We start from the raw sequence: 56,080 nt of genomic DNA, 5'->3' as shown, positions 1-56,080 counted from the left end.
AGCCGATCCAGCCCGCCTTGCCGGCCCAACCCGCCTTGCCGATCCAGCCCGCCTCGCCGATCCAGCCCGCCTCGCCGGCCCAGCCCGCCATGCCGGCCCAACCCACCTTGCCGATCCAGCCGGCCTCGCCGGCCCAGCTCGCCTTGCCGGCCCAACCCGCCTTGCCGGCCCAACCCGCCTTGCCGATCCAGCCCGCCTCGCCGGCCCAACCCGCCTTGCCGGCGAGCGTCATCGCGGGCCGACCAGCGCTCTGGTCGGCTGGCGTGCTCGGACCCCAACTCCCCTTCCCGCGGAAGTGTCTCGCCCGCCCGCACACGCGGCCCGAAGTTGTCCACAGCCGACCCGTGTTCGGGTCGGCTGTGGACGGTGTGATCGGTCCGGGGCCAACCCCCGGGCTCCTCGTGGCGCGTGAATGTCCCCTTCGCTCGCACTCCTCGGGTGAAAGTTATCCACAGCCCTGGCTGACCAGGGGTTTCGTCGGTGCCCCCCGATAAAATGGGACCGGGGCCGGCCCCCGGGTCGGGTGGGGGCTGCCCACGTACTGGGCGCGACCTGGGAAAACGCCTGTTTCCGCAGGTCAGCGGCCTGGGGACGGGCGCCTGCCGTACGGTCGCGTGCATCAGCCGGCTCCCTGCCCGGCGCCGGTCTGCTGGCCGCCCGCGGGTGGCTGCGTGCCGCCGCCCGATGTCTGGTCACCCGTCTGGTCACCCGTCTGGTCACCCGTCTGGCCGTTCGGCGGTGGGGTCGTCGAGGTCGTGCCGGCCGGTGGTGGCGTCGACGGCGGTGCCTGCACCGGGGTGGGCTCACCGACCAGCACGACCGTTCCGTCGGGTTGGACGATCAGCCTTGCCGGGTCGCCGGCCGGGACCATGCCCATGGCCTTCGCGCGCTCGGCCAGGGACGCCGCCGACTCCTGCTCCGTCACCTCGCGCTGGAGCTGCGCGGCCTGCTCGGCCAGCCGGTCGGCCTCCTGCTTGACCTGCTCCAACCGGTACGAGTCCGCGATCGCCTGGGTCGACAGCCACAGCGTCGCCGCCACGCCGACCGTCAGCACCACGATGATCAGGACCACGAACGACGCCCGGCCTGCTCCCCGGTCGAGGTCCTCCTCGACCGGCCGCTCGATGGGGCGGCCCTCCCGCTGCGCCCGGCGGGCGAAGGCACGCTGGGTCGCGGCCGTGCGGGAACGGGCCTGCACCCGGCGGGGCTCGGTGCGCGCCGGCGCCACCGCGGTGTCGGTAGCACGCGTCGGCTCGGTCTGGATAGTCACGCCGCCTCCAGAATCCGCTCGGCCGCACGCAACCGGACCGAGGCCGCCCGCGGGTTCTTCTCGATCTCCTGCTCGTCGGCCTGCTCCGCGCCGCGAGTCAGCAACCGCAGCTGGGGGCCGTGCCCCGGCAACTCCACCGGCACGCCGTCCGGCGTCCGGGACTTGGCCAGGGCCGTCAGTGCCTGCTTGACCAGCCGGTCCTCCAGTGACTGGTAGGACTCGACCACGATCCGCCCGCCCACCCGCAGTGCGGCCAGTGCGGCGGGCAGTGCGGCACCCAGCGCCGCCAGCTCGCCGTTCACCTCGATGCGCAGCGCCTGGAAGGTCCGCTTCGCCGGGTGGCCGCCGGTCCGCCTGGACGCCGCGGGCACCGCCTCGTACAGCAGCTCCACCAGCCGCCCGCTCGACGTGAACGGCGAACGCGCCCGCTCCCGCACGACCCGCTCGACGATCCGCTTCGCGAAGCGTTCCTCGCCGTACTCGCGCAGGATCCGGACCAGCTCGCCCGGCGGGTACGTGTTGAGCACCTCGGCGGCCGTCAGCTCGGCCGTCGGGTCCATCCGCATGTCCAGCGGCGCGTCCTGCGAGTACGCGAACCCCCTGGCCGCCACGTCCAGCTGCATCGACGACACGCCGAGATCCATCAGCACGCCGGCGACCGCCGGAATCCCCAGCTCCGACAACACTGCCGGCAGCTCGTCGTACACCGCGTGCACCAGGTGGACCCGGTCGCCGTGCGCGGCCAGGCGCGAGCGGGAACGCTCGAGCGCCGCCGGGTCCCGGTCGAGGCCGACGAGGACCAGCGCGGGGTGGGCGGCGAGGAGGGCGTCGGCATGGCCACCGAGCCCGAGGGTGCAGTCCACGAGGACGGCGTCCGGCATCGAGAGGGCCGGCTCGAACAACGCCAGCACCCGTTCGAGCAACACCGGAACGTGCTCGGACATGCCAAAGCCACCCCCTCTCCCGCCATAGATGTGACAAGCGGATGCCGCCAGGTCCCCGCCCGCTCGTCGCACCTGGCGCCGGGGAAGGTGTGCCAGGGTCGAAAGCGAGCGGAACGGAGGCCTCGCGACACCCGCGCCGTGCCCGGTTCTCCCGTCAGAACACGCCGGGCAGGACCTCCTCCCGGGCCTGGGAGTAGGCGTCCTCGTGTTCGTCCTGGTAGGTCTGCCACGCGTCCGCGTCCCAGATCTCCAGGCGGGTGACCGCACCGATGACCACGCACTCCTTGGTCAGCCCGGCATAGCGCCGCAGCTCCGGTGCGATCACGACCCGCCCCTGCCCGTCGGGACGCTGCTCGTCGGTGCCGGCGAACAGGTACCGCTGGAAGGCGCGGACCGACTCGTTCGTCAGGGGCGCCGCTGCCACCTTGCGTGCCATCTCCTCGAACTCGCCGCGGGGGAAGACGTAAAGACAGTGATCCTGTCCCTTGGTGACCATCAGCCCACCCGCGAGCGCGTCCCGGAACTTGGCAGGCAGCGTGAGCCGCCCCTTGTCGTCCAGTTTTGGGGTGTGCGTACCGAGAAACATCGGGGTCCGCACCTCCCCACCGGTCCGTACGGACCAGCCATGGAGCCCCCTTCCGCCCCACTAGCGGCCACCGTACCCCACTTTTCACCACAGTCAACGGCGAATGACGGGACTTTCGCGCCGCGCCGCGGACGTTTGCCCTGGTAAACGCGTAGGGGGGAAGGTGGGGGAGGATGGCGGGACTCCCCCGACCGGGTGCCTCCCGCGGCGACCAGAAGTGGTCGAACGGGCAACCGAACGGAGTCACTCGCGTCCATACAGGGCGCCGGGAGGGTCCGCGTGGGGCGATGTGGGGAAACCCCGTGGCGCCAAGTGGGGGGGAATCCGTCAGACCGGAACACTTACGCGCCGAAAGGCGTAGAAGATAGACAGTAGGACCCCCCGGGCGTACTCCTCTGATGTAACGGAGGAGCTGGGGAACTTCTCACAGGTTTGACACACTTCGTAGCAGGCTCCGTGCCGACGAAGTTCACAGGAGGTCGCGCGTGACGTCGAGTACCCCGCCATCGGCGCTGCCCGGTAGCCCCTATCCGGCGCACGGCGGCGACCCCTACGCTCAGCAGCTCTCGACCGGTGCTTCCCACCCCGCGGCCGAGCAGCACGCCACGAACAACAACCACTACCGGCACCCCGCGCCTCTCGAGGAGCTCGGCCAGGCCGCGCAGCGGATCGCCGCGAACGTCGAGCGGGTCCTGGTCGGCAAGCCGGAGGTCGTGCGGATCGCGCTCGTGACCCTGCTCGCCGAGGGGCACCTGCTGGTGGAGGACGTGCCGGGCGTCGGCAAGACCTCGCTGGCCAAGGCGCTCGCGCGGTCCATCGACTGCACGGTCAGCCGCATCCAGTTCACGCCGGACCTGCTGCCCTCCGACGTCACCGGCGTGTCGATCTTCAACCGGCAGACCAACGAGTTCGAGTTCCGGCCCGGCCCGGTCTTCGCGAACATCGTGGTCGGCGACGAGATCAACCGCGCCTCCCCCAAGACGCAGTCGGCGCTGCTCGAGTGCATGGAGGAGGAGCAGGTCACCGTCGACGGGACGACCTACCCACTCGAGGCGCCGTTCATGGTCATCGCGACCCAGAACCCGATCGAGATGGAGGGCACCTACGCCTTACCCGAGGCGCAGCGCGACCGGTTCACCGCCCGCGTGTCGATCGGCTACCCCGACCCCGCCGCCGAGCTGGCCATGGTCGACGAGCACGCCGGCCACAACCCGCTTGGCGACCTGCAGCCGGTGTCCCATGCCGACCAGGTCAAGAACCTGATCGGGACCGTGCGCTCGGTCAAGCTGTCCCCCGACATCCGCCGCTACGCCGTCGAGCTGGTCTCCACGACGCGGCGGCTGCCCGAGATCCGGATCGGCGCCTCGCCGCGGTCCACGCTGCACCTGGTGCGCGCGGCCCGGGCGCAGGCGGCGCTTTCCGGCCGGGACTTCGTGGTCCCCGACGACGTGCACGCGGTGGCCGTGCCGGTGCTCGCGCACCGGCTGGTGCTCACCCCGGAGGCCCAGGCCGGGCGCCGCGCCCCGGCCGACCTGATCCGCGCGCTGGTGCAACGGGTGCCGGTGCCGCAGCACGGCGCCGCCCGCGGGGCCAGGTAGCCCTCGTGGCGCGGCCGTTGAAGGGTGCGATGTCGGGCCTGACCACGCGGGGACGCTGTCTCCTCGCGGCGGGGCTCGCGGCCGCGCTGTGCTCGATCGTGTTGAACGAACGCGACCTGCTGCGCGTGTCGGTGTTCGTGGTGGCCCTGCCGATCCTCGTGTGCCTGATGACCGCGGTGGCGCGGGTAGGCCTGCACGCGCAGCGACAGATCGTCCCCATCCGCACCCCGGTCGCCGGGCGCGCCGAGGTGACCCTGCACATCACGTCGACCGGCCGGCTGCCGACGGGTGGGCTGCTGGTGTCCGACGGGGTGCCGTACTCGCTGGGCGGCAAGCCCCGGTTCGTCATCGAGCATCTCCCCCGACACACCGGGACCAGGCTGCGCTACCACGTCCAGCCGATGCTGCGTGGCATCCAGCAGTTGGGCCCGCTGAAGGCGACGATCACCGACCCGTTCGGGCTGGCCGAGTTCGAGCGTGAGCTGGCCGGCACGTCCCGGCTCGTCGTGGTGCCCCGCGTGGTGAAGCTGGTGGGCGTGCCGGGTGGTTCGGGGCTGGGCTCCGGCGACGACGGCTCGGTGCGGCTCAACGCCGGCCAGGGCGAGGACGACGCGATCGTGCGGCCGTACCGGCAGGGCGACGACCTGCGGAAGGTGCACTGGCGCTCGACCGCCAAGCGCGACGAGATGATGGTCCGGGTCGAGGAACGCCCCTGGCGTGGCGGTACGACCGTATTGCTCGACCACCGGGCACCCGCGCACACCGGGACCGGCGCGAACTCCAGCCTCGAGTGGGCGGTGTCCTTCGCCGCCAGCATCTGCCTGCACCTGCACCGCTACGGCCAGCGGATCCGGCTCGTCACCGAGTCGGGCGGGCAGATCGTGCGGGACTCCGGCGACGGCACGCACAGCGACAACGCGGTGCTCGACGCGCTGGCCGCGCTGCAGGCCTCGCCGTCGCCGAACATGGACAGCCACGGCGACCCGGCCGGCGGGCAGGAGCTGATCGCCATCCTCGGCGCCACCTCGCCCGAGGCTGTGTCGCAGCTGGTCAGCCAGCGCCCGCGGGGCACCCGCAGCCTCGCGGTGCTGCTGGACACCTCGGCCTGGGGTGAGGGCCAGACCACGGACCTCGACGGCGCCCTCGCACTGCTGCGCGGCGCGGGCTGGGGCGTGACGGTCGCCCGGCCGAACGTCCCGATGGCGGCGACGTGGGCCACCCTGTGCCGCACCCACGGCACCCGCGCCGACGCGGTCATCACCGGTTAGCAGGGGGATCTCCAAGGATGTCGACAGCCACCCCGACCAGGCCGCCCGCCGGCATGCCCAGCCCGCCTCCTCCCCCACCGCCGGGCGAGCTGACCTCCGCGCAGTGGTCCATGACCGTCACCCCGGTGGTCGCGGCCATCACGACGCTGTGCGCCTCGCTGGCGCTGTCCGGCGTGATCGACGGGCTGCGGTGGTGGGGGTACGCGGGCGTCGCGGTCACCGTGGTCACCGCGATCGGGCTCGGGCTACGGGCCATCCGCACGCCGGTCCTGCTGGTCGGCCTCGCGCAGATGTTCGCCGTCATGTGCCTGCTCGTCTCGCTGTTCACCGACAGCGGCGTCCTCGGTGTCCTCCCCGGCCCGTCCGCGATCCGCGAGCTGGGCACGGTGCTGGAGAACTCGATCGACGTCGTGCGGACCGGGGTGCCACCCGTGCCGGCGACCCAGGCCGTGCTGTGCCTCGTGGTGATCGCGATCGGGCTGGTGTCGGTCCTGGTGGACACGCTCGCGGTGTCCGCCGGCACACCCGCCGCGTCCGGGCTGGTGCTGCTGTGTGTCTACGCGGTGCCGGCGTCGCTGGCCGACGAGATGCTGCCGTGGTGGGCGTTCGTGCTCGGCGCGTTGTCGTTCGCCGCGCTGCTCGCGGTGGACGGCGCGCACCGGCACCAGCTGTGGCGCAACCGGCCGACGGTCCAGGGCACGAACGGCGGGCTCGGCGGTCCGACCGCGCTGGTGTCCGGCGCGGTGGCCATCGCGCTGCTGGCCGGCGCGACGGTGACGTGGATCGGCACGGTCGGTCAGCTGCCCGGTGGCAGCAACGGGTCCGGGCAGGGCGGGCTGGGGCTCAACCCGTTCACCTCGCTGCGCGGCATGCTCGACCAGCAGGGCAACGCCGAGCTGTTCCGGATCCGCGGCATGAAGGACGAGCCGCGGTACCTGCGGGCCATCACCCTGCCGACCTACGACAGGAGCTTCGGCTGGCGGCGGGACACCAGGGCGATGCCCGGCGGCCGGTCGCTCGCCGGGACGCTGGAATCTCCCGGCACCGACACCGACGCGAAGCTCACCGAGCTGACCTCGATCCAGATCGAGTCGATCAACTCGGCGGACTACTGGGCCCTCGTCGCCGGCACCCCGGTGCGGCTGACCGGCCTGCCCGACGACATGCGGTACGACGAGGGAAGCGGCATGGTCTACGGGCCGGAGTCCCGCACCCTCCCGATCTACACCGAGGACGCGGACCTCTCCGCGCCGACGCCGCAGGAGCTGTCCGGCCAGGGCCTGTTCAGCGCCAACCCCCAGATCCCGGACATCTACCTGCGCAAGGACGGCATCAGTCCCAAGGTCACCGACCTCGCGAACCGCCTCGCCGTCGGGAACACCACATACGACCGGGTGCTCGCCATCAAGGACTACTTCGACACCTCGAACGGCTTCCGGTACAACACGCAGACGGCGGTCGGCAGCGACGAGAGCGGGCTCGAGGACTTCCTGTTCAAGAGCAAGACCGGGTTCTGCGAGCAGTACGCGTCTGCGATGGCGATCCTGCTGCGGGCCGCGAACATCCCGTCCCGGGTCGCGATGGGGTACACGGCCGGCTACCAGAACGGCGAGTACCGGACGGTCACCACGCAGAACGCGCACGCGTGGGTCGAGGTGTTCTTCCCGGAGAGCGGCTGGGTCACGTTCGACCCGACGCCGCTGTCCGACGGCACGTCCTACGACCCGCCCTACCACTCCGGCGGCGCGCCGAGCGGCCCGGAGGACGACCCGCGGGAGCAGAACCAGTCCTCGTCCGCGGCGCCGGCGCCCAACGCCCCGACCACCACCGCCCAGAACGGCGACCAGGCCCAGGCCGGCGCCGGGGCCGGCGGCCAGCGGGACGACTCGCCGGCCGCGTGGGTGTGGTGGATGACGGTCGCGATCGTGCTGGCCGCGATCGGCACGTCGGTGGTCGCGGCGGCGAGTGGCCGGCAACCACGCAGACGGCGGATGCTGCTGCCGGCCGCGGTGGTCCTGTGGGGCTTCCTGCTGGTGTGCCTCGCGTCGCTGGTCTCGTGGTGGCTCTCCGCGCTCGTGGTGGTGCTGATGCTCGCCGCGGCACCGGGGATCGTCCGTGAGCGGCGACGCCTGTCGCACCGGCTCCAGGTGCACGGCGGCGGTCCGGAGGCGGCGTCGTCGGCGTGGTCGGAGCTGCTGGCCGAGTCCCGCGACCGCGGCATCGAGGTCGGCTCGACGGAGACCGTCCGCGTGGCCGCCCGCCGGATCGCCCGCGAGCACGACCTCGACGACGGCGGCAAGCGCGCCCTGCGCACGGTCGTCAGCGAGGTAGAACGCAGCTGGTACGGCGGCCAGGCCGAGCCGACCACAACCCTGGCCCCCGCCTACGACGACCTGATCGAGGGCATCCGCCGCAACTCTCCCCTCGGCTGGCGCGCCCGCGTCCTCCCCCGCTCGGTCCTACACCGCTAACCCGCGAGTCCCGCGTTCAGCCATAGCGAGTCCCGCGTTCGCACACATCGAGTTGCGGTTTCGTGCAGGTCCTGACCCGGACCGTGTGCACGAAAACGCAGTTCGGTATGTCTGAACGCGGGACTCGGTGTGTTTGAACGCGGGACTCGCGGGGTCAGGTGGGGGTGGGGGGTGGGGTTTGGGGGGTGGACAGGTGGCGTTGGGACCAGGTGACGTCGTGCCAGGTGTCGTGTTTCCAGCCGATGCGGCGGTAGGTGCCTACTGGTTCGAAGCCCAGGGCCTTGTGCAGGGCTTCGCTGGCGTCGTTCGGGAGGGTGACGCCGGCCGCCGCGGTCAGGTAGCCGCGGGCGGTGAGGCGGGTGAACAGCTCCTCGTAGAGGGCGCGGCCCGCGCCCGTGCGGCGGCGGCCCTGTTCGACGTAGACGCTCACCTCGCAGGACCACCGGTAGGCGGCGCGTGCCTTGAACGGGCCGCCGTAGGCGTAGCCGAGGACGTGGCCGTCCTCCTCGGCCACCAGCCACGCGTGGGTACGCCGCGACGCCGCGATCCTCGCCGCCATCTCGTCGACCGACGGGGGGTCCCACTCGAAGGTGATCGCCGTTTCGCGTACGTACGGCGCGTAGATCGCGACACATGCCGCGGCGTCTCCTGGTTCCGAGGCGTCCCTGATCAGCATGTCAAAGATAGTAGCCGTTACTGTTTACTATGTGACCGACCTGAGCAATGCGATAGCCACCACTCTCCGGCGTGCGCGGCAGGCTCGCGGCCTCTCCGGTGGCGCGCTGGCGGACCGGTCCGGCGTGTCACGGGCCATGATCAGCAAGATCGAGCGTGGCGAGACGCAGCCGACCGCCGTGCTGCTGTCGCGGCTGGCCGCGGCGTTGGGCATGACGCTTTCGGAGCTGGTCGCACGGGCCGAGCAGGACCAGGAACGACTGGCTCGCCGGGACGGGCAGCCCGTGTGGGTGGATCCGGAGACCGGGTACGTGCGGCGGGCGGTCTCCCCCGTGGCCGGCGGGCCGCTCGAACTGGTCGAGGTCGAGCTGCCCGCCGGCGCCGAGGTGGCTCAGCCGGCCGAGTCGTACACGCTGGCACACCACCAGATCTGGGTCCTCGCCGGCCGGCTGACCTTCCGCGAGGGCGACGTCGAGCACGACCTCGGCCCCGGCGACTGCCTACAGCTCGGCCCGCCGCAACCCTGCGCGTACGTGAACAGGAGCGACGGGCCGTGCCGCTACCTGGTAGTGCTCGGCAGGCGCTAGACCGCCGGGTAGCGGTTGTAGTCGGGGAAGTTGCCGTACAGCAGCTCGTCCTGCGGGCCCTGGGTGACCGCGTGGACCAGGTGCACACCTCCGACGAAGGCACCCTTCCACGAGCCGCCGCGGCCGCCGAAGGGCTCCTCGCGGTCGCCGCGGGAGCGGGGCTTGTTGATGCCGACCTTGAACGCCTGCACGTGCTCGGCCAGGTCGCTCGCCAGCTCGGGGTCGTCGCAGGCGATGGTCGCGACCAGGGCGCCGTTGGAGGCGTTCATCTGGGCCAGCAGCTCGGGCTTGGTGTCGACCACGACGACCGTGTCCACCGGGCCGAACGGCTCCTCGTGCATGAGCCGCGACGCGCCGGGCGGGGCCAGCAGCGTGGTCGGCGCGACGTACGCCGAGGTGTCCTGGCCCGGCAGGAACCGACCCTGGTCGAGCGAGCCCCGGTACAGCGGCACCGCGCCGTGGCGCAGGGCCTCCTCCACCCGCTTGCCGAGGTCACGGGCCTTGGCGGCGGAGATCAGCGACCCGAAGTCCAGCGTCGGCAGCTCCTGGCTCTCGTCGTCGGAGTCGACGGCGAGCGGGTGCCCGAACCTGATCGACTGCACGACCGGCAGGTACGTCGCGAGGAACGAGTCGACCAGCTCGCGCTGGACCACGAACCGCGGGTAGGCCGTGCAGCGTTGCTTGGCGTACTCGAAGCCCTTCTTCAGGTGCGCGCCGAGCGCCGCCCAGTCGGAGTACTCCCAGATGCCCCAGCAGTTCAGGCCCTCCTGCTCGAGCATGTGCCGCTTGCCGGTGTCGACCAGCTGGGCGGCGACCTTGCCGCCGTTGTCCCGGCCGCCGACGAACGCGAGCGCGCCGATCTCCATCGACCGCACGAGCGCCCCGGACAGCTTCGAGCCGTCACCGGACAGCAGCGTGACCGGCAGGCCCGCGTCGTTCATGAGCGCGTGCGCGACGGTCAGGCACACCGCGCCGCCCTGCGTCGGGGTCTTGGCGACCACCGCGTTGCCGGCCAGCAGCTGGACCAGCTCGGCGTGCACCAGGACCGACATCGGGTAGTTCCAGCTCGCGATGTTGCTGACCGGGCCGGACAGCGGCGCCCGCTCGAACGGGCGGCCGTGGGCGTCGGTCGCGAGCATCTCGTCGATGTTCTCGAGGTACCAGCGGACGCCGTCCAGTGCGCGGTCCACGTCCGCGCAGGCCAGCTTCCACGGCTTGCCGATCTCCCAGGCGAGGAGCAACGCGAGATCGTCCCGTGCGTCGGTCATCGCGTCGACGGCGGCGGTGACCCGCGCCTTGCGGTCGGCGAGCGGCACGTCGGCCCACGCGCGGTGCTGCTGGTGGGCGGCGGAGACCGCCTTCAGCGCGGTCGGTTCGTCGATCTTGGACAGCTGACCGATCGTGGACTGGTCGACCGGCGAGGTCATCGGCGACCGCTCGCCGCCGTCCTGCCACCGGCCTTCGTACAGGTTCCGCAGACGGTCACCGGCGAAGCCCTCGGGTGCCACCTGGGCGACCCGCTCCACCAGTCGGGTCCACTGTGCGTGCTCGGGGATGCGCAAAGCCACGACCAAACCTCCATCGCATGGACGAGATCCCGTCAACGATGGTTACCCGCGGCGTTGGAGAAGTCATCGAGTCTGCGTCGGACGTCACGCACACAAAGAGGGCCGGGTGCCCCTATCCGGGACACCCGACTCCCCTGTCCGACTGGTTAGGGCTCGTCTTCGAACCGCTTGCGGAAGCGGTCCTCCATACGCTGTGAGAACGAGCTTCGGCGCGCTTTGGGCGGGCCACCGCTCTCACCCTCCGCGGCGCCCTCCTCGCCCTCTCCGCCTCGTCGAATGGCGGAGAGCGTGAGCAGCGCACCAAAGAACATGACCAGGAAGCCGAGCAAGCTGACTACGGGAACACCGCCAGGCTTCAGCGGCAGGATGACTCCCAGGACCAGAAGCGCCACACCCAACACGAACAGCGCGATGCCCTGGAGGCGTCGACGCCGTGAGGGGCGGCGCAGCCGTGCACCCCGCACACTGGATGCGAACTTCGGATCCTCGGCGTAAAGCGCACGCTCAATCTGGTCGAGCAGTCGCTGCTCGTGCTCGGAGAGTGGCATCAGTTCCTCCTCCGGCACAGCGGTCGCGAGCGCCGGGCGATACGGGTCTTGGCCGCCGGACCCGGCGGGCGCCCCACGGTGGGGGCGTCACTCCCCAGGATACGAGCCATGAGCCTCCGCGACTACCCGATCCGGAATCATGGTCGTATGCATCCGCAAAACCCGGCCGTCCGTGAGTGTGTCACGAGGACACCAGGCCCTAGTCAGGTGGGCTGATGGACCCCACGACCGCACTCCGCCAGATCGCGTTCCTACTCGAACGTGTAGCGGAGCCCACACACAAGGTGCAGGCTTTCCGCCGCGCGGCGGCCGTCGTGGCCGGGCTCGGGGAGGGTGAACTGGCCGCCCGGGTGGCGGCCGGGACCCTCACCGCGCTGCCGTCGATCGGCCGGACGACCGCGGCGGTGATCACCGAGGCGGCCCACGGCGAGTCCCCCGCGTACCTCCAGCGGTTGCTGGCCGGCGGGCTGGCGCCGCTGGTTCCCGGGGGCGAGGACATGCGGGCCGCGCTGCGCGGCGACTGCCACACGCACTCGGACTGGTCGGACGGCGGCAGCCCCATCCGCGAGATGGCCGAGACGGCGAAGCTGCTCGGCCACGACTACCTGGTCCTGACCGACCACTCGCCGCGGCTGACGGTCGCGAACGGGCTGTCCGCGGAGCGGCTGCGGCGCCAGCTGGACGTGGTGGCCGAGCTGAACGACGAGCTGGCGCCGTTCCGGATCCTGACCGGCATCGAGGTCGACATCCTGGACAACGGCGCGCTGGACCAGGAGCCCTCGCTGCTGGCCGAGCTGGATGTGGTGGTGGGCAGCGTCCACTCCAAGCTGCGGATGCCCCACGCGGAGATGACCGAGCGCATGCTGGCCGCGGTGGCCGACCCGAACCTGGACGTCCTCGGCCACTGCACCGGGCGCAAGGTGCGTGGCAGGCCCCGCCCCGAGTCGGAGTTCGACGCGGAGAAGGTGTTCACGGCGTGCCGTGAGCACGGGAAGGCCGTGGAGATCAACTGCCGCCCGGACCGCCTGGACCCGCCACGGCGGTTGCTCAGCCTGGCCGTTGAGCTCGGCTGCGTCTTCACCATCGACACCGACGCCCACGCCCCGGGCCAGCTGGACTGGCTCCCCTACGGCTGCGAACGCGCGGAAGAATGCGGCGTCCCGCCCGACCGCGTGATCAACACGAGGTCCGTGGCAGAGGTCATGGCCTGGACCAGGCGCGGTTAGCCGGAGGCTCGTCGTACGCTGGCGGCGCCGGTGGTGATGGCGGAGGTGGCGGCTGGTGAGGGATCCGGACGACCTGGCGGACGGCGTCGCGGCCATGGCCGAGGCGAAGCGGATCGTCGTGCTGTCCGGCGCGGGCGTGTCGACGGAGTCGGGCATTCCGGACTTCCGTGGGCCCAACGGTCTGTGGACCCGCGACCCGAGCGCCGAGCGCATGTCCTCCTTCGCGGACTATCGCGACGATCCCGAGGTGCGCCGGCGTTCCTGGCGGTCCCGGCTCGCGCATCCCGCGTGGACGGCGGCGCCGAACGCCGCGCACCAGGCCCTGGTCTCGCTCGAGCGGTCCGGCCGGCTGGTCGCGCTGGTGACCCAGAACATCGACGGTCTGCACCAGCGGGCCGGCTCGGCGTCGGTGCTGGAGCTGCACGGCACCATGCACGAGACGGTGTGCCTGACCTGCGCGGACCGGCGGCCGATGCGTGCGGCCCTCGACCGGGTGGCGGCCGGCGAGGAGGACCCGCCGTGTGAGGTCTGCGGCGGCATCCTGAAGTCCGCGACCATCTCCTTCGGCCAGCCCCTGGACACGGACGTGCTGATGGCGGCCCGCGACGCCGTGCTGTCCTGCGACCTGATGCTGGCGGTGGGGAGCTCGCTGTCCGTGCAGCCGGCGGCGGGCCTGGTCGGGCTGGCGGCGCAGGCTGGCGCGACGGTGCTGATCTGCAACGCGTCGGAGACCCCGTACGACGGCCTGGCGACGGTCGTGCTGCGTGGCTCGCTGGGCGAGGTGCTGCCGGCGCTGGTCAGCTGACCCGCACGCCGGCGTCGCTCAGGGCCTCCTCGACCCGCAGCCGCTCGACCTCCCGGTCGAGGCCCTCGGCCAGCGCGTCGAGCCGGTGCGGCACGTCGACCGCCCGGCAGGCCTGGACCAGCAGGGCGTCGTACGCCTCCCGGGTGGCCCGCCTGCGCACCGCGGGTGTGCCGGGTGGGAACTCCTTCATGGTCCGGTGCACCCGCCGCAGGTCGGCGGCGAGCCGTTCGATGGGCGGGTGGGCGGGCTGCGGCCCCCGCCGCCTGCGCAGGCGGGCCCCGGCGGCGTCGACCGTCCTCGGCAACCGCAGCAGCAACCAGAACAGCGCGCTGGGCGCGATCACCGCGATCGCGAGCAACACCAGGTTGCCGGCCATGGATCCCGATTCTAGTGCGGGTTCCTCCCGGTAGCCTGGGTAGCCATGACGACGCGGGGGACGCCGTTGCCCGGACATGGCGAACCGGTGACACCAAGGCTGCGGAGGGCCGCGGCGTCGGCGCTCGAGACGCACGCCCGGGACCAGCGGCTGACGGCGGAGGAGCTGAGGGAGCGCAAGGCACTCGTCGCCGCGGCCACGCGTAACGCCGACATCGACGCGCTCTTCACGGACCTGCCACAGCCCCACCCGCGGTTCCGCGTGGAGACGATGACGGTCTGGGTCGTGGCGGCCGGGCTCGTGTGGTTTGGCGTCATCGTCACGTGGGCTCTCGCCGACAGCGAGCACGTCTGGTGGCCACTCGGCGTGGCCGCCGGGCTGTTCCTCGCGCTGATGACGATCAACGGCGAGGTCGTGGCGGATCGGGTGTGGAAGCTGCGGGAAAGCGAGCTGGAACGGCAGCGCGAGCAGCTGCGAAAGCGGCCGTTCGAGGAGTCCGGGCTGCGAATAGGAAAGGAGGAACGCCGGTCGGCGGCGACGGCGTTGATGGTGCACGCGGCGGCCGGCCTCGGCCTGGCGGCCTACCAGGAGAAGTACGACCGGCTCGCCGCGACCCGAACCCGCGGCGACCTGCGGGTACTGCTCGGCGACCTGCCGCCGCCGACCCCCGAGCTGGCCGAGACCGTCCTGTCCAGGGCGGCCGACAGGCCGCCGGCGGGCATGTTCGTCGGAGTCACCTGGTTGGTCGTGTTTCCCGGTCCGGGAGTGGCGATGACCGCGACGTGGCACCACGGCCAGTGGTACTGGTTGCTGGTGTGGTTCGCCGCCCTCGTGGCGTTGATCGTGATCCAGGTGCACCGTGGGCGGGCACAGCGCGCCGCACGGTTGGCGCGCGATGCTAGGGCTCGCTGAGCCCCGTCACCACCATCAGGTCGATCCGCTCGGCCGAGGCACGCAGTGCCGCAGCGGCCGCCTCCCCCATCGGTACGTGTGGGCCGTCGATCAGGCCGGCCAGTGTCTCCTCCCGAAAACGACGCAGCCGTTCGCGGACCGCCTCCCGCTCGTGCCCGGTGGTGCTCCGGAACTCGTCGAGCAGCTGAGTCCCGGTGTGCTGGAGGACCGCGCGGATCGCTCGCGAGTTGTACTCGTCGTCGACGAACGTCGGCAGGTCCGGGACTACCCACCGCCTTCTGGTCACGGCTCCTCCAGGTCGCCGGACACCCGGTGCGCGCCCTGCCCGCCCGCGAGGTAGCTCTCCTGTCCGTCCCGCGTCCGCGGCGAGTCGGCAGGCTGCCCCGGCGCGACCCCATGGCCGGGCTGGTCCGTCAGGTCCTCGTCGATCTCCGAGCCATAGGCCTTGCCGGTCTCCTTGACCGTCTCGTCGGAGACCTTCTGGGGCAGTTCCTGGACGGCCTTCCCCGCGGCGTGGCCCATCGCCCTCCCCAGCGGGCTGGCGAGCACGTCCTTGACCGCGTCGGCGGTGAACCCACGCGCGTAGTGCTGTGCGACGTCGGCCACGGTGTCGCCGAGGCTGTCCGAGTCCTTCGCGTACATGGCGGCGAAGGTGTGGCGGTCACGGAGGTTCTTCGCCGTCTTCTTCACCGCATCAACCGCATGCTGACCGAGACTGTTCGCGCCTTCCCTGACCGCCTTCATGCCGGACCTGAGCTGTGCCGGCAGGCCGCGCAGCTTCGTGAGGACGTCACCGAGGAGCTCCTTGGCGTTGGTCAGCGCCTTCCATGCCTTCCGCACCCAGTCGAGGATCCGTTGGCTGTAGCTCGCGGCGAGTTCGCCGGCCTCGGGGAGCGCCATCGGGGTGGTCGGAGGTGGGTACCGGGCGAGCAACGAGATGGTCCGGCCGACGAAGTCCGTGATCAGCTCGCGGACGATCGTCCGCACCACGGCCAGGACGGTCTTGCACATCGTCGTCACGGTCGAGATGGTCTTGGCCGAGTGCGACAGGCAGATGTACAGCTCGACGTGGTTCTCGCAGTACCCGCGGTACTTGTCGGCCGTGGCCCCCGCCCAGTCGCGGGTGTCGGTCCGGTAGTGCTCGTCGAGGTCCGTGGCGGCCCGGTGCAGTTCGTCGCCCACGCCGCTCCACGTGGCCGCCATCCTGTCGAGCTCGAGCTGGTCTCCGGTCAGCCAGTCGAGCGGCGCACGCAGCCAGCCGAAGTACTCGATCACCCAGCCGAGCCCCATGCTGATGAACTTGCCGAAGGGGTCTTCCCGGAACTCCTGGATGGACATGACACCGCCGGCGAAGTTGACGATGCCCTCTGCCCAGTTTCCGCTGAGCGCCTTGGTGTAGGTGTCGAAGAAGTCCTGGGCCATGCCGGCGCCCTCGAGCGCCGACCGGTCGGGGGCGGGGACCTGGACCGGTCCGGTCTCGTCCTGGACCTCGGCGACGCTGGTGTCGTCAGTCAAGGTCGGTCCTCTCCTCGAACGACTTCGCGCGGTACTCCTCGTGCCGGGACACGCTGTCGTGCCACTCGCCGACCTTCGTGATGTGCTCGGTGGTCGTGCCCACCGCCGACCGGAGGTGGTCGCCGCACTCGGCCTGCAGGTCGGTACACATCTCGGCGAGGAGGGTGCCCAGCTCGCCGAAGACCAGGGGGTTCGTCGAGTGGTATGCGGCATTCGACGCGGCGGTGACGTGGTCCAGGACGCCACCGAGGCGCTTCTGGTGCGCCGCCAGCTCGACGAGGTTGATCTCGACGTCGCCGTCAGGCATGTGAAGTCCCCTCAGCGCAGTAGGTTGCGGTCGTCGTAGTCGGGCTCGGCGTCGTTCGATGCCACCCGCTCACGACGTTCCGGACGGGGCTGTTCCTCCTCGGCCTGGGCACCGAGCCGAAGCACGGTGCGGCGGCGGGACTCGGCAGGGTCGACGGCGGGGTAGGCGGCTCGGTACTGGCGGGTCAGCTCGGCGAGGGTCTCCGCACCGGCGGCCGCACCGAGCCCGTCCTGAACGGCGTCCGCGATGCGGGACTGGGCGCGGCGGAGCGTCCGCAGGATGTCCTGGGCCAGCTCGGGACCGGCCTTGTCGCGGGGCGCGAGCCGCAGGTCGACGAGGTTGCCCGTGGAGTTGACGGTGACGGCGATGCGGCCGTCGGACGTGCGCTCGGTGACCCGGACGGCGGCGAGTCCGTCCCGGACGCGTTCGGCCCGCTGTCGGGCCTCGACCGCCTTCTTCTCGTAGTCGGCGAGCAGCTGCTCGGGATCGGTCATGGCAGCTCCCCATCGCTCGTGCGGCCGGCCCGGGCGAGCGCGGCGGCCGCGAGCCCGGTGACCTCCTCGGCGACGAGCCGCCACTCCGTCACCCGCCGCTCGGGAATGGCGGCGGTCACCAGCGGCGACGAGAACACCGCGACCTCGTCGATGAGCTGACGCAGCGTCTCCCGCCCCGTCGACGGCTCGTCGGCGCGCGCCTCCGCGATCACCTCCGCCGCCCGCTCCAACACGCTGCGCTGCAGCCTAGCTCTCTTCGCGCTGCTGAACTCCGGATCCGCGCACCACGACCGGTCGATGGCCAGGAAGTCGAGGAGCAGCCACGGCCGGGACATCTCCACCATGATCGCGGTTTCCTTCCGTGCCATCAGCTGAAGCCGGGAACTCGACGTCGCCACCAGGCCTTCCGCCCTGGTCATCGCATCCCGCAACACGCCCGTGAGCTCCCGGCGCGCGACGGCGAGCTCGACACCCGTCGCGACCGAGCACATCCGCTGCGCCGCGAACACTCGTTTCACGGAGCTCATCAACGCGGCGGACACCTCCCGGCGGCTCGGGCCCTCGACGGGTTCGGTGTCACGCCTGCGCCGAGCCAGCCAGCTCATGGCGCACCGGCCTCGGGTTCGGTCATCGCGCTCCCTCCATCCCGGGGACGGTAGCGCAACCGTGTCACCGTCGGTGGTTGGTCTGGTCGAATCTGTTACCGAGCAGGGACGCCGGGCGGATGGCGGCGCCGCCGAACTTGGCTCTGGCCTGGTCAGCGGCCTGATCGGCGTCCCGCCAGCCACGTTCCGGAGCGTCGAGCAGGAGTTGCTGGCCGCCGGCCGCCCCCTCCTCGAGCTGCTCCACGCGCACACCTATCAGCCGCACGGCACCCGGCGGCGTCTGCTCGTCCAGCAGGCGACAGGCGGTGCGGAAGATCTCCTGTGTGACGTCCGTGGCCACCGGCAGCGTGCGGGACCGGGTGATCGTCGTGAAGTCGCCGAAGCGAACCTTGATCGACACGGTGCGGCCACGAAGATCCCGGCGGCGCAGGGTGGCCGCCGTGCGTTCGGACAGCCGCAGCAGCTCCTGTTTGACGACGTCACGATCGGTCTGGTCGACCTCGAAGGTCTCCTCGGCACCCACCGACTTGTCGACCGACTCCGGCACCACGGCACGGTCGTCGTGACCGTTGGCCAGGGCGTGCAGGTGCTCGGCCGCCGCGACCCCGATGGCCTTGCGCAGCCGAGGCAAGGCCATCGCGGCCACGTCGGACACCCGGTTCAGCCCGATCCCGGACAGCCGCTCGGCGGTCTTCTTGCCGACACCCCACAGCGCCGACACCGGCAGCGGGTGGAGGAAGTCCAGGATGTCGGTCCTGGGCACCACGAGCATGCCGTCCGGCTTGGCGAGACCGGACGCCAACTTGGCCACGAACTTCGTCGACGACACACCGACCGAGCAGGTGATCCCCCAGTCGGCGGCGACCCGGACCCGGATCTGCTCGCCGATCTCGCCCGGGGTCATCCGCAAGCGCCGCAGAGCGCCGGCGACGTCGAGGAACGCCTCGTCCAGGCTGAGCGGCTCCACGAGCGGGGTGATCTCGCGGAAGATCGCCATCACGCCGGCCGAGGCCTCGGTGTACAGGGAGAACGTCGGCGGGAGGAACACGGCGCTCGGGCACAGACGCCGAGCATGCGCGGTGGGCATGGCCGACCGAACGCCGTACGTCCTGGCCAGGTAGTTGGCGGAGCTGACCACCCCACGCCCACCGGTCCCACCGACGACGACCGGCTTGTCGGCGAGCTCGGGCCGCTCACGGATCTCGACGGACGCGTAGAAGGCGTCCATGTCCACGTGCAGCACCGAGCAGCCGGTGTCATCCGGCCAGGCGCCGTCCTTCGCCTTGTAGCGGTCCACCAAACCGCGCGGCAGCTCCCCGCTCCGACCCATGGTGAGGAGCTAAGCAGACCGCACCGACAAACCCGCACATCGAGGACCCGCCGGCCACAAACCCGTCCGAACCCCCGCGAGGGGGCATGGCGATTGAGGTCCCGTTGCGCCAGAGGGCTGGCGGCCGTTCCACGAGCCCGCCGAGGCGTTCGTGGGTGTGCTCATCCGAGTTGGAGACGATCTTCACTGGTCGACCGTCGGTGGTGGTTGGGGAACCCGCGCCGAGGATGAGCCTTCGCCCACCCGCGCAGCCAGGCCCGCGACGCCGCATCCGGATGGGCCGACGTCGTGCTCGCCCGGCTCACGTCGCTGCGTCCACGGTGCTGACCGGTCACCTCGGCAAGCCAACCGCCACTCAGACCCAAGACGGTCATGCCCGGCGCTCCCGGTTCAGAAGTCTTCTCTCGCGATCTCCATCAAAGGAACCAATCGTTTGCGGCACCCCCTGCCCCGGCAAAGTCGCAGAACCAAGGTCAACGGTTGCGCGAAGGCCCGGGTCGGGTCTCCTCGACCCGGCGCGGCGGGTCGGCAACTCGGGAAGTCGTGGAACTTCATGCGTGCTTCGGTGCGCCGGGCCGGCCCGCAAGGGTCGATACACGAGCCGAATGCTGCCTTGAACCACAGGAACTCGACTTTGCCGGGGTCCTGCGCCGCCAGCCCCGACCCCGCTCCGCCCCTGGGAACCCACCCCGGGATACCGACCCCTGCGTACCGCCCCCAGGGAACCGTCCCCGCCCCCGGGAACCGCCCCCGAACCCGGCCTCAAGGACCTGCCCCGGGACTCAGCCCGGAACCCGATCCCGGCCCCAGGCAGGGCTGCCGCAGGTGCCTCAGCCGTCCGTGACTACTCGGTCGTCTTCGTCGATGTCGTCCTCGTTGGTTGTGCGGATCATCGGGCGGGGGCGGGGTCGGCCGGCGCTGCGCAGCACGCGGGCCAGCAACAGGTTCAGTGCCAGCGCCACCTCTCGGGAACCGGGGGTGCCCCAGGAGTGGATCGGCACGCACGCGCCCTGTGCCTGCTGCACGGCGAGGCGGTCCGGGAGTGCGACCGGCATGACCAGGTTGCCGAAGTGCTCCCGCAGCTCGGCGATCCGGTACTGGTGCTCGTACGACTGCGGCCGCACCCGGTTGACCACCACTCCTAGCGGCGACAGCTCCGGGTTGTGGTCCTCGGCCGCCTGCTCCACCGCCTCGAACGCACGCTGCGCGCCCGACACCGCGAACAGGGTCGGCTCGGTCACCAGCAGTGCGCCCTGCGCGGCGCGCAGGGCCGACTTCGTCAGCCTCCCGAGCGACGGTGGGCAGTCGAGCAGCACCAGCTTGTAGGGCAGGTCACCCTCCTCGGCCAGGTTCTTGACCTCCGCTAGCGCTCTGCTGAGCTTCTCGAGCCGTCTCGGGTCCGGGTCCGGGTCGTTGAGCAGCTCCAGGTCCTCCGACCCGACCAGGACGTCGACCTCCTCGCCCCAGCCGCTGCGGGCGATCGCGTCCCGGAGCACCGACGGCCGCGGCGTCTCCAGCACCTCGGCGAGGGTCGCCTTGGTGTCCTCCGGGTCGAGTGTGGCCGTCGCGTTGCACTGCGGGTCGAGGTCCACCACCAGGGTGCGCGCACCTCGCCGCTGCGCGGCCGAGGCCAGGCCGAGCACGATGGTCGTCTTACCGACACCACCCTTGAGGCTGAGCACCGCCACCGTTTGCACGCTATGCACCCTACGGGGCCTACGCTTTCGGTTCATGCGACCGGATGCAGTTCGTCTCGCGCTCGACGCCGAGCTGGCCGCCGTGCGCCGGCGCCGTGCCGGCGAACCGCCGCGCGTGCTCGACGTCGGTGGAGGTAGCGGCGTGCTCGCCGTGCCGTTCGCGGCCGCCGGCTGCGCCGTCACGGTCGTCGAGCCCAACCCGAACGCGCTCGCGACGCTGTCCCGCCGCGCGGCCGACGCGGGGGTCAGCGACCGGATCACGGCCGTACAGGCCGACAGCGACGCCCTGGGGGACGTGGTGCCGGCGGGCTCGGTGGACCTCGTCCTGGCGCACGGGCTTCTCGAGGTCGTCGACGACCCGAAGCACACGGTCGCCGCGATGGCCGAGGCGGTGGCACCGGGCGGGGCCGTGTCCGTGGTGGTCGCCAACCGGATGTGGGCGCTGCTGCACCGCGCGATCGCGGGCAGGCTGGACGAGGCCGCGATGCTTGCCGAGGACCCGGCCGGGCGTCTGCCCACCGAGACCCTGCAGCGGCGCTACGACACCGACGGTCTGCTCGCGCTGCTGACGGACGCCGGTCTGGTCGCGGAGCTGGTGCAGGGCCATGGCGTGCTGAGCGAGCTGGTGCCCGGTTCGGTGTTGCGGCAGGACTCGTCCGCGCAGGACGCCCTGGCCGCGCTGGAGCTGCGGCTGGCGCCGATGCCGCCGCTGCGGGATATCGCCGCCCGCCTCCATGTGGTCGCGCGGAGGCCGCCGGGCGAAAGCTGACGGGGCTGCCGTTGGTGGTGGTGCTGGTGACCTGCCGTGTTCGTGTCATGACTCCACGATGCCGGGTGGGCGGCGGCGTTGTCATGTCGAAGGCCGTGCGAAAGGGACTCTCGTACGGGTTTCTGGCGGGGAGGGCCCGATTCGGCGGGCCGGGCTGAGCGGCTCGAGGCGGTCAGCCGATGCAGATGATCGACGAGCACGTGGTCGTCGTGGTGGTGGGACGCCGCGTCGTGGTCGTGGTGGTCTTGGTGGTCGTCGTCCTGCGTGTCGTGGTGGTCGTCGTCGTGGGGGCGGCCGTCGTGGTGGTCGTGGTGGTCGTCGTGGTGGTCGTCGTCGTGGTCGTGGTGGACGACGAACCGGACGCCGGGACCGAGGAGGTCGTCGTGGTGTGGCCGGTCGGCTGTGACGCCGGTGGGATCGGCTCCACCGCCCCCAGCTCGGACGGGTCTTGCTCGGGTCTGCTGTCACCGAGCGAGCCGAAGGCGAACAACGTGCAGGCGATCGCCCCCACTACGGCGCCAACGGCCAGCCGGCCGTGCCCGCGGTGCAGGGTGGACCCCATCGGTGTCCTTCGGGTGAGTCCAGGGCCACTTGGTAGTTGATCGAGCAATGTACAACACCCGATCAGGCGAGTCACGTTCGGATTACGAAGGTGATCTTGCCAGCCGCAATCGTCCGCTGTGAGCGAATGGCATTAATTGACTTTGCCCGGCCGCCCCGACGCCCGTAGTGTCGTTGGTACACGAGAGAGGAGGTGGTCCAACGGTGTATTCCCATAGGACTCGTGAGGTGGCTGTCCGCTAGGACCACCATTACCGGACATGGTTAGGCCGGCTGTGCAACACGGGCCGACATCAGCTTTGCTGGTGCCGTAGACGCGCGGTGTGGTCGGCGAATACCAGGCAGTCACCCAGCCCTCGGTGCCCTCAGGGACCTAGTCCGCCCCTGGGCCTGCGCAAGCAGGAGAAGGCCCGAGGGCTGTTTTATGCCCGCAGCCGGCTACTCCCCCAGCTCCGCCAGTTTCCGCTCCGCGTTCTGCACCAACCGCCACGCCTGGCCGGCCCGGCGTTCGGCGTCCTTGACCGAGCGGCTCGCCGAGCCCACCCGGCGGCGGGCCTCCTTCTCGGCCGACTCCGCGGCATCCAGCTCCTCATGCAGCCGCCGCACCCGTTCCGTCGCCTCCGCCACGGCGTCCTGCGCCACCGCGAGGATGCGTTCCTCCTCCTTGCGGTCGGCCTCCGCCTCCTTGACCCCGGCCTTCGCCTCCTCCAGCTCCTGCTCGGCCGCCACGCGCTTCTGTTCCAGCGCCGCCCGGTCGCGGTCGGAGCCCGGGTCGGGTTCGCCGCCGGCACGGCGTCGCTTCGGGCGTGCGGCCCCGCTGGCCGCCAGCGCGGCCGCCAGGTCGGTCTCCGTGTCCGCCGCCGGCCACGAGCCGGCACCCAGGTCCTTCGCCGACGTCAGCCGCCCGGCCAGCAGCACGCGCGCCACCGCGGGGTCGGCGATGGCGGTCGTGAAGACGTCCTCCAGCTCTCGGCTGACGGACTCGGTCAGCTGCGCCACCTCGCCCGCCTGCTTCAACAGCGTGTTGACCAACCGGGTCCGCTGCTGCGACAGGGTCCGCAACTCCGCGCCCGCCAGGTTCGCGTGGGCCGCCCGCAACGCCTCCCCCAGGGCCGCCACCCGGCCGACGTCCGACGACGGGTCTCGCGCCAGCTGGTTGGCTATCCAGGCGGACGTCGTCGGCTTTGCCAACTTGTCGATCTCCGCCGCGAGGCGGGTGTCCCCGGCGGACCTGGCCTGCTTCGCCAGCTCCTTGCGATGGGCGGTGAAGTCCTCGCGGGCACCGGCGTACAGGTCCTCGGCGGCGGCGTCCAGGTCGGCAGGCACACCCCCATCCTGCCGCGCGTGGCGCGATGAAACGATGCTCGGGTGGTCTACCAGCGGGTTCTGCGACGTGCCTTGTTCCGGATGGGTGGCGGTGACGCCGAGGTGGCGCACGAGCGCACCCTGCGCGTGACCACGCGGCTCGGCGCCCTACCGCCAGTCGTGGCGGGGCTGAACCGGTACTTCGGCGGCGGCACGCCGCGGACCGTCTTCGGGGTGCGCTTCCCCGGGCCGGTCGGGCTCGCCGCCGGCATGGACAAGGACGGCCGCGCGCTGCGGGCCTGGCCCGCGTTCGGGTTCGGGTTCGTCGAGGTCGGCACCGTCACCCGGTACGCGCAGCCGGGCAACCCGCGGCCGCGGCTCCACCGGCTGCCGGCCAGCGAGGCCGTGATCAACCGGATGGGGTTCAACAACGGTGGCGCCGCGGCGCTGGCGGCCAGGCTGCGGGCGCTGGGGCCGCTCAGGGTGCCGCTCGGCGTGAGCATCGGCAAGTCCAAGGTGACCCCCGTCGAGGAGGCGGTCGACGACTACCGGGCGTCACTCGATGTGCTCGCGCCCCACGCGGACTACTTCGCGGTCAACGTCAGCTCGCCCAACACGCCGGGGCTGCGGGGGCTGCAGGACAAGGCGGCACTCGACGAACTGCTCGGGGCGCTCGAGACGACCGTGCCCCTGCTCGTCAAGATCGCGCCGGACCTGTCCGAGCATGCCATGGCCGACGTGCTCGAGGTCTGCGCGGCGCACGGGATCGCCGGGCTGATCGCCACCAACACCACGCTCTCGCGCGACGGGATCGCGCCACAGGACGCCGAACGAGCCACCGAGACCGGTGGTCTGAGCGGTCGTCCGCTCACGGCCAGAGCACTCCAGGTGGTCACGTTCGTGGCCAAGGAGAGCAACCTGCCGGTCATCGGCGTCGGCGGCATCCACACGGCGGACGACGCCCTGCGCATGCTGGACGCGGGTGCCTCGCTCGTGCAGGTCTACACCGGACTCATCTACCGGGGACCGGGGTTGGTCCGGGCCATCAACCGAGCAGCCCGGTGAGACCGGGTCAGTGGGGGTCGGACAGCTCGCGCAGGGCCACGGCCAGGCCGGCCAGGTGGTCGGTCGCGTCGGCGAGCTCCTGTTTCGGGCCGGCCGACGTGCTGGCGGCCACCACCCGGCCGGCCGCCGCCACCAGCCCGCGGTAACCCGTCAGGCCCTCGTCGAGCTGCTCGCGCAGCCTGCGGACGCCCTCGATCAGTGGGCCGCGTTCCATTGGCGGGGCGTGGTCGCGGGCCAGTTCCACCGCGGCCAGCTGGGCGGCCACCGCACGCAGCGCCTGCGCTGCCTCGCGGGCCGCGCGTTCGGCCTCCTGGACCGAGTCCAACGGCACCGACGCTGGTGTGCCCTGCGTGCCGGCCAGCTGCTGGACCAGCTGCGCCAGCGCGTCCTCCGCCTCGGTCAGCCGTTGCATCGGCTCGTACGCGGCCGAGCTCCTGGGCGGCAGCGGCGGCCGGACCGGAGCCGCCACCGACGGCGTGTGCTGCTGGTCGAACCGCTCGGCGGCACGCTTGAGCAGCACCATCCGTCGCGTCGAGCGGATCGACAGGGCACCTGTCGCGGCCACGCCGGCGACACCGCCCGCGATCATCAGCGCGTCGGGGCCCTCCCCGACCATGCCCGTGAACGCCAGGGCCACGTACACGACCATGAACAGGCTGAGGATCGCCCACACGACCGCCCAGCGCGACGCCCACAGTCGCTTGCGTTCCAGCCGGCGGCGTTGCCGCTCGATGCGCGCGGCGTCGTCGCGGCTGCGCGCCAGCGCCCGCTGACTGCGGTCCATCGCGTCCTGGACGTGCGCCATGACGTTGCCACGCACGTCCGCGTTCAGGTACTTCTGCACCATCTGGGTCAGCTGGTGGATGTCCCGGCCACGCGGCGCCATCGGCAGCCTCCCCTCACTAGCTCGGACGGGCCAGGGCTCAGTTGGACTGGCCGTTCGCCTTCTGCTCCTGCGCCACCCGCTGGGCGATCTCCGCCTGGATGTTCTGCGACGCGGCCGGCGTGGAGGTACCGCTGGTGACCTGTGGGGCCGAGCCGCCCATGGAGGCGCGGATCTGCTCCAGCCGCGAGCGGCCGGCGAGCTCCGTCGTCGACGCCTGGACCTCCATCATGCGGCCCTGGACCGAGTTCTGCGCCAGCTCCGCGGACCCGAGCGCGGTGGTGTAACGCTTCTCGATCTTGTCGCGGATGTCCTCGAGGGACGGCGTGTTGCCGGGCGCGGCCAGCTCGCTCATCTGGTTGAGCGACTTGGACACCTGCTCCTGCATCTTCGCCTGCTCGAGCTGGCTGAGCAGTTTCGTGCGCTCGGCGAGCTTGTTCTGCAGCATCATGGCGTTGCGCTCGACCGCGCTCTTGGCCTGCGTGGCCGCCTGCAGCGCCTGGTCGTGCAGCGTCTTGAGGTCCTCGATGTCCTGCTCGGCCGTGACGAGCTGGGTGGCGAAGGACTCGGCCGCCTGCTCGTACTGGGTGGCCTTGGCCTCGTCACCCTTGCCGCGGGCCTCGTCGGCGAGCACCAGCGCCTGGCGTGCCGACGCCTGGAGCTTCTCGACGTTGCCGAGCTGCCGGTTGAGCTTCATCTCCAGCTGCCGCTGGTTGCCGATCACGGCCGCGGCCTGCTGGGAGAGCGCCTGGTGCTGCCGCTGGGCCTCCTCGATGGCCTGCTGGATCTGCACCTTGGGGTCGGCGTGCTCGTCGATCTTCGACGAGAAGGCCGCCATCAGGTACTTCCAAGCCTTCACGAACGGGTTGGCCATCTCCTCCGCCTGCCTTCTCCACGCTGGTCGCTTGTACCGTCATCCGCAATGCACCGGATCGCCGGTTGGTAAAGCAACGCCCCGTCATCACTGTGGGTTCCATCGTGTCAGGTGGGCGGTACTCCTCACCACTGGACCCGGCATAAATCAGGAACTGTTCAGGGATGGCCCTGACCCGCCGAACCCGTCTCGGGGTTCGCCGCACCGCGCACCTCGACCGGACCCTCCCGTAGGCCGTCGAGCCTACCCGCGAGCGCGGCGGTCGCGTCGGAGCTCACGGAAAAGGCACTGGTCGTGCACGTGATCGGTACGTGAGAGCCAGCAGCGGGGCGGGCCGGGTCGGCAGCGACAGCGCCGACAGGCAGAACACCACGCACAGAAAAGGCCGCTCAGAACGCGACCACGTTCCGAACGGCCAAGTCAGCTCGCACGACTCGACACCATCGCCAGGCGATGTCCCCCACCACCGCAGCTCAGCCCACCGGCCCCCGCACCGGCCAGGCGACTAAGCCGCGAAGATGGCACCAGCCCCGCTGAGCGAGGACTCCATACGGTGACTGAGCACCGGCTGGAGCCGCAGGTCGGCCAGGTTGTCGCCGACCACCGCCGGCACCAGCCGGCCGCCTTCGACCGCACCGACCGACGCACGGGCACCGGAGTTGTCCCCCGCCGCGCCGACGTCGCTCCGCTCGACCTGCTCCGCGGTCTCCGGCAGCTCCACCGACTCGAGCGCGCCGATGTCGGTCGCGACGTTGTGCAGCAGTGCGGACAGTGGCAGGTCCAGCGCCTCGCAGATGGCGGAGAGCAGTTCGCTCGACGCCTCCTTGCGGCCGCGCTCGACCTCGGACAGGTATCCCAGGCTCACCCTGGCGGCTCGGGAGACCTCACGCAGCGTGCGTCGCTGGTTCGTGCGGGCGTGTCGGAGCCGATCACCGATCGCCTCGCGCAACAGCACGGTCATCGCTCGCCTCCCTTCAAGATCATCCGCCGGATCGGGTGGGTCCGGCATGGTGACCACGTTACCGAGACCTTGCGATCATCGGCAGCGACATCACCGTCCGTACGCCAAGGGCGAACGACCGAACACACCCAGGTGTTCCCACAAGTATGACGCGCCCACTTGAGCCCAGCGCTAGTCTCGCTGGTCCACCAACGCTCTGAGCAGGTCCAACGCGTTCAGAACGGCAGCCGCACGCACCTGGTGCCGGTTTCCTTCGAACCCGATCGTGCGAACTTCCGCGGCGTCGGGGCCCGACACGCCGATATGCACGACACCCGGCTCTATCCCGTCCTGTGGGTCGGGTCCGGCGACCCCGGTCAGGCCGATGCCCCAGGTCGCCTTGCACACTCTGCGTGCACCATCCGCCAGTTGGGCGGCCACGTCCGGGTGAACGGGGCCATGCTCAGCCAACAGCTCCGCGTCCACGCCGGCCAGTTCGTGCTTCAGGGGCGTCGCGTACACCACCAACCCGCCGCGGACCACGGCGGACGAGCCGGGCACGCTGGTCAGCACCGCCGCGACCAGCCCCCCGGTGAGGGACTCGGCGGTCGCCACGGTCGCACCCTTCTCCTTCAACGCGCCGATCAGCTCCGTTAGTCCCACCACGTCGGCGCCGACCGCCTCGGCGAGCGGGTTCCTAGCCACGGGCCGCCCGCAGGCGCAACGCGCGGACCACGTAGTCGACGCCGGTGACCACGGTCAGCGCCAAGGCGATGCCCATGCCGACCCAGAGCACCGGGTCGAGTGCCGCGGGCAGCGGCAGCAGGTACAGCCCGATGGCGATGATCTGCGCGACCGTCTTGAGCTTGCCGCCGTAGCTGGCCGCGATCACCCCGTAGCGGATCACCCAGAAGCGCAGCAGCGTCACCGCGACCTCACGGATGGCGATCGTCAGCGTCACCCACCACGGCAGCTCGCCGAGGATCGACAGGCCGAAGAGCGCGGCGCCGGTCAGCGCCTTGTCCGCGATGGGGTCGACGACCTTGCCGAAGTCGGTGACGAGGCCGTACTTGCGGGCCAGGTGGCCGTCGACGAAGTCGGTGATCGACCCGACGGCGAACACGACGAACGCCACCATCCGCCACCCGCTGGAGTGGCCGCCGTCGGCGAAGAACGTCACGAGGAACACCGGCACCAGCACCAGGCGGGTGACAGTCAGGATGTTCGCGATGTTGACCAGCGGGACACGCGCGACCGCGGCACCCAGCGCCTCGCTCGCCGACGCGGGAGTCGTCCCGTCGGCGGGCGTGGCACTCACCGGAGCACCTCCAACGGGCGCACCACCAGGTCGACGCCTTCCGACTCGACCACCTTGCCGACGACGAAGTCACCGACCGACACGTCCTCGGCGTCGAGCACCAGGCACTCGCCGTCCACCTCCGGCCCCTGGTGCGCGGCGCGGCCGGCGACACCGTCCTCGTCGTTCCGCTCGACGAGCACGCGCACCTCGTCGCCGATGCGGTCCTCGGCGCGCTGCGCGGTGAGTTGCTCGATCAGGTCCGACACGCGCGACACCCGCGCGGCGACCTCGTCGGGAGCCAGCTTGCCGGCCAGGGTCTCGGCCTCGGTGCCGTCCTCGTCGGAGTAGCCGAACACACCAACCACGTCCATCCGTGCCTCGGTGAGGAAGTGCTCCAGCTCGGCCAGCTCGTCCTCGGTCTCGCCGGGGAAGCCGACGATCACGTTGCTGCGGATGCCGGCGTCGGGGGCGAGCGCGCGGATCTGGTCGACCAGCGCGAGGAACGACTCGGTACCGCCGAAACGGCGCATCCTGCGCAGCACGGTCGAGCTGGCGTGCTGGAAGGACATGTCGAAGTAGTCGGCGACACCGTCGGTGCCGGCGATGGCCTGCACCAGCTGCGGCCGGGTCTCCGCGGGCTGCAGGTAGGACACCCGCACGCGGGCGATGCCGGGCAGCGCGGCCAGGCGCGGCAGCAGCCGGGCGAGCGCGTCCGGGCCGCCGTGCTCGCGACCGAGGTCCTTGCCGTAGGACGTGGAGTTCTCGCTCACCAGGAACAGCTCACGCACGCCCTGCTCGGCGAGCCAGGCGCCCTCGGCGACGATCTCGTCCGGCGTGCGGGACACGAACGCCCCACGGAAGGACGGGATCGCGCAGAACGAGCAGCGCCGGTCGCAGCCGGAGGCGATCTTCAGCGAGGCGACCGGGGCGTCGTCGAGCCGCTTGCGCAGCACGCGCGGGCCCCAGCCGTGGCCGGGGACGGACAGGTCGGCGGGCTTGCGCTCGACCGGGGTGATCGGCAGCAGCGTGCGCCGGTCCACGGGCGTGTGGGCGGCGATGGCGCGGCCGGCGACCACGTCGTCGAGCCGCTCCCCCAACTGCGGGTAGTGATCGAAGCCCAGCACCGCGGCCGCCTCGGGGAGGTTCTCGGCCAGCTCGGCGCCGTAGCGCTCGGCCATGCAGCCGACGGCGACCACCTTGGCGCCCGTCCCGGCCGCGTCGAGCAGCACGTCGACGGAGTCCTTCTTGGCCGACTCGACGAAACCGCAGGTGTTCACCACGATCACGTCGGCGCCCGCACCGTCGTCGGTGACCTCCCAGCCACCGGCGGTGAGACGACCCGCCAGCTCCTCGGAGTCGACCTCGTTGCGGGCGCACCCGAGAGTGAGCAGGGCGGCACGGCGCGACGGTGGTGGTGTTGGCACGGGTTCAGAGTAACTGCCGCAGGTGACAACGCCCGGCCCGATGTGTGCCGCGCGGATCCGACGTGGCAGGTTTGGCAGTCGTGAGCGGAGCTTGCGGAGCGAACCATGGGCGCCACGCCGACGAACGAGGTCACCGAGCCTGCGAGGAAGCGGCGTGAGTGTGGCGCGGGAGCCCGTCGTCGTGCGTAGGGCGCGGGTCAGTGACGTGCGTGGGATCAAGGCCATCATCGACACCTACGTCGGCAAGGTCCTGCTGGCCAAGGAGCTCGTCACCCTGTACGAGGACGTGCAGGAGTTCTGGGTGGCCGAGGTGGACGGGGAGCTGGTCGGCTGCGGCGGGCTGCACGTGCTGTGGGAGGACATCGCCGAGATCCGGACGATCGCGGTGCTGCCGACCGCGGCCCGGCTGGGCATCGGCGCCCTGCTGGTCGACCGGTTGCTGTCGGTAGCGCGCGAGCTGGGGCTGCAGCGGGTGTTCGTGCTGACCTTCGAGACGAAGTTCTTCGCGCGGTTCGGCTTCGTCGAGATCGACGGCACGCCGGTCACGGCCGAGGTGTACGAGCAGATGCGGCGGTCCGCGGACGAGGGTGTCGCGGAGTTCCTCGACCTGCCGTACGTCAAGCCGAACACGCTGGGGAACAGCCGGATGCTGCTGGAGCTGTGAACGGGCCGGGTGGGCGGGCCCGGAAGCCCGCCCACACGAGGACTCAGCAGTCGCCCGTCGGGACGTTGCCGGAGAGGCGGTCGGCCACCCAGCTGGTGACGCTCGGACTCATCAGCGCGGCCGTCACGAAGTGGACGCCCGTGTCGGTGCGCCAGAACGTCACGTTCGCACCGCCCGCGCACCAGGCGGCGCGCAGGTCGACGCTCATCTGCGTGGGCAGGATCTCGTCGCCGTTGGAGTGGTACAGCAGGACGGGCGCACGCGGGGCCGTGCCGCCCAGCTTCTGCGCGTCCAGCTTCGCGGCCCAGTCAGGCCGGTGCAGCAGGTCCTCGGTCAGGTACTCCGACAGGTGGTGCCCGGCGTACTTGTCCGACTGCAGCTCCTCGGTGCAGTCGTCCGACAGGTCGGCGACCGCGGCGCGGCCCGCGGTGTTCAGGTACGGCGTCATGTCCAGGTCGGCGTAGGTCATGTCGATGCCGTAGCCCGCGGCGAACACCAGGCCCGCGTTGTCGCCGCCGTCGTCGGCGTCGGCGACCACCTTCAGGTTCGACGGTGGCGCGCCGACCGCGTACGCCTTGATGTTCAGCTCCGGCGCGTAGGTCGGGGCGAGCTGGGCGGCCCAGCCGGCGCCCTGCCCGCCCTGCGAGTAGCCGACGACCGCGACCTTCGCGTTGCTGGAGAGGCCCGTCCCCGGCAGCCGCAGCGCCGCACGCACGATGTCCAGCGTCGTCTGACCCGCGGAGCGGCCGGCCATGTACGTGTGCGGGCCGGGCGTGCCGATGCCCTCGTAGTCGGTCACCGCGACGGCGTAGCCGCGGATGGCGTACTGGTGGATCAGCAGGCCCTCGGTCTCGTCCCCGGCCTCGAGGTGACGGGACGGCGCGCACTGGTCACCGAGCCCGTGCGTGCCGGGCGCGTAGCCGATCACGGGCGTGTTGGCGTTGGCCCCGAACGGCACGATGACGGCACCGCTGACCGTGATCGGCTGCCCGGTCGTGGACGTCGAGCGGTAGGTGACGATCCAGGTTCTGGCGTAGAAGAAGCCAGGCGCGCTGACCTGCCGGGCGGTGACGACGTCCCCGGCGGCGGCCCGGGGCGCGGCCGACGCGACCGGCGCCGAGAACGCGACGAGCGACAGCAGGGCGCACGAGAGCAGGGTGAGCAAGCGGCGAACAGGCATAATCGCTCCTTTGCGATCGGCAGGGTTCCGGTTCGCAGACATTGCTACTGGAAGGTAGCTACTCCACAGTAGGCAGCAGGGAGCGGCGTGGCATAGGGCCGTTCGGACTGTTACTCGTCGTCTACTCGTCGTCTACTCGTCGTCGAGGGATTCGTCGTCGGCGTCGACCGGGCCGCCGCCGCGGATGGTGTACAGCACGGCGTCCAGTTCGTCCGGCTTGACCAGCACGTCGCGGGCCTTGGAGCCTTCCGACGGGCCCACCACGCCCCGGCTCTCCAGGAGGTCCATCAGGCGGCCGGCCTTCGCGAAGCCCACCCGCAGCTTGCGTTGCAGCATCGACGTCGAGCCGAACTGGGACGTCACGATCAGCTCCGCGGCCTGCAGCAGCACGTCCAGGTCGTCGCCGATCTCCTCGTCGACCTCCTTCTTGTCGGCTGCCTTCGCGGCTGTCACGCCGTCCTGGTACTCCGGCTGCGCCTGCTCCTTCACGAACGAGACGATCCCGTTGATCTCCTCGTCGGTGATGTACGCGCCCTGGATGCGGACCGGCTTCGACGCGCCCATCGGCAGGTAGAGCCCGTCGCCCATGCCGATCAGCTTCTCCGCGCCCGGCTGGTCCAGGATGACCCGCGAGTCGGTCAGCGACGACGTCGCGAACGCCAGCCGCGACGGCACGTTCGTCTTGATCAGGCCGGTCACCACGTCCACCGACGGGCGCTGCGTCGCCAGGACCAGGTGGATGCCCGCCGCCCGCGCCTTCTGGGTGATGCGGACGATCGCGTCCTCGACGTCGCGCGGCGCGGTCATCATCAGGTCGGCCAGCTCGTCGACGATCGCCAGGATGTACGGGTACGGCCGGTACTCACGCTCGGAACCCGGCGGCGCGGTGATCTCGCCGGAGCGCACCTTCTTGTTGAAGTCGTCGACATGCCGGACCCGGTTGGCCTGCATGTCCTGGTAGCGCTGCTCCATCTCCTCGACCAGCCAGGTCAGCGCGGCCGCCGCCTTCTTCGGCTGCGTGATGATCGGCGTGATCAGGTGCGGGATCCCCTCGTACGGGGTCAGCTCCACCATCTTCGGGTCGATCAGGATCATCCTGACCTCGTCCGGCGTGGCCCGTGCCAGCAGCGACACCAGCATCGAGTTGACGAAGCTCGACTTGCCGGAACCGGTCGACCCGGCGCACAGCAGGTGCGGCATCTTCGCCAGGTTCGCGGTGACCATGTGGCCCTCGATGTCCTTGCCGAGGCCGATCACCATCGGGTGGGTGTCCTTGACGGCCGTGTTCGACCGCAGCACGTCGCCGAGGCGGACCATCTCGCGGTCGGAGTTCGGGACCTCGATACCGACCGCGGACTTGCCGGGGATCGGCGCGAGCAGCCGGACGTTGTCGGTGGCCACCGCGTACGCGATGTTCTTCGTCAGCGCGGTGATCTTCTCGACCTTCACGCCGGGGCCGAGCTCCACCTCGTACCGCGTGACTGTCGGGCCGCGGGTGAAGCCGGTGACCTGCGCGTCGATGGCGAACTGGTCCAGCACGCCGGTGATCGCCTCGATCATGGTGTCGTTCGCGCGGCTGCGGGCCTTCGGCGCGTCGCCGGCCTCCAGGATGTTCGGGTCGGGCAGCGTGTAGTCGCCGTCGACCACCCGGGGGGTGAGCGCGAGCTGGCCCTGCTGCTCCTTGGCCTGCGGGGTCTCCTTGACCTCGGTCGGCTTCGGCCGCTTCCGCGGCGGCCTGGGGGGCTCGGGAGGGAGCGGGATGTCCTCGCCGATCGCCGTCTCGGGCAGCGGGAGCTGCTCGCCATCGCCCTCGGTCGCGGATGCCTGGCGGCGACGGGACGGGCGGCGCAGGCGGACCGGCTCGGCCTCGGCCGGCATCTCCGGGGACGACGCCGGCTCCTCGGCACCCGGCAGGTCGATGCCCTCGGCCTCGCGGTCCTCCGGGTCCATGCCCATCTCACGCAGCCGCGTGGGGATGTCCCGGAAGCGGGTGCCGGTGAACACCAGCACGCCGAAGCCCAGCACCAGTAGAAGCACCGGCAGCGCGACCCACGAGGTGATGCCCTTCGCGAGCAGCCCGCCGGAGAAGTAGCCGAGCGCCCCTCCCGCGTACCGCTGGCGGAGGTTGTCCTCGGGCAGGTCGGAGAAGATGTGCAGAATGCCGAGGATCGCCAGGATGAACAGCAGCGCGCCGATCACCAGCCGCGGGCGCTTGTCCGGCTGCGGGTCCGAGCGCATCAGCGCGATGCCGATGACCAGCAGCATCAGCGGCAGCGCCATGGCGGCCGCGCCGACGACGGACCTGGCGCCGATCTCCAGGTAGCGGCCGATCGGGCCAGCCGCACGCCACCAGATCCCGGCGCCCGCGACGACGCCGACGGCGATCAGGGCGAACGCGAGCCCGTCACGGCGGTGTGCCGGCTCCAGCTCCTTGGTGCGCCCGACCGTGCGGGCGATCCCGCCGACCCCCTTGGCCAGCAGGTTCCACCCGCCACGCAAGCCGCGGAACAGCGCGCGGCTGACCGACCCCTTGCTCTTGGTGCTGCGGATCGGCGGCCTGCGTGCCGAGGAGGTACGGGTGGTCGACTTCGCCGGCGGGCGCTTTCGAGCACCACTTCCAGAGCCGCCACCAGAGCCGCGGCCTTTGGACCTGGAAGAGGCTGTCCGGTTCGCCATACCCCACACGGTAGTCGGCTCCCGCCACATCAGTCACTCCCGCCACACGAACCCCGTGGGTAAGAGGACCGCTCGCAGTCACCCAGGAGGACCATGCGATGCTCCCGCTCATGGTCGCCCTGTCCCGCCGCAGTTCCGAGTCGACACGCCGGTGGCCACGGCCCGGACCGCGGAAGGTCTCGCCGCTCTGGCGGGCCATGACTTTCGTCGACCGCGGCTTCGTCCGGCTGGTCGGGCGGGTGGAGGTCACCGGGTCCATCCCGGCCGAGCTGCGCAACCAGCCCATGCTGATCGCCGCGAACCACATCGGGGTGTTCGACCCGTTCGTGCTGACCTGCGCGTTGCGCGAGGCGGGTGTGAACCCCCGCTTCCTGCTCGCCGGCGGCCTGCTGGACGCGCCGGTGATCGGCTGGGGCCTTCGCCAGGGCGGCAGCATCCGGGTGGACCGCCGCAGCGCCAACGTCGCGGAGGCGTTCGGGCGGGTCACCGTGGCCCTGCGCGAGACCCCCGGCCCGGTGCTCGTCTACCCGGAGGGCCGGATCAGCCTCACGCCCGGCCTGTGGCCGGAGAAGGGCAAGTCCGGCGCGGCGCGGATCGCGCTGGCGGCGGACGTGCCGGTGCTGACGATCAGCCAGTGGGGCGCGCACGAGGCCGTGTGCTGGGGCACCGAGGTCGTGACGAGCTGGCGGGACCTCGTGCCGAGTGTGGTCTCGTTCTTCCGGGCCGTCGTGAACCGGCCGACGTTCCGGGTCCACTTCGGCCCGCTGGTCGACCTGTCCGACCTGTCCGCCGACAAGCCCGGCGACGCGATGCGCGCGCACAAACGGATCATGCAGGCGATCACCGACAACCTCGTGCGGCTGCGGGCCGACCAGCTCGACCGGCCGAGGTTCCACGACCCGACCCGGCCGACGACCAGCAGGTCGCCCTGGTGGCCTAGAGCTTGAGCGCCCGTGCCGGGATCGCCGAGCCGGTGCGCAGGGGATCGAGCACCAGCATCGTCGAGTACTTGCGGATGTTCGGCGCCTCGGCGAAGAGCCGCTGGGAGACCTCGTTGTGGTGCGCCATGCCGGAGGTGACCAGCACGGCGACGTAGTCCCAGCCGCCGTAGCACCCGTACAGCTGTTGCACCTCGGGCGCCGCGAGCAGCCGCCGCTGGTACGCCTCGAGCAGCCGGGGCGACTCCCGTTCGACGGCGACGAGGACGATCGCCATCACGAGGTCGCGGCTGGCCTTCGGGTCGAGCACGGCGGTCGTGCGGGACACCAGGCCGCTGTCGCGGTAACGCTCCATGCGCCGCTGCACCGCACTCGGTGACAGGCCGACGACCTCGCCCAGCGCTCGCAGGGTCCGGCCGGCGTCGGTCTGCAACTCGTCCAGGAGCAGGTGATCTATCTCGTCCAGCTTCACGCAAAAATCTTGCGTCGCGACGGGAAAAAATTCAATCGCGCTCCGGGGCGGTTCGCTTAGCGTGAGTACCACGAAGTCCCAGTTGACGGAAGGGCAACTCCCCCATGACAGCCACGGCGTCCACACCGCCGCTCGCCCCGGTCACCGGTGAACGTCGTTCGGCGGTTAGCCGCGGAACGGGACTGATCCTGTTCGCGTCGGTCTGCTTCGGCACCTCGGGCCCGCTGGTCAAGCCGGCCATGGACGCCGGGCTGTCGCCGCAGCAGGCCGTGAGCTTCCGCATCGCGCTGGCCGCCGTGCTGCTGCTGGCGTTCGTGGCGGTCACCCGGCCCGCGCTGCTGAAGGTGCGGCGTGCGGACCTGCCCCTGCTGTTCGGCTACGGCCTGATCGGCGTGGCGACCGTGCAGCTGCTGTACTTCGCCGCGGTGTCGCGGATCCCGATCGGGGTGGCGATGCTGCTGGAGTTCACCTCGCCGGTGCTGGTGGCACTGTGGGTGCGGTTCGTGCGCGGGGTCGTCCTCCCGGCCCGGATGTGGGTGGGCACGGCGCTCACGTTGTTCGGCCTGTCGCTGGTCGCGGAGGTGTGGCAGGGCCTGCGGCTCGACGCGCTCGGCCTGCTGATCGGCCTGGGCGCGGCACTGTGCGCGGCCGCGTACTTCCTGTTCGGCGAGCGCGCGAGCCGCACGATCGCGCCGCTCGGGCTCGTCACCTGGGGCATGGTGATCGGCGGGGTCGTGATCGCGTTCCTGGCCACGCCCTGGTCGCTGCCCGGCGACATCCTCGGCGCCGACGCCGCCTTCGGCGGGTGGCGGGTGCCGGTGTGGACGCTGCTGGTGACGTGCGCGGTCGTGAGCACCGCGCTGGCGTACGTACTGTCGATCAGCTCGCTGCGGCTCCTGCCCGCGAACGTGGCCAGCGTGCTGGCCGTGTGCGAGCCGATCGTGGCGACCGTGCTCGCCTGGCTGTTGCTCGGCCAGGCGCTCACGGCAATTCAGGTCGCCGGCGCGGTGGTCCTGCTGGCCGGCGCGACGGTGGTACAGCTCGCCTCGCGCCGGCCCGCGCTCATACCGGGATGACCGTCGGGACGATCATCGGGCGGCGGCGGTAGGTGTCGGCGACCCAGCGGCCGACCACCCGGCGCACGGACTGGGCGATGCGGTGCGTGTCGGTGATGCCCTCCGACTCGGTGTGGGACAGCTCCATCTCCACCAGGGACACGACCTCGTCCAGTGCCTTCGGGTCGTCGGAGAAGCCGCGGCCCGAGATCGTCGGCGGGCCGAGTGCCCGGCCCGTGCTCGACTCGACGGCCACGGTGATCGCGATGAAGCCGCCCTCGCCCAGGATCAGGCGGTCGGACAGGGTCGACTCGCCCACGTCGCCGACGGACAGCCCGTCGACGTACACGTGGCCGACCTCGACCCGCCCGCTGATCACCGCGCGGCCGTCCACCAGGTCGACGACGACGCCGTCCTCGGCGATGACCACGTGGTCGGCCGGCACGCCGGTCGCCACGGCCAGGGCCGCGTTCGCACGCAGGTGACGCCACTCGCCGTGCACGGGCATCACGTTCGACGGCCGGACCGCGTTGTACAGGAACAGCAGCTCGCCGGCCGACGCGTGACCGGACACGTGCACCCGCGCGTTGCCCTGGTGCACCACGTTCGCGCCCAGCCGGGACAGCTCGTTGACCACGCCGAACACCGCGGTCTCGTTGCCCGGGATCAGCGAGCTGGCCAGCACGACGGTGTCCCCGGGAAAGATCTTGATCTGCCGGTGGTCGCCACGCGCCATCCTGGACAGCGCGGACAGCGGCTCGCCCTGCGAACCGGTCGACACGAACAGCACCTGGTGCTCGGGCAGCTGCAGCGCCTCGTCCAGGTCGACCAGCAGGCCCTCCGGCACGTGCAGCAGCCCCAGGTCGGCGGCGATGCCCATGTTGCGCACCATCGACCGGCCCACCAGGGCCACCCGCCGCCCGTGCCGCACGGCGACGTCGAGCACCTGCTGCACGCGGTGCACGTGGCTCGCGAAGCACGCCACGATCACCCGCTGCTGCGCCCGCATGATCACGCCGTCGAGCACCTGGCCGATCTCGCGCTCGGCCATGACGAAACCGGGCACCTCGGCGTTGGTCGAGTCCACCAGGAACAGGTCGACGCCCTCGTCACCAAGGCGGGAGAACCCGGCCAGGTCGGTGAGCCTGCCGTCGAGCGGCAGCTGGTCCAGCTTGATGTCGCCGGTGTGCAGCACGACCCCGGCCGGCGTGCGGATGGCGACCGCCAGCGCGTCCGGGATGGAGTGGTTGACCGCGAAGAACTCGCACTCGAAGTCGCCGTAGGAGACCCGGCCGCCCTCGACGACCTCGCGGAGGTTCGGGTTCAGCCGGTGTTCCTTGCACTTGGCGGCGACGAGCGCGAGCGTGAACCGCGAGCCCACGACCGGCAGGTCCGGGCGATGGCGCAGCAGGAAGGGCACGGCGCCGATGTGGTCCTCGTGACCGTGCGTGAGCACGACGGCGTCGATGTCGTGCATCCTGGACTCGATCGCGCGGAAGTCCGGCAGGATGAGGTCCACGCCGGGTTGCTGGTCCTCGGGGAACAGCACGCCGCAGTCGACGATGAGCAGCCTGCCACCGAACTCGAACACGGTCATGTTGCGACCGATCTCGCCGATGCCACCCAGCGCGACGACGCGCAGTCCCCCGTCGGCGAGCGGAGCGGGCGTAGGGATGTTCGTCACCGATGAACCTGCCCGGCGCTCGTGTGGGTGGTGGGCGAGACGTACGCGGCGGCCGCGTCGGCCTCGGCGACCCGGGCCGCGGCCACGTCCGACGGCGGCGCGTCGGTCAGCGGCACGCCGGCGTCGCCGAGGTCGGCGGCGATCAGCTCGACCTGGGCCGGTGTGGCGGGTGGGAGTGGCAGGCGCGGGTCGCCGGCGTCGTGCCCACGCAGCCGCAGCGCGGCCTTCACGAAGATCACGCCACCGACCCGGCTGTGCGCCCGGTACACCGGCAGCAGGCCGCGGTGGATGGTCCGCGCGGTGACGACGTCGCCGTTCTCGTAGGTGTCCAGCATGCGGCGCAGGCGACCGGCGACCACGTGCCCGATGACGCTGACGAACCCGACGGCGCCGACCGACAGCCACGGCAGGTTCATCGCGTCGTCGCCCGAGTAGTAGGCGAGGTCGGTGTTCGCGATGACCACGCTGCCCGCGAGCAGGTCGCCCTTGGCGTCCTTCACTGCGTTGATCCGCGGGTGCTCGGCGAGCCGGCGCAGCGTGTCGACCTCGATGGGCACGACCGAGCGCGGCGGGATGTCGTAGAGCATGTTCGGCAGGTCGGTCGCGTCGGCGATGGCCGTGAAGTGCGCGACCAGGCCGGCCTGCGGCGGCCGCGAGTAGTACGGGGTGACCACGAGCAGCCCGTGCGCGCCCGCCTGCTGGGCATCGCGCGCGAGGTGCACGGAGTGCGCGGTGTCATAGGTGCCGACCGAGGCGATCACCGTCGCCCGGTCCCCCACCGCGTCGACGACCGCGCGCACCAGCTCGGCCTTCTCGTTGTCGGACGTCGTCGGCGACTCCCCGGTGGTGCCGCTGACCACCAGGCCGTCGTTGCCGAGGTCGACCAGGTGGGCCGCGAGGCGCTGAGCGGCGTCCAGGTCGACCTTCCCACTGGCGTCGAATGGCGTCACCATTGCGGTGATGACCTGGCCGAACGGCCGTCCAGGCTTGGCGGTCGGACACGTGTTCATGACCTCAGACGCTACTCCACCACGACGTACGACCTGTCCAACCGGTCGCCTTCCCGGTCGTACAGGACACACACGACCGTGCGCTCCGTGACCCACGCCTTCTCGGCCGGTACCACCGCGCGGTAGCGCAGCCCGGTCGTGTCGGAGACGTACTCGGACTCGAACATCATCGCGCACATGTTCTCGGTGAAGTCGGTCAGCCGGGTGACGCCCGGGTAGCCGATGTCCGGCTCGGCGTCGTCCGCGTCCGGTTTCGACCAGAAGACCAGCCAGTCGAAGATCTCCGTGTCGTGCGACTTCGCGCAGTCCACCCGTGCGTCGTCGGTGATCCGCGCGCCCTCGCGGAGCTCGCCGGTCAGGCAGATGCCGCCGCCGTCGCGGTGGGCCCAGGTGAACTGCCGCAGGTCACCCCCGGATCCGTAGGTGAGCGCGGGCGCCATGGCGGCCGGCCGCTCCGCCCGGGGCGCGGTCGGGTCCGGCGCGGTGACGGCGTGGACGACGTAGCCGCCGGCGAACATGGCCGTGGCCAACGCGACGGCGACCGCGAGCACCGGCAACGACCAGCGGCGGCGAGGCGTGACCGGAGCAGGCGTGTGCTGCGTGTTGCCGCTGAGGACGACCGGGACCGGCGCCGTCGGCACACGGGTGCGTGGCATGGTGGTCGCCTGTGTGAGCAGGCGGCGGACCTGGGGGGCGGACGGGCGCGCCTCGGGGTGGCTGTTGAGCAGGCCGGTGATCACCGTCGCCAGTGGGCCCTGGCAGCGGCCCACCTGCGGGACCTCGTTGAGGATCGCCTGGATGGCGGCGGCCGTGTTGTCCCGCTCGAACGCCGAGTAGCCCTCGACCGCGAAGAACAGGACCGCGCCCAGCGCCCACAGGTCCGAGCCGGCGTCGGCGTCGGCGCCACGCAGGCGTTCCGGGGCCATGTAGACGGGCGAGCCGACCAGGATGCCGGTGGTGGTGAGGTGCGGGTCGTCCGTGGACTGGGCGATGCCGAAGTCGGTCAGCTTCACCCGCCCGTTCGGCAGCACCATGATGTTCGACGGCTTGACGTCCCGATGCACGACGCCGGCCGCGTGCGCGGTCTGCAGGGCGGACAGCAACTGCTCCGCGATCCTGGCCACCGTGCCCGGCGGCATCGGCCCTTCCCGGTCGACGATGTCGGCGAGCGTCGGCGCCTCGATCAGCTCCATCACGATGAACGTCCGGTCGTGCTCGCGGAGCACGTCGTACACCGTGACCACGGCCGGGTCGTTGAGCCGCCCGGCCGCGCGGGCCTCACGCAGCACCCGCTCCTTGAGGACCCGCCGCGCACGCGGGTCGGCCCGCTCGGCCAGGTGCAGCTCCTTGATCGCCACCCGCCGCCCGATCGTGCGGTCATCGGCCAGCCAGACGATGCCCATGCCGCCGCGGCCGATCTCCCGGATCACGGAGTACCGGCCGGCGATCACACGTTCCTGGGTCACCCCTCCCCCTTCCTCCCGACCCTCGGACCGGCGGCGGTCGGCGCGGGTTCCCGGAAACCTCCACTACTCCGGAACGACGTACGACTTGTTCAGCTGCTTGTCGTCCCGTTCGTAGAGGACGCAGCTGACGCTGCGGCGCTCGGCCCAGGCCCGTCGCGTCGGCACCAGGGCGCGGTAGCGCAGCGAGGACCGGTCGGCGATCACGTCCGACTCGAAGATCGCCGTGCAGTAGGTCTCGGCGAAGCCGGCCAGCACGTCGAAACCGGGGTACGCGATGTCCTTCCAGTGGTCGTAGTCCTGGTCGGGCTTTTCGTAGAAGGTCCGCGAGGCGAACTCCTCGAAGACGTGCGGGTCGGTGCACGCGACGTGCTGGGTCTGCGTGATCCGCCGGCCCTCGGCCAGGTCACCGGCCATGCAGGCGCCCTCAGGAGAGCTGTTGTAGCTCCACTCCTCGAGGTAGCCGTCCCCGCCGGTGCCGTAGGTCCGCGTCTCGTCCATGCCGGCGGGCACGGCCGGGCCCGGCGCCGTGGCGACGCGGAGGAGGTAGCCGCCGGCCAGCAGGGCGACCGCGAGCACGACGGTGGCGACGAGCACCGGCCTCGACCGGCGACGGGCCTGCCGCTGGTACGTCGTGAGCGGGGTGGTGGCGCCCTCCTGGGGCACGCCGGCCGCCCGGGCGAGCAGGCCGCGGACCTGGGCGGCGGACGGGCGGGCCTCGGGGTGGCTGTTGAGCAGGCCGGTGACCACCGCGGCCAGCGGGCCCTGGCAACGGGTCAGGTACGGCACCTCGTTGAGGATGGCGTGCATGGTCGCGGCAGTCGTCTGGCGCTCGAACGCCGCGTGGCCCTCCACGGCGAAGAACAGGACCGCGCCCAGCGCCCACAGGTCGGAGCCGGCGCCGGCGTCGTCGCCGCGCAGGCGTTCCGGGGCCATGTACACGGGTGAGCCGACGAGGATGCCGCTGGTGGTCAGCCGCGGGTCGTCGGTCGACTGCGCGATGCCGAAGTCGGTCAGCTTCACCCGCCCGTTCGGCAGCACCATGATGTTCGACGGCTTGACGTCCCGATGCACGACGCCGGCCGCGTGCGCGGCCGCCAGGGCGTCGAGGAGCTGTTCGGCGATGCGTGCGACGGTGTCCTGCGGGAGCGGCCCCCGGTCCTCGACGAGCTGGGACAGGGTGTCGGCCTGGATCAGCTCCATCACGATGAACGTGGTCCCGTGCTCGCGGAGCACGTCATAGACCGTGACCACGCCCGGGTCGTTGAGCCGGCCGGCGGCGCGGGCCTCCCGGAGGACGCGCTCCTCGAAGACGGTCTTCTCCTCGGCAGCCACGTCGTCGGGAAGGTGCAGCTCCTTGATCGCGACGCGGCGGCCGATGGTCCGGTCCTCGGCCAGCCACACGACGCCCATGCCGCCGCGGCCGATCTCGCGCAGCAGCGCGTACCGGCCGGCGATCAGCCGCTCCTCCGCCCGCACCTGCTCCTGGGCCACCGCGCCATCTCCCTCCCGGCCGCACGGCACTCCGACCCGGGGAAGACGCCCGCGGTTCCCTAAAGGCGCCGGCGAAAGCCCTGCACGGCCTCGATGGCCTGCTGGTCGCCGTCGAACTCGACGCGGACGGCGGCGCGTCCCGTGGCGAACAGCAGCAGCTCACCCGGCTCGCCGCTGACCGTCACGCTCTCCGGAGCACGCTTGACGACGATCTCCTGGCCGTCCGGGCGGTGCAGGACGAGGCCCACCGGGCTGCGGCGCAGGGTCAGGAACGACGTGCGGCGCAGGCCGGCCCACAGGGCCGCGTCCCGCTCGGCGTCCGGCTTCCTCGGCTCCCAGCCCGCCTGGCCGCGGCGGGTGTCCTCGTGGTGGATGAAGAACTCGATGCTGTTGACCGCCTTGTCCAGCGCCGGGATGCGGGTGGGCCACCACGGGGCCGGACCGTTGCGGACCAGGTCCACCAGCTCGCGCCACGGTCGGCGGGCGTAGGAGTCCTGGACGCGCCTGGTGTAGCCGGCCAGGGGTTTGAGCAGGATGCCGGGAGCGCCGTCCGCACGGCGTTCGCGGATGACCAGGTGCGCCGCGAGGTCTCTGGTCTGCCAACCCGTGCACAGAGTCGGCTCGTTAGGGCCGATCTCGTCGAACAGGTCACACAGGGCGGCGCGCTCTTCCGTTGCCAACGACATGCGTCCACCTTCTCAGTTGGTGGGGATCACCTGCGAGGTGAGCTGCTTGCCGTCGCGGCGGTAGATCAGGCAGTACTGGCCGCGGTCCCGGTCCGACGTCGAGGCGTCCTCCCAGGACTCCTGGCTGGGCACCAGCGAGGCGTGCATCAGCTTGTCGCGTTCGGAGCTCGGCAGGACGCCGTTCAGGCCGAACACCAGCACGCACGACGACTCGGCCGTCGCCTCCAACGCGTCCCGGCCCGGGTAGGCGACGTCCTCGCCGGTGAACGGGTCCAGCACGTACAGCACCTCGAAGTCGTGCGGGCCGGCGCAGTCGGCGCTGTTGGTGTAGCTGCGGCCGGGCTCTAGCCGGGCCGGCGCGCACTGGTTGTTGGACAGGTCGAACTCCGGGATGTCCGCGCCGTCGCCGCCGTAGGTGTAGGTCGGTCCCTTGGTGGGGTCGTCCACCGGCGCGACGAGACCGACGCGGCCGGTGAACCAGCCGCCGACGAAGGCACCCGCGACCAGCACGACCACCGCCGCGAGGATCGGCCACCACGCGCGACGCTTCGCCGAACCGCCATCCGGTCGGGTGCCCCGCGACGGGGTGTACATGGCGGTCACGTTCTGCGGTCCGGTCATCGGCTGGGTCACCTGGGTGAGCAGGCCGCGTACCTGCTGGGTGGACAGCCGCGCCTTGGGCGTGACGTTGAGCAGGCCGGTGACCACCGCGGCCAGCGGGCCCTGGCAACGGGTCAGGTACGGCACCTCGTTGAGGATGGCGTGCATGGTCGCGGCCGTCGTCTGGCGCTCGAACGCCGCGTGGCCCTCCACGGCGAAGAACAGCGACGCGGCCAGCGCCCACAGGTCCGAGCGGGCGTCGGCCTGCTCGCCGCGGATGACCTCGGGCGCGAGGTAGGTGGGCGAGCCCACGAGCATGCCGCTGGTGGTCAGCCGCGGGTCGTCGGTCGACTGCGCGATGCCGAAGTCGGTCAGCTTCACCCGCCCGTTCGGCAGCACCATGATGTTCGACGGCTTGACGTCCCGATGCACGATGCCGGCGGCGTGGGCGGTGTCGAGCGCGTCGAGCAGCTGTGTGGCGATGGGGGCGACGGCCTCCTGCGGCAGCGGCCCCTGCCGGGCGACGATGGCCGCGAGCGTCGGCGCCTGGATCAGCTCCATGACGATGTAGGTGGCGCCGGCCTCCTGGAGCACGTCGAACACCGTGACCACGCCCGGGTCGTTCAGCCGCCCGGCCGCGCGGGCCTCACGCAGCACCCGCTCCTCGAGCACCCGCTTCTCCTCCTGGGGCACTCCGGCCGGCAGGTGCAGCTCCTTGATCGCGACGCGCCGGCCGATGGTCCGGTCCTCGGCCAGCCAGACGACGCCCATGCCGCCGCGGCCGATCTCCTGCAGGAGCGCGTACCGGCCGGAGATCACCCGCTGCTGGGTCACCTGTTCAGGCTGCTGGGTCACGCCGCTCCCTCGTTCGCTCCGCGAGCCTGGTTCGCTCCGCAAGCTCCGCTCACGCCGGGGATGTTAGATGGCCGTATGCCGGCATGGGTCCTGCACGTCGATCTCGACCAGTTCATCGCCGCGGTCGAGATCCTGCGGGACCCGTCACTGGCGGGCAAACCGGTCGTGGTGGGCGGGCGCGGGGACCCCACCGAGCGGGCGGTGGTGGCGACCGCGTCGTACGAGGCACGCGAGTCCGGCGTCCACTCCGGCATCCCACTGCGGCTGGCGCTCCGCCGCTGCCCGGACGCCGTCTTCCTGCCGTCCGACCCCACCGCGTACGACGAGGCGTCGGCCGGGGTGATGGCCGTGCTGCGGTCGTTCGGCGTGCCGCTGGAGGTGCTGGGCTGGGACGAGGCGTTCCTGGGCGTGACCGCCGATGACCCGTTCGAGTTCGCCCGGTCGGTGCAGGCGGCCGTCCTCGACCGGACCCGGCTGTCGTGCTCGGTGGGCATCGGCGACAACAAGCTGCGGGCCAAGCTGGCGACCGGGTTCGCGAAGCCGGCCGGGGTGTTCCAGTTGACCAGGTCCAACTGGTTCGAGGTCATGGCGGACCGCCCGACCACCGCGCTGTGGGGCATCGGCACGAAGACGGCCCGGAAGCTGGCCGAGCTGGGCTACACCACGGTCGCGGAGCTGGCCCGCGCGGACGAGGACGCGCTGGCCACCCGGCTCGGCCCGCGGATGGGCCCCTGGTACCGGGGCCTGGCGCGCGGGGCCGGCGGCACGGCGGTCACGAGCACGCCTTACGTGGCGAAGTCACGCAGCCGGGAGACGACCTTCCAGTCTGACCTGACCGAGCTGCCGGAGATCACCGCGGAGGTGGTCGCGCTGGCCCGCCGGGTCGCGGCGGACGTCGTCGACGAGGGCCGGCCGGCGGCGCGGGTGGCCGTGAAGGTGCGGTTCGTGCCCTTCTTCACCCACACCCGCAGCGTGACGCTGCCGGCACCGACGGCCGACCCCGGCCTCCTGGAGAACGCGGCGCTGGCCGTGCTGGCGAAGTTCACGCTGGACCGGCCGATCCGATTGCTGGGGGTGCGGGCGGAGTTCCCGGAAGATCGGCGATAGTAGGCGCATGCACTTCCTGATCGTTCCAGGCATCAACGGCTCCGACGAGCAGCACTGGCAGACCGCGTGGCAGTCCGCGTGGGGCTCGTCCGCGACACGGTTCGCCCCGGCCTCGTGGGACGAGCCGGACCTGGACGACTGGCGCACGGCGCTCGACCGGACCGTGTCGGGGATCCAGGACGACGTGGTGGTCATCGCCCACAGCCTGGGTTGTCACGCCATCACGGCGTCGCCGGTCCGGCCCAACGTGCGCGGGCTGTTCCTCGTCGCGCCGCCGGACGTCTCCCGCGCGGAGTTCCCCCGCGAGGCCGCCACCTTCACCACGCTGACGCCGACGCCGGTGTCCGTCCCCGGCCTGGTCGTCTTCGGCGAGGACGACCCGTACTGCGAGCCGGCGGTGAGCGTCCGCCTGGCCACGGGCTGGGGCCTCCCCCACGTCAGCGCGGGCGCCGTCGGGCACGTGAACGCGGCAGGCGGGGTCGGCGGCTGGGAGTTCGGCAAGGCCCTCCTGATCGCGTTCCTGGCCGGCATGACGCTGCGCTGACGCTCAGACCGTCGGGATCGTGCCGCCGTCGACGAGGTAGTCGGCGCCGGTGACGCTCGCGGCCGCGTCGGAGGCCAGGAACCCGACCACCTCGGCGACCTCGTGGGGTTCCGCGAACCGTCCGGTCGGGACGCCGCCGAGGGAGTCCAGGAGCGACTGGCGCGCCGCCTGCCGGTCGCCGTCGAACTGGGTGGCCAGCCGGTCGACCAGGCGGTCGGCGGCCTCGGTGTGGATGCCGCCCGGTGACACGGTGTTGACGCGGATGCCGTGCGGCGCCAACTGGTTGGCCAGGCCGAGGCTGTAGGTGCGCAGCGCGGCCTTGGCGGCGGCGTAGGCCAGCGTGCTGTTCCACAGCGGCATGCGTGCCTGGATCGACCCGACGTGGACGATCGCGCCCCGTCCCGCGTCGAGCATCGCCGGCACGACCGCCCGGTCCAGCCGCACGGCGGCCAGCAGGTTGAGGTCGAGCTCACGCTGCCAGGTGTCGTCGTCGAGGACCGCGAAGCCGCCGCTCGGCGCGCTCGACCCGCCGGCCACGTGCACCAGGATGTCCGGTGCGCCAACGGCTTCCGCGACGGCGGCCGCGGTATCCGGCGCGGTGAGGTCCGCGGTGACGGACGCGTCCCGACCTCGGCCGATGGTGGTGACCGTCGCGCCGGCCGCCGCCAGGCGCGCGACCACGGCCGCCCCGGTGCCTTTCGTGCCGCCCGCCACGACGGCATGGCGGCCGGTCAACGACAGTGCGTCCGGATAGGTCATGAGATCCACTCCCAAGTGACTTCTGTTTTAGCAGTTAGTGACTGACTGCTAATATAGCAGTGACCGAGGGAGGTAGCGGTGGCCAGCAAGATCCGGCTCGAGGACCGGGAGTGCCCGCTGTCGACGACGCTGGGAATCGTCGGTGAGTGGTGGACCGTCCTGATCCTGCACGACTGCTTCGACGGCTACACCCGCTTCGACGAGTTCCAGGCCAACATCGGCCTCTCGTCGAGCATGCTGACCAGCCGGCTGAGGACGCTCGTCGAGCGCGGGATCCTGGCGCGCCGGCCCTACCAGGACCGGCCGGTGCGGTACGAGTACGTGCTCACCGAGCTCGGGCGGTCACTGCGGCCGGTGCTGGTCGCGCTCGCGGCGTGGCGCAACGCACAGCTGGCCCCCGAGGAGCGGGCCATGGTCCTCGTCGACACGCGGACCGGCCGGGAGGCCGAGCCGGTGGTCGTCGACGCCGTCACCGGCGAGCCGGTGGACGGGTCGCGGTACGTGTTCGCCGCGGGGCCCGCGGCGGGGCCGGTCATGCGACAGCGCTACGAAGGGGTGACCGGTCAGCTCGGGCCGATCTCGTGACCCGCCTCCCGCAGGGCCTTCAGCGCGCGTTCCAGGTCGACGGCCGGCACCAGCACGTGGTCGGTGTCGTACGTCGAGACCGCGAGCAGGGTCACCCCCGCGGCGGCCAGCTCGCCGGCCAGGGCCGCCATCACGCCGGTGAGGTCGAACTCCAGGGGGCCGCGGACGGTCAGCAGCCGCCAGCCGGGGCGGGTGTCCGCACTCGGCGGCGCCACCGCCGACGGGCACACCACCGATACGCCGTGCGCGGTCGTGGTGACCGAGACCAGGCCGTCCGCCTCGATGGGCGGCGGGGCCGCGGCCAGCCGCGTGATCGTGTACTCCCCTGGCGCGAGGTCGACGATGAGCCGTTTCACCGCCGTCAGCCTTCGGTGACGAACGGGCTCGACGCGACCTCGGTGCCGTCCGGCAGGGTCGAGATCACGAAGTCGTCGAACACGTTCGCCGCCGACTTCTGTAGCTGGCGCAGGCACTCGACGGCCAGCTCGCGGATCTCCACGTCCGCGTGCTCGCTCGCCCGCATGGCGATGAAGTGGCGCCAGGCCCGGTAGTTGCCGGTCACCACGATCCGGGTCTCGGTCGCGTTCGGCAGCACCGCCCTGGCGGCCTGCCTGGCCTGCTTGCGGCGCAGGGTCGCGTTCGGGACGTCCGCGAAGTGCTCCTCCAGGCCCTGGAGCAGCTCGGTGTACGCGGCGACGCTCGCCTCGGCGGCCTTCATGAACTTCTCGTGCAGCACCGGGTCGCTCGCGATGACGGCCGGCTCGACCATGGCCGCCGTGCGCTCCGGGACGTAGCGCTGCGACAGCTGGGAGTAGGAGAAGTGGCGATGGCGGATCAGCTCGTGGGTCAGCGAGCGGGAGATGCCGGTGATGTAGAAGCTGACGGTGCCGTGCTCCAGCACGGAGAGGTGCCCGACCTCGAGGATGTGGCGCAGGTACCCGGCGTTGGTCGCGGTGGTCGGGTTCGGCTTCTTCCAGGACTGGTAGCACGCGCGGCCCGCGAACTCGGCGAGCGCCTCACCGCCCTCGGCGTCGGTCGACCACGGCACGTCCGCCGGCGGGAAGAACTCCGTCTTCGCGATCAGTTGGACCCTGGGCGGCACCGTCTCCGTCATGCCGCAGAGCCTAACCGCCGGATGCCGCCGCACGGGCCCGCGACGCGATGCACGGTCCGGATGCACGGGCGGTGCGCGGTGCTGTCACCAACGACACTTGCGTGATGTCACTTGTGATGTCACCATGGCATCATGGATCTCACACCGTACATCGCCTCGTTGCGGGAGGATCTCGTCACGGCCGCGTCGGCCGGTGACGAGAACACCCGCCGCACGGCCGAGGTACTCGCCGCGGCGCTGGAGCCCGCCGCGCGCCTCGCGATCATGAACGCGCTGTCCGACCTGGCCGCCGAGGTGACCGCCTCGCTGGACGACCACGTGGTCGACGTCCGGCTCGCCGGCCGGGACGTGCAGGTCGTGGTCACCGGCCGCGGCACGCCGCACGACGACTCGCGCGCGGGTGACGTCCCACCGGTCGACGAGACCGCGGGGGGCGACATGAGCCGCATGACGCTGCGGCTGTTCGAGCAGCTCAAGGCCAAGGCCGAGCAGGCCGCGGCGGCACAGGGGGTGTCGCTGAACACATTCGTGCAGCAGGCCGTCCAGGGGGCGCTGCACCGCAAGGGGGGCTTCGGCGGCAAGGACTGGAGCCGGGAGTGGAGTCGCGCCTGGGGCAGCGGCGGCCCGGAACGCGGGCAGAGCCAGCACCGCGTGCACGGTTGGTACGAGGGGTGACGAGCAGTGACCGAAGAGCAGGCTGAGGACGTAGTCCGGCGGCAGAGCTTCGAGGCCGACGGGCCGGTCGAGCTGGACCTGGGCACCGGAGGTGGTGCCGTGACGGTCCGGCTGGTCGACGAGCCGGGCGTGCACGTCGAGGTCCGCCACGACACGGGTGCGGGCACGCCGTGGGCGCAGGGCATCAGCAGCATCATGAGCTGGGTCAACACCCAGTTCCCGCAGTTCAGTGGGCAGTTCGGGGAGGGCGTGCCGACCGGTTCGACCGCCGAGGCGGAGGCCGTGCGGCAGACCCGACTCGACTACGCCGCCGGCCGGCTGGTGGTGCGGACGCCGCGCGAGCTACAGCTGCGCAACGCGCCGATCGCGGTGTCGGTACAGGCACCGGCCGGCTCACACGTGACGGCGAGCAGCGGTTCCGGACACGTCAACATCTCCGGTCGCGCCGGCCGGCTGGAGCTGCACACCGGCTCGGGCCGCATCACGACGGACCAGGCCGAGGGCTCGGCGAAGGTCGAGACGGGGTCGGGCACCGTCCGCCTCGGCCCGATGGCCGAGGGCCTGCGGGCGAAGTCCGGCACCGGCGACATCGAGGTGACGTCGATCGGCGGCGCGAGCACGGTCGTGACCGGCAGCGGCGACGTCTGGCTGGGCGCGGTGACCGGCGACGTGCTGGCCCGCACCGGCAGCGGCCGCGTGACCATCGCGAACGCCGCGTCCGGCGAGCTGGAGCTGCACTCCGGCTCGGGCGCCATCCACGTCGGCATCCGCAAGGGCAGCCCGGCGGAGGTCGACCTGTCCTCCAACTCGGGCGAGGCCCGCAGCGAACTGGACCTGACGGCCACCCCACCGGCGAACAAGCCACCCCTACGCATCCGCGGTCGCACCGGCTCCGGCAGCGCCCTGGTCACAGCCGCCACCGAGTAACCAGAACCCCACCAGGCCCGACCGAGGGGGACCGGCCTGGGTGGTACCTCCCTCCCCAGCACCGGAGGCACCACCCAGGCCACTTCCAACCCCCCGCGAGTCCCGCGTTCAAACACAGCGAGTCCCGCGTTGAAACACACCGAACTGCGGTCTCGTGCACAAGAACCGGAGCACTTCGAACACCGCACCAACCGCGATCTCGTGAGGCCGCTTCATCGCGCGGTGAGGAGCGTGGTTCGTGTCGCGCCCGCTCGTTCGAGGCGTAGGGCGAGTGCGGCGACAATGCCCGTTGGTGTCTGAATGACGCCGACGGGCCGTTCGCGATGTGGCACTGTCGTGCTTCGCGACGTGGCACCGCCGCACCGTTTGCGACGTGGCCACCGTCGTGCCGTTCGCCTCATGCGGGCCAGGCCTCGCCGCATCCCTTGCCCACCAGCACATCCCGCCGAGGATGAACCCTTGTGCACACGATTCCGGACCGACATCTGCACGAACCCGCAACTCGGTATGGGTAAACGCGGGACTCGGGGTGTTTGAGGGCGGGACTCGCGGTGGGGTCAGGGTTTGAGGGCCGTGCGCATTTCTTTTGTCAGGTTGCCGTTTGGGCCTAGTTCTACGGCGTTCAGGCCCAGCCAGGTGGCCATGGTGCGTAGTTCGGCGGCCAGTTCGCGGGCGACGTGTGGCTTGTCGACGCCTGGTTCGGTGAAGACGCCCTTGGCGCGGAGGACGCCGGCCATGCGGTCCGTCTTCAGGTCTACGCGGCCCACCAGTTGGCCGTCCAGCAGGAAAGGGAAGACGTAGTAGCCGTAGACGCGCTTCGGCTCCGGGACGTAGATCTCGATGCGGTAGTGGAAGTCGAAGATCCGTTCGGTCCGCTCGCGTCGCCAGATCAGCGGGTCGAACGGGGCCAGCAGCGCGCGGCCCGTGACCTTGCGCGGCGTCCGCGCGTCGACGTGCCGGTACGCCGGGTGCTGCCACCCGTGCACGGTCACCGCCTCCACCAGGCCCTGCTCCACCAGCGTGGACAGCGCGGCCTTGCTGCGTTCCGGCGGCAGACGGTAGTAGTCCCGCAGGTCCGGCTCGGTGCCGATGCCGTGCGCGCTCGCCGCGCGCAGCATCAGCTGCCGCGCGGCCTCGGCGTCGGAGACCGGTGGCGCGGACAGCACCTCGGGCGGGAGCACCCGCTCGGGTAAGTCGTACAGGCGCTGGAAGCCGCGCCTGGTGCCGGTGGTCAGCTCACCGGTCGCGAACAGCCACTCGCACGCGTGCTTGACGTCCGACCGGTTCCACCAGCCGCCCGGCGCCTTCCTCGCCCGCCGCTCGTTGAGCCCCAGCTCGTCCTCCAACGGGCCGGCGCCGATCGGGCCCAGCTCCTTGACCGCCGCCAGCACGTCGTCGAACAGGCCGGGCGAACGTTTGCGCAGGGCCGCGAACCGGTGGGCGTACTTGCGCTCGTACTCACGCATGCGCCACCGGAACAGCGGCCAGTCCTCGACCGGCAACAGGCTCGCCTCGTGTGCCCAGTACTCGACCAGCATCCGCGGCCGGCGGGCCCGGTGCGTCCACGCCGCGTCGTCCACGAGGTCGGCGGGGTACGGGCCGAGCCGGCTGAACAGCGGCATGTAGTGCGCCCGCACCGCGACGTTCACCGAGTCGAGCTGGATCAGCCGGACCCGGTCCAGCACCCGCCGCAGGTGCCGGCGGGACACCTCTCCCCCGGGCCGGGCGTCGGTGAACCCCTGGGCGCCCAGCGCGACGCGCCGTGCGACGTCGGCGCTGAGGGTGGTCGAAACTGCCATGGTCAAACCATGGCACAGGGCACCGACAGTTCTGTTCAGCGCGGTCGGAAGGCGGATCCGACGATCGTGTCCATGTCCGTGATCGTCGCCACGCACCGGTAGACGCCCAGCTCGGTCGACTTGTCGTCCGACGACGGCGGCAGGATCTCCGACTGCCACCGCTCCGGCCCGAGCTGCAGCGCGTCCCCGTACCGCGAGGCCAGCAGCGTCTCCACCGAGCACACCTTCCGCACGGTCGGGTGCGCCTCCAGCACGTCCGCGTACGGATCGGCGACGTCCCCCGGCACCAGCGCGATCGCGTACGTCTCGAACGAGTGGTCCTGTTCGCACGGCAACCGGCGGATGCTCTCGATCTCCCCGTTGATCACGACCATGCCCGACCAGCACTCCGCCTTCTCGACGCATGCGGCCTGCGCGTCCTTGACCTGCGCCGCGGGGCAGTTCTCGGTCACCGTCCGTACGCCGTAGACCTCGGACGGCGACTTCTTGGGACTCGTGACCGGTGGGTTGATCGTGTCGCCGGCCTGCTGGCCGGCGCCCCCTCCCCCGATGTCGCGCAGCGCGAAGTACCAGACGCCCGCCATCACCAGCACCGCCGCGAGCGCGGCGCCCAGCCAGATCGCCGCCTTGTTCCTCCCGCGTGGCGGCGGGGCGGACGAGTGGTACTGCGGTGGGGGCCCGGTGGGACCGGACGGGTACGCCGGCGGGTGGCCGGCCGGCGGATAGGACGGCCGTGGTGTGGCGACGGTCATCACTGGCGTGGTCACCGCGTGCCGTGGACTGGGGAAGTCACCCACGTTCAGCTGCGACAGGTCCGCCCGCAGCGCCGCCGCCTCCGGGTACCGGTGCGCCGGGTCGCGAGCCAGGCCGCGCCGCAGCACGGCCATGAACTCCGCCGGCACGCCCGGTATGTCCTGGATCGGCGCGTCGTGCAGGCGGATGATCTCCGGCACGCTCAGCTCGCGGTCCGGCGGGTACCGCGGCGGACGGCCGGCCAGCAGCGTGTACAGGGTGGCGGCCAGCGCGTAGACGTCCGACTGGGGCGTCGGCGGCACCAGGTGGAACTGCTCGGGGGCCGCGTAGGCCGGGGTCAGGGCCTCCAGGGTGACCGAGGTGTCCCGGCCCGTCTCCATCAGCGCGGCCAGGCCGAAGTCGGACAGCGCGACCGTGCCGTACCGCTTGACCAGGATGTTGCCGGGCTTGATGTCGCGGTGCAGCACGCCGAGGTCGTGCGCCGCGGCCAGCGCGTCCGCGATCTTCTGGCCGATGTCGCCGACCTCGCGCGGGGACATCGGACCCCGCTGGGCGAGCGACCCGCCGGTGCAGATCTCCATCACGATGTAGGGCCGGGCGTCCGGCAGCACGCCCGCGTCGTAGATCTCCACGACGTGCGGGTGCCCGGACAGGCGGCCGGCGGCGCGGACCTCGCGGAGGAACCGGCGCTGGTCGCGGTCGTCGAGGATCACCCGCGTGTCGAGTTTGATCGCGACCTCGCGGTCGATGGTGATCTGACGGGCGCGGTACACCACACCGAAACCACCACGCCCCAACGCGTCGACGATCTGGTAGCCGGGGACGGAGACGGTCACGAGCGGAGAGCGTAGCCGAATGAATTTCAGTATCCCCGCTGGTTGACCGGTTTCCTTCAGCAACTAGGTTCGTCCCATGGCCGTAGCCACCGTCCGTCCCGCCGTGCCGTCCGACGCGGCCGAGATCGCCCGCATCCAGCTCGTCACGTGGCGGGCCGCGTACCACGACCTGCTGCCCGCCGAGGTGCTGGACGCGCTGGCAGCGGACGAGGCGGAGGCGACCTGGCGGCACACCATCGAGCAGGGTCCGGCCAGGGTGTTCCTGGCCACCGAGGGACAGTTCCAGGTGGGCTTCGCCGCGGCCGGGCCCGCGCCGCAGGACGAGTCCGCCGGGGCGGACGGGACGCCCGTACCCGACGCGGACCGGGTCGCGCTGGTGAGCGTCCTGCTGGTCGAGCCCCGCTGGGGTCGCCGGGGCCACGGCGGCCGGCTGCTCGCGGCCGCGGGCGACGCGATGCTCGCGGATGGTTTGGCCAGGGGTATCAGCTGGGTAGCCGAGCAGGACAAGGCGTCACTGGGCTTCTGGGAACGCGCCGGCTGGCTGGCCGACGGGACGGTTCGCACGCTCGACGCGGGTGGCCGGCCGTTACGTGAGGTGCGTATGACGGGCACGCTCAGTTTCGAGTTGCAAAGCTGACACAACCACTAGCCCTCACGCGACGTCTCCTGTAGTGGAAGTAGCCGCACCGGCCCGCGCTCGACCCGTGCTCGGGGTACGCTGCGGCAGTCCTCGACCTCGGCTGGAGGTGCTGCCGGTGCTCGCGTGGCTCGGTCTGACGCTCGGCGTCGCCTTCGGGTCCGCGCTCCTGCCGCTCATCAGCGTCGAGATCTTCCTGGTCGGCCTGGCCATGCAGCAACCACACATCCCGTGGCTGTTACTGGGCGCGGCGGTCGCGATCGGCCAGGTTTCCGGCAAACTCCTGTACTACTACGCCGCCAAGGGCGACCTGCACCTGCCGGCATTCATGCATCGCAGACACAAGGAAAAGCTGGAAACGCCCCGCCGCCTGCGCTGGCACCGCCGCACGAAGCGATTCCGCATGTGGGTCGAGGTGCTGCGGGAGAAATGCCAGCGCCACCCGAAATGGATGGTCGGCACGTACGGCATCAGCTCGGTACTCGGCCTGCCGCCGTTCATGGCCACATCCGTACTCGCCGGCATGGTGCGAATGAACCTCACGGCATTCATCGGCGCCGGCCTGGCCGGCCGCTTCATCCGTTTCAGCGCGCTGGCCGCTTCCCCGGCAATCTGCGCCGGTTGGTTCTTCTGACGCCCAGTGCCGGGATTCTGGCGGGCGCGGAATCTAGGCGTCCGCCCAGGCGTCGCCGACACAGCCTTCTTCCCAGGCCCAGCGGCTGTCCTGCTCACCCTCACGCAGGAGCCTCTTCACCGCGACAAGATCGGCGTCGCCAGGCACATTGAGCGCGACAATGCCGTACTGCTCAATTCCCTCGCCGTCGATGCCGAACGGTTTGAACGTGTCGAGCACGGCCTGCCGGTCACCGTGGAGCGGGCCGCTGCGGTACGGGATAACCCGAATAGTGCAGTTGCCGGACCATTTGATGGTCTTGTCCGCCCACAGCGCGCCGTCGCCGTCCTCGGTCACCGCCACGACGTCGAAGCACGCGAACCCGCGGGCGAAGAACGGAATGTTGTCCAACACGACGACGCGTTCACGCGGGGTCGGGGTGGCCCACATCCGCTCGACGGTCACGGGTGGCCAGCCTTCGGCATCCTGCTCCACCGCGAAATACACGCGCACGTGGTCCGTCATGGCGACAGTTTGGCGTACGGGCGGCGGAATCGCAGATCCGCCACCCGTACGACATCAAACAAATATATCTTCCGCCACGGGCACCAGCGCCACCCGCGCCCGGTCCGGCTCGTAGGCCAACCGGGGCACGGCGAACACCGCGGTGACCGGACCGTCCGCGGTGCGGGCGGCGTAGGTCAGCAGGCGCCACTCACCCTCGTCCCAGTGGTCGAGCAGGTCGGAGGTCAACTGCTCGACCACCGACCGGTACGCCCCGCTCTTCCACAGTTGCTGGATCGTCGACTCCAGCGGGATCTCGACGGCGTGCCGCGACAGCGGGTGGCGCCGCCGGACGCGCCAGCGCCGCAACGGAATCAGCCAACGGTGATCCAGCTCGGGCGACAGCGCGACGACGACGGCGCCCTCGACGACCGCCACCCCGACTGTCGCAAGTGGACTGTTCAGCCAGGGTTCCGTTGCCGTCACGGCGAGAGCGCTCAGGACGAGGAGCACGCCGGCACGCGCGAAGCCGCGGCCGCGCACCGGG

The 56,080-nt window shown here is 71.4% G+C and carries 58 protein-coding genes; 20 read left to right on the top strand and 38 right to left on the bottom strand.

Features of this window, described 5'->3' with window-relative positions; genetic code table 11:
* From VET29_RS21740 to mraZ, 4 genes are all read right to left on the bottom strand, one after another.
* The coding region (locus VET29_RS21740) for a hypothetical protein (RefSeq protein ID WP_324923341.1) at positions 1–232 on the bottom strand (232 nt) is incomplete at its 3' end.
* Positions 233–619: 387 nt separating this feature from the next.
* Positions 620–1,270: a septum formation initiator gene (locus tag VET29_RS21735; protein ID WP_324923339.1), complete on the bottom strand. Its 651-nt coding sequence runs from the start codon at positions 1,268–1,270 to the stop codon at positions 620–622.
* The gene (gene rsmH, locus VET29_RS21730; protein ID WP_324923337.1) at positions 1,267–2,214 is read right to left on the bottom strand and encodes a 16S rRNA (cytosine(1402)-N(4))-methyltransferase RsmH; all 948 of its coding nucleotides are present in this window, start codon (positions 2,212–2,214) and stop codon (positions 1,267–1,269) included. Before rsmH ends, VET29_RS21735 begins: the two co-directional genes overlap by 4 nt.
* A gap of 154 nt (positions 2,215–2,368) precedes the next feature.
* Positions 2,369–2,800 carry a division/cell wall cluster transcriptional repressor MraZ gene (gene mraZ / locus VET29_RS21725; RefSeq protein ID WP_324923334.1) on the bottom strand — a complete coding sequence of 144 codons (432 nt, stop codon included), beginning with the start codon at positions 2,798–2,800 and terminating at the stop codon, positions 2,369–2,371.
* A gap of 668 nt (positions 2,801–3,468) precedes the next feature.
* On the opposite strand from mraZ, the gene VET29_RS21720 reads away from it, so the two are divergent.
* From VET29_RS21720 to VET29_RS21710, 3 genes are read left to right on the top strand one after another with little or no spacing between them, the layout of a single operon-like run.
* Positions 3,469–4,398, top strand: coding sequence for a MoxR family ATPase (locus VET29_RS21720; RefSeq protein WP_324923349.1), 930 nt, complete (start codon positions 3,469–3,471; stop codon positions 4,396–4,398).
* 17 nt (positions 4,399–4,415) lie between these two features.
* Entirely contained in the window at positions 4,416–5,666 is a 1,251-nt protein-coding gene (locus VET29_RS21715; protein WP_324923348.1) for a DUF58 domain-containing protein, read from the top strand.
* Positions 5,667–5,683: 17 nt separating this feature from the next.
* Positions 5,684–8,137, top strand: a complete 2,454-nt coding sequence (locus tag VET29_RS21710; protein WP_324923332.1) for a DUF3488 and transglutaminase-like domain-containing protein — start codon at positions 5,684–5,686, stop codon at positions 8,135–8,137.
* 154 nt (positions 8,138–8,291) lie between these two features.
* Here VET29_RS21710 and VET29_RS21705 read toward each other — a convergent pair whose 3' ends face one another.
* Complete coding sequence (locus tag VET29_RS21705; RefSeq protein WP_324923330.1) at positions 8,292–8,813, bottom strand: GNAT family N-acetyltransferase; 522 nt, start codon at positions 8,811–8,813, stop codon at positions 8,292–8,294.
* Here VET29_RS21705 and VET29_RS21700 point away from each other — a divergent pair.
* Positions 8,812–9,399, top strand: coding sequence for a helix-turn-helix domain-containing protein (locus VET29_RS21700; RefSeq protein WP_414636559.1), 588 nt, complete (start codon positions 8,812–8,814; stop codon positions 9,397–9,399). The genes VET29_RS21705 and VET29_RS21700 overlap by 2 nt on opposite strands.
* Here the strand turns inward: VET29_RS21700 and VET29_RS21695 are convergent.
* Positions 9,396–10,967: an aldehyde dehydrogenase family protein gene (locus VET29_RS21695; RefSeq protein WP_324923326.1), complete on the bottom strand. Its 1,572-nt coding sequence runs from the start codon at positions 10,965–10,967 to the stop codon at positions 9,396–9,398. The two genes, VET29_RS21700 and VET29_RS21695, sit on opposite strands and share 4 nt — an antisense overlap.
* A 146-nt stretch (positions 10,968–11,113) precedes the next feature.
* Positions 11,114–11,515, bottom strand: a complete 402-nt coding sequence (locus tag VET29_RS21690) for a DUF3040 domain-containing protein (RefSeq protein ID WP_324923324.1) — start codon at positions 11,513–11,515, stop codon at positions 11,114–11,116.
* Between the two features lie 215 nt (positions 11,516–11,730).
* Here VET29_RS21690 and VET29_RS21685 point away from each other — a divergent pair, with 215 nt between their 5' ends.
* Both VET29_RS21685 and VET29_RS21680 read left to right on the top strand, forming a co-directional pair.
* Positions 11,731–12,741 carry a PHP domain-containing protein gene (locus tag VET29_RS21685; RefSeq protein ID WP_324923322.1) on the top strand — a complete coding sequence of 337 codons (1,011 nt, stop codon included), beginning with the start codon at positions 11,731–11,733 and terminating at the stop codon, positions 12,739–12,741.
* Positions 12,742–12,835: 94 nt separating this feature from the next.
* A complete protein-coding gene (locus VET29_RS21680) occupies positions 12,836–13,546 on the top strand; it encodes a Sir2 family NAD-dependent protein deacetylase (RefSeq protein WP_324923347.1) in 711 nt (236 codons plus the stop codon).
* Here the strand turns inward: VET29_RS21680 and VET29_RS21675 are convergent.
* Positions 13,539–13,922: a hypothetical protein gene (locus VET29_RS21675; protein ID WP_324923320.1), complete on the bottom strand. Its 384-nt coding sequence runs from the start codon at positions 13,920–13,922 to the stop codon at positions 13,539–13,541. The two genes, VET29_RS21680 and VET29_RS21675, sit on opposite strands and share 8 nt — an antisense overlap.
* A gap of 45 nt (positions 13,923–13,967) precedes the next feature.
* On the opposite strand from VET29_RS21675, the gene VET29_RS21670 reads away from it, so the two are divergent.
* Positions 13,968–14,834, top strand: a complete 867-nt coding sequence (locus VET29_RS21670) for a DUF1707 domain-containing protein (RefSeq protein WP_324923318.1) — start codon at positions 13,968–13,970, stop codon at positions 14,832–14,834.
* Here the strand turns inward: VET29_RS21670 and VET29_RS21665 are convergent.
* From VET29_RS21665 to VET29_RS21635, 7 genes are all read right to left on the bottom strand, one after another.
* A complete protein-coding gene (locus VET29_RS21665; RefSeq protein WP_324923315.1) occupies positions 14,821–15,120 on the bottom strand; it encodes a hypothetical protein in 300 nt (99 codons plus the stop codon). The genes VET29_RS21670 and VET29_RS21665 overlap by 14 nt on opposite strands.
* Entirely contained in the window at positions 15,117–16,349 is a 1,233-nt protein-coding gene (locus VET29_RS21660) for a hypothetical protein (RefSeq protein ID WP_324923313.1), read from the bottom strand. The genes VET29_RS21665 and VET29_RS21660 overlap by 4 nt, the downstream gene beginning before the upstream one ends.
* Complete coding sequence (locus tag VET29_RS21655; protein ID WP_324923311.1) at positions 16,342–16,656, bottom strand: hypothetical protein; 315 nt, start codon at positions 16,654–16,656, stop codon at positions 16,342–16,344. The genes VET29_RS21660 and VET29_RS21655 overlap by 8 nt, the downstream gene beginning before the upstream one ends.
* Before the next feature lie 11 nt (positions 16,657–16,667).
* Positions 16,668–17,150 (bottom strand): YbaB/EbfC family nucleoid-associated protein, encoded by a 483-nt coding sequence (locus tag VET29_RS21650; protein WP_324923308.1) that lies wholly within the window; start codon positions 17,148–17,150, stop codon positions 16,668–16,670.
* Entirely contained in the window at positions 17,147–17,755 is a 609-nt protein-coding gene (locus VET29_RS21645) for a hypothetical protein (protein WP_324923306.1), read from the bottom strand. Before VET29_RS21645 ends, VET29_RS21650 begins: the two co-directional genes overlap by 4 nt.
* Before the next feature lie 64 nt (positions 17,756–17,819).
* Positions 17,820–19,085, bottom strand: a complete 1,266-nt coding sequence (locus VET29_RS21640; protein WP_324923304.1) for a DNA polymerase IV — start codon at positions 19,083–19,085, stop codon at positions 17,820–17,822.
* Positions 19,086–19,915: 830 nt separating this feature from the next.
* Entirely contained in the window at positions 19,916–20,782 is an 867-nt protein-coding gene (locus VET29_RS21635; RefSeq protein ID WP_324923302.1) for a ParA family protein, read from the bottom strand.
* Positions 20,783–20,816: 34 nt separating this feature from the next.
* Here VET29_RS21635 and VET29_RS21630 point away from each other — a divergent pair, with 34 nt between their 5' ends.
* Together VET29_RS21630 and VET29_RS21625 are read left to right on the top strand one after the other, a co-directional pair.
* Complete coding sequence (locus tag VET29_RS21630) at positions 20,817–21,551, top strand: class I SAM-dependent methyltransferase (RefSeq protein WP_324923300.1); 735 nt, start codon at positions 20,817–20,819, stop codon at positions 21,549–21,551.
* A gap of 179 nt (positions 21,552–21,730) precedes the next feature.
* On the top strand, positions 21,731–22,153 hold the full coding sequence (locus VET29_RS21625; protein ID WP_324923298.1) for a hypothetical protein: 423 nt from the start codon (positions 21,731–21,733) through the stop codon (positions 22,151–22,153).
* 397 nt (positions 22,154–22,550) lie between these two features.
* Here the strand turns inward: VET29_RS21625 and VET29_RS21620 are convergent, their stop codons facing one another.
* Positions 22,551–23,438, bottom strand: a complete 888-nt coding sequence (locus VET29_RS21620) for a hypothetical protein (protein ID WP_324923297.1) — start codon at positions 23,436–23,438, stop codon at positions 22,551–22,553.
* A 42-nt stretch (positions 23,439–23,480) separates the two neighbouring features.
* Here VET29_RS21620 and VET29_RS21615 point away from each other — a divergent pair, with 42 nt between their 5' ends.
* Positions 23,481–24,482 carry a quinone-dependent dihydroorotate dehydrogenase gene (locus tag VET29_RS21615; RefSeq protein ID WP_324923295.1) on the top strand — a complete coding sequence of 334 codons (1,002 nt, stop codon included), beginning with the start codon at positions 23,481–23,483 and terminating at the stop codon, positions 24,480–24,482.
* Positions 24,483–24,489: 7 nt separating this feature from the next.
* Here VET29_RS21615 and pspM read toward each other — a convergent pair whose 3' ends face one another.
* From pspM to rimO, 6 genes are all read right to left on the bottom strand, one after another.
* Positions 24,490–25,368 (bottom strand): phage shock envelope stress response protein PspM, encoded by an 879-nt coding sequence (gene pspM / locus VET29_RS21610; protein ID WP_324923293.1) that lies wholly within the window; start codon positions 25,366–25,368, stop codon positions 24,490–24,492.
* Positions 25,369–25,405: 37 nt separating this feature from the next.
* Positions 25,406–26,239 carry a PspA/IM30 family protein gene (locus tag VET29_RS21605; protein ID WP_324923291.1) on the bottom strand — a complete coding sequence of 278 codons (834 nt, stop codon included), beginning with the start codon at positions 26,237–26,239 and terminating at the stop codon, positions 25,406–25,408.
* A 505-nt stretch (positions 26,240–26,744) separates the two neighbouring features.
* Positions 26,745–27,200, bottom strand: coding sequence for a helix-turn-helix transcriptional regulator (locus tag VET29_RS21600; protein ID WP_324923289.1), 456 nt, complete (start codon positions 27,198–27,200; stop codon positions 26,745–26,747).
* Positions 27,201–27,371: 171 nt separating this feature from the next.
* Positions 27,372–27,842, bottom strand: coding sequence for a CinA family protein (locus tag VET29_RS21595; protein ID WP_414636562.1), 471 nt, complete (start codon positions 27,840–27,842; stop codon positions 27,372–27,374).
* Positions 27,843–27,876: 34 nt separating this feature from the next.
* Complete coding sequence (gene pgsA, locus VET29_RS21590; RefSeq protein WP_414636556.1) at positions 27,877–28,497, bottom strand: CDP-diacylglycerol--glycerol-3-phosphate 3-phosphatidyltransferase; 621 nt, start codon at positions 28,495–28,497, stop codon at positions 27,877–27,879.
* Complete coding sequence (gene rimO / locus VET29_RS21585) at positions 28,494–29,903, bottom strand: 30S ribosomal protein S12 methylthiotransferase RimO (RefSeq protein ID WP_324923287.1); 1,410 nt, start codon at positions 29,901–29,903, stop codon at positions 28,494–28,496. The genes pgsA and rimO overlap by 4 nt, the downstream gene beginning before the upstream one ends.
* A 154-nt stretch (positions 29,904–30,057) precedes the next feature.
* Here rimO and VET29_RS21580 point away from each other — a divergent pair, with 154 nt between their 5' ends.
* The gene (locus tag VET29_RS21580; protein ID WP_324923285.1) at positions 30,058–30,567 is read left to right on the top strand and encodes an amino-acid N-acetyltransferase; all 510 of its coding nucleotides are present in this window, start codon (positions 30,058–30,060) and stop codon (positions 30,565–30,567) included.
* Between the two features lie 43 nt (positions 30,568–30,610).
* On the opposite strand, the gene VET29_RS21575 is transcribed toward VET29_RS21580, so the two are convergent.
* The gene (locus tag VET29_RS21575; protein WP_324923283.1) at positions 30,611–31,747 is read right to left on the bottom strand and encodes a lipase family protein; all 1,137 of its coding nucleotides are present in this window, start codon (positions 31,745–31,747) and stop codon (positions 30,611–30,613) included.
* 132 nt (positions 31,748–31,879) lie between these two features.
* Entirely contained in the window at positions 31,880–34,246 is a 2,367-nt protein-coding gene (locus VET29_RS21570; RefSeq protein ID WP_414636561.1) for an FtsK/SpoIIIE family DNA translocase, read from the bottom strand.
* A gap of 287 nt (positions 34,247–34,533) precedes the next feature.
* Between VET29_RS21570 and VET29_RS21565 the strand changes: the two genes are divergently transcribed.
* Positions 34,534–35,370 (top strand): lysophospholipid acyltransferase family protein, encoded by an 837-nt coding sequence (locus tag VET29_RS21565; RefSeq protein WP_414636560.1) that lies wholly within the window; start codon positions 34,534–34,536, stop codon positions 35,368–35,370.
* Here VET29_RS21565 and VET29_RS21560 read toward each other — a convergent pair.
* Positions 35,360–35,833, bottom strand: a complete 474-nt coding sequence (locus VET29_RS21560) for an Lrp/AsnC family transcriptional regulator (protein WP_324923277.1) — start codon at positions 35,831–35,833, stop codon at positions 35,360–35,362. The two genes, VET29_RS21565 and VET29_RS21560, sit on opposite strands and share 11 nt — an antisense overlap.
* Before the next feature lie 104 nt (positions 35,834–35,937).
* Between VET29_RS21560 and VET29_RS21555 the strand changes: the two genes are divergently transcribed.
* The gene (locus VET29_RS21555; RefSeq protein WP_324923275.1) at positions 35,938–36,909 is read left to right on the top strand and encodes an EamA family transporter; all 972 of its coding nucleotides are present in this window, start codon (positions 35,938–35,940) and stop codon (positions 36,907–36,909) included.
* Here VET29_RS21555 and VET29_RS21550 read toward each other — a convergent pair.
* The 6 genes from VET29_RS21550 to VET29_RS21525 all read right to left on the bottom strand — a co-directional run bounded on the left by VET29_RS21550 (position 36,896) and on the right by VET29_RS21525 (position 44,680).
* A complete protein-coding gene (locus tag VET29_RS21550; protein ID WP_324923272.1) occupies positions 36,896–38,572 on the bottom strand; it encodes a ribonuclease J in 1,677 nt (558 codons plus the stop codon). The genes VET29_RS21555 and VET29_RS21550 overlap by 14 nt on opposite strands.
* Positions 38,569–39,582, bottom strand: a complete 1,014-nt coding sequence (dapA, locus tag VET29_RS21545; protein ID WP_324923270.1) for a 4-hydroxy-tetrahydrodipicolinate synthase — start codon at positions 39,580–39,582, stop codon at positions 38,569–38,571. The genes VET29_RS21550 and dapA overlap by 4 nt, the downstream gene beginning before the upstream one ends.
* Positions 39,583–39,593: 11 nt before the next feature.
* A complete protein-coding gene (locus VET29_RS21540; protein ID WP_324923268.1) occupies positions 39,594–41,048 on the bottom strand; it encodes a serine/threonine-protein kinase in 1,455 nt (484 codons plus the stop codon).
* A gap of 63 nt (positions 41,049–41,111) precedes the next feature.
* Positions 41,112–42,539 (bottom strand): serine/threonine-protein kinase, encoded by a 1,428-nt coding sequence (locus VET29_RS21535; RefSeq protein WP_324923265.1) that lies wholly within the window; start codon positions 42,537–42,539, stop codon positions 41,112–41,114.
* Positions 42,540–42,598: 59 nt separating this feature from the next.
* Positions 42,599–43,225 (bottom strand): TIGR03085 family metal-binding protein, encoded by a 627-nt coding sequence (locus VET29_RS21530; protein WP_324923263.1) that lies wholly within the window; start codon positions 43,223–43,225, stop codon positions 42,599–42,601.
* Positions 43,226–43,237: 12 nt separating this feature from the next.
* Entirely contained in the window at positions 43,238–44,680 is a 1,443-nt protein-coding gene (locus VET29_RS21525) for a serine/threonine-protein kinase (protein WP_324923261.1), read from the bottom strand.
* Between the two features lie 75 nt (positions 44,681–44,755).
* Here VET29_RS21525 and VET29_RS21520 point away from each other — a divergent pair, with 75 nt between their 5' ends.
* Together VET29_RS21520 and VET29_RS21515 are read left to right on the top strand one after the other, a co-directional pair.
* Positions 44,756–45,787 carry a DNA polymerase IV gene (locus VET29_RS21520; RefSeq protein WP_324923259.1) on the top strand — a complete coding sequence of 344 codons (1,032 nt, stop codon included), beginning with the start codon at positions 44,756–44,758 and terminating at the stop codon, positions 45,785–45,787.
* A 7-nt stretch (positions 45,788–45,794) separates the two neighbouring features.
* Complete coding sequence (locus VET29_RS21515) at positions 45,795–46,331, top strand: RBBP9/YdeN family alpha/beta hydrolase (RefSeq protein WP_324923257.1); 537 nt, start codon at positions 45,795–45,797, stop codon at positions 46,329–46,331.
* A gap of 3 nt (positions 46,332–46,334) precedes the next feature.
* On the opposite strand, the gene VET29_RS21510 is transcribed toward VET29_RS21515, so the two are convergent.
* Positions 46,335–47,090 (bottom strand): oxidoreductase, encoded by a 756-nt coding sequence (locus VET29_RS21510; RefSeq protein WP_324923255.1) that lies wholly within the window; start codon positions 47,088–47,090, stop codon positions 46,335–46,337.
* Positions 47,091–47,168: 78 nt separating this feature from the next.
* Between VET29_RS21510 and VET29_RS21505 the strand changes: the two genes are divergently transcribed.
* Positions 47,169–47,675: a helix-turn-helix domain-containing protein gene (locus tag VET29_RS21505; RefSeq protein ID WP_324923253.1), complete on the top strand. Its 507-nt coding sequence runs from the start codon at positions 47,169–47,171 to the stop codon at positions 47,673–47,675.
* On the opposite strand, the gene VET29_RS21500 is transcribed toward VET29_RS21505, so the two are convergent.
* Both VET29_RS21500 and thyX read right to left on the bottom strand, forming a co-directional pair.
* Positions 47,654–48,031: an ACT domain-containing protein gene (locus VET29_RS21500; RefSeq protein WP_324923251.1), complete on the bottom strand. Its 378-nt coding sequence runs from the start codon at positions 48,029–48,031 to the stop codon at positions 47,654–47,656. The genes VET29_RS21505 and VET29_RS21500 overlap by 22 nt on opposite strands.
* Positions 48,032–48,036: 5 nt before the next feature.
* Entirely contained in the window at positions 48,037–48,789 is a 753-nt protein-coding gene (thyX, locus tag VET29_RS21495) for an FAD-dependent thymidylate synthase (RefSeq protein WP_324923249.1), read from the bottom strand.
* Between the two features lie 132 nt (positions 48,790–48,921).
* Between thyX and VET29_RS21490 the strand changes: the two genes are divergently transcribed.
* Both VET29_RS21490 and VET29_RS21485 read left to right on the top strand, forming a co-directional pair.
* Positions 48,922–49,464 (top strand): toxin-antitoxin system HicB family antitoxin, encoded by a 543-nt coding sequence (locus tag VET29_RS21490; RefSeq protein WP_324923247.1) that lies wholly within the window; start codon positions 48,922–48,924, stop codon positions 49,462–49,464.
* Positions 49,465–49,470: 6 nt separating this feature from the next.
* On the top strand, positions 49,471–50,391 hold the full coding sequence (locus tag VET29_RS21485) for a DUF4097 family beta strand repeat-containing protein (RefSeq protein ID WP_324923245.1): 921 nt from the start codon (positions 49,471–49,473) through the stop codon (positions 50,389–50,391).
* A 557-nt stretch (positions 50,392–50,948) separates the two neighbouring features.
* Here the strand turns inward: VET29_RS21485 and VET29_RS21480 are convergent.
* Entirely contained in the window at positions 50,949–52,190 is a 1,242-nt protein-coding gene (locus VET29_RS21480; protein WP_324923243.1) for a winged helix-turn-helix domain-containing protein, read from the bottom strand.
* Positions 52,191–52,225: 35 nt separating this feature from the next.
* Positions 52,226–53,779 (bottom strand): serine/threonine-protein kinase, encoded by a 1,554-nt coding sequence (locus VET29_RS21475; RefSeq protein ID WP_324923241.1) that lies wholly within the window; start codon positions 53,777–53,779, stop codon positions 52,226–52,228.
* Between the two features lie 76 nt (positions 53,780–53,855).
* On the opposite strand from VET29_RS21475, the gene VET29_RS21470 reads away from it, so the two are divergent.
* Both VET29_RS21470 and VET29_RS21465 read left to right on the top strand, forming a co-directional pair.
* Positions 53,856–54,416, top strand: a complete 561-nt coding sequence (locus tag VET29_RS21470; protein ID WP_324923239.1) for a GNAT family N-acetyltransferase — start codon at positions 53,856–53,858, stop codon at positions 54,414–54,416.
* A 118-nt stretch (positions 54,417–54,534) separates the two neighbouring features.
* Positions 54,535–55,050 (top strand): hypothetical protein, encoded by a 516-nt coding sequence (locus tag VET29_RS21465; RefSeq protein ID WP_324923237.1) that lies wholly within the window; start codon positions 54,535–54,537, stop codon positions 55,048–55,050.
* Positions 55,051–55,083: 33 nt separating this feature from the next.
* Here VET29_RS21465 and VET29_RS21460 read toward each other — a convergent pair whose 3' ends face one another.
* Together VET29_RS21460 and VET29_RS21455 are read right to left on the bottom strand one after the other, a co-directional pair.
* Positions 55,084–55,554 (bottom strand): DUF4265 domain-containing protein, encoded by a 471-nt coding sequence (locus VET29_RS21460; RefSeq protein WP_324923235.1) that lies wholly within the window; start codon positions 55,552–55,554, stop codon positions 55,084–55,086.
* Between the two features lie 54 nt (positions 55,555–55,608).
* The coding region (locus VET29_RS21455) for a hypothetical protein (protein ID WP_324923233.1) at positions 55,609–56,080 on the bottom strand (472 nt) is incomplete at its 5' end.

The organism is Actinophytocola sp., assembly GCF_035634895.1.
In the GTDB taxonomy this organism is placed as follows: domain Bacteria; phylum Actinomycetota; class Actinomycetes; order Mycobacteriales; family Pseudonocardiaceae; genus Actinophytocola.
Note: the sequence above shows the minus strand (reverse complement) of the source record. Positions and strands in the feature narration are given on the sequence as shown.

Bases quoted from the DNA above. Each gene is read 5' to 3' on its own strand.
- VET29_RS21490 (WP_324923247.1), top strand. From the start codon at position 48,922: ATGGATCTCACACCGTACATCGCCTCGTTGCGGGAGGATCTCGTCACG.
- VET29_RS21470 (WP_324923239.1), top strand. From the start codon at position 53,856: ATGGCCGTAGCCACCGTCCGTCCCGCCGTGCCGTCCGACGCGGCCGAG.
- VET29_RS21710 (WP_324923332.1), top strand. From the start codon at position 5,684: ATGTCGACAGCCACCCCGACCAGGCCGCCCGCCGGCATGCCCAGCCCG.
- VET29_RS21645 (WP_324923306.1), bottom strand. From the start codon at position 17,755: ATGAGCTGGCTGGCTCGGCGCAGGCGTGACACCGAACCCGTCGAGGGC.
- VET29_RS21700 (WP_414636559.1), top strand. From the start codon at position 8,812: ATGTCAAAGATAGTAGCCGTTACTGTTTACTATGTGACCGACCTGAGC.
- VET29_RS21555 (WP_324923275.1), top strand. From the start codon at position 35,938: ATGACAGCCACGGCGTCCACACCGCCGCTCGCCCCGGTCACCGGTGAA.
- VET29_RS21460 (WP_324923235.1), bottom strand. From the start codon at position 55,554: ATGACGGACCACGTGCGCGTGTATTTCGCGGTGGAGCAGGATGCCGAA.
- VET29_RS21655 (WP_324923311.1), bottom strand. From the start codon at position 16,656: ATGCCTGACGGCGACGTCGAGATCAACCTCGTCGAGCTGGCGGCGCAC.
- dapA (WP_324923270.1), bottom strand. From the start codon at position 39,582: ATGAACACGTGTCCGACCGCCAAGCCTGGACGGCCGTTCGGCCAGGTC.
- VET29_RS21630 (WP_324923300.1), top strand. From the start codon at position 20,817: ATGCGACCGGATGCAGTTCGTCTCGCGCTCGACGCCGAGCTGGCCGCC.
- rsmH (WP_324923337.1), bottom strand. From the start codon at position 2,214: ATGTCCGAGCACGTTCCGGTGTTGCTCGAACGGGTGCTGGCGTTGTTC.
- VET29_RS21575 (WP_324923283.1), bottom strand. From the start codon at position 31,747: ATGCCTGTTCGCCGCTTGCTCACCCTGCTCTCGTGCGCCCTGCTGTCG.
- VET29_RS21705 (WP_324923330.1), bottom strand. From the start codon at position 8,813: ATGCTGATCAGGGACGCCTCGGAACCAGGAGACGCCGCGGCATGTGTC.
- VET29_RS21650 (WP_324923308.1), bottom strand. From the start codon at position 17,150: ATGACCGATCCCGAGCAGCTGCTCGCCGACTACGAGAAGAAGGCGGTC.
- VET29_RS21480 (WP_324923243.1), bottom strand. From the start codon at position 52,190: ATGGCAGTTTCGACCACCCTCAGCGCCGACGTCGCACGGCGCGTCGCG.
- VET29_RS21680 (WP_324923347.1), top strand. From the start codon at position 12,836: ATGGCCGAGGCGAAGCGGATCGTCGTGCTGTCCGGCGCGGGCGTGTCG.
- VET29_RS21625 (WP_324923298.1), top strand. From the start codon at position 21,731: ATGCAGATGATCGACGAGCACGTGGTCGTCGTGGTGGTGGGACGCCGC.
- VET29_RS21600 (WP_324923289.1), bottom strand. From the start codon at position 27,200: ATGACCGTGCTGTTGCGCGAGGCGATCGGTGATCGGCTCCGACACGCC.
- thyX (WP_324923249.1), bottom strand. From the start codon at position 48,789: ATGACGGAGACGGTGCCGCCCAGGGTCCAACTGATCGCGAAGACGGAG.
- VET29_RS21605 (WP_324923291.1), bottom strand. From the start codon at position 26,239: ATGGCCAACCCGTTCGTGAAGGCTTGGAAGTACCTGATGGCGGCCTTC.
- VET29_RS21685 (WP_324923322.1), top strand. From the start codon at position 11,731: ATGGACCCCACGACCGCACTCCGCCAGATCGCGTTCCTACTCGAACGT.
- VET29_RS21520 (WP_324923259.1), top strand. From the start codon at position 44,756: ATGCCGGCATGGGTCCTGCACGTCGATCTCGACCAGTTCATCGCCGCG.
- VET29_RS21565 (WP_414636560.1), top strand. From the start codon at position 34,534: ATGGTCGCCCTGTCCCGCCGCAGTTCCGAGTCGACACGCCGGTGGCCA.
- VET29_RS21515 (WP_324923257.1), top strand. From the start codon at position 45,795: ATGCACTTCCTGATCGTTCCAGGCATCAACGGCTCCGACGAGCAGCAC.
- mraZ (WP_324923334.1), bottom strand. From the start codon at position 2,800: ATGTTTCTCGGTACGCACACCCCAAAACTGGACGACAAGGGGCGGCTC.
- VET29_RS21640 (WP_324923304.1), bottom strand. From the start codon at position 19,085: ATGGGTCGGAGCGGGGAGCTGCCGCGCGGTTTGGTGGACCGCTACAAG.
- VET29_RS21510 (WP_324923255.1), bottom strand. From the start codon at position 47,090: ATGACCTATCCGGACGCACTGTCGTTGACCGGCCGCCATGCCGTCGTG.
- VET29_RS21530 (WP_324923263.1), bottom strand. From the start codon at position 43,225: ATGTCGTTGGCAACGGAAGAGCGCGCCGCCCTGTGTGACCTGTTCGAC.
- pspM (WP_324923293.1), bottom strand. From the start codon at position 25,368: ATGGCGCCGCGTGGCCGGGACATCCACCAGCTGACCCAGATGGTGCAG.
- VET29_RS21675 (WP_324923320.1), bottom strand. From the start codon at position 13,922: ATGGCCGGCAACCTGGTGTTGCTCGCGATCGCGGTGATCGCGCCCAGC.
- VET29_RS21670 (WP_324923318.1), top strand. From the start codon at position 13,968: ATGACGACGCGGGGGACGCCGTTGCCCGGACATGGCGAACCGGTGACA.
- VET29_RS21690 (WP_324923324.1), bottom strand. From the start codon at position 11,515: ATGCCACTCTCCGAGCACGAGCAGCGACTGCTCGACCAGATTGAGCGT.